At 71.0% G+C, this 57671-nt stretch carries 48 protein-coding genes, 1 tRNA gene and 1 other RNA gene (2 of these 50 only partly in view); 22 read left to right on the forward strand and 28 right to left on the reverse strand.

The genetic code is table 11. The features are described 5' to 3' along the window. The 3 genes from AC3X7R_RS14810 to AC3X7R_RS14820 all read left to right on the forward strand — a co-directional run. A protein-coding gene (locus AC3X7R_RS14810) for a beta-glucosidase family protein (protein WP_489966430.1) crosses the window boundary here: on the forward strand, positions 1 to 2646 show its 3' portion. The gene continues 111 nt to the left of window position 1, outside the view; the window shows 2646 of its 2757 coding nt (coding positions 112–2757); its start codon lies off the left edge, out of view; it ends in the stop codon at positions 2644 to 2646. Between the two features lie 198 nt (positions 2647 to 2844). Then, entirely contained in the window at positions 2845 to 4161 is a 1317-nt protein-coding gene (locus AC3X7R_RS14815; RefSeq protein ID WP_489966431.1) for a right-handed parallel beta-helix repeat-containing protein, read from the forward strand. Positions 4162 to 4250: 89 nt separating this feature from the next. Then, positions 4251 to 6023, forward strand: a complete 1773-nt coding sequence (locus tag AC3X7R_RS14820; protein ID WP_489966432.1) for an alkaline phosphatase — start codon at positions 4251 to 4253, stop codon at positions 6021 to 6023. 34 nt (positions 6024 to 6057) lie between these two features. Here AC3X7R_RS14820 and AC3X7R_RS14825 read toward each other — a convergent pair whose 3' ends face one another. Beyond that, positions 6058 to 6654: a TetR/AcrR family transcriptional regulator gene (locus AC3X7R_RS14825; RefSeq protein ID WP_489966433.1), complete on the reverse strand. Its 597-nt coding sequence runs from the start codon at positions 6652 to 6654 to the stop codon at positions 6058 to 6060. 121 nt (positions 6655 to 6775) lie between these two features. Here AC3X7R_RS14825 and AC3X7R_RS14830 point away from each other — a divergent pair, with 121 nt between their 5' ends. Continuing rightward, positions 6776 to 7804: a hypothetical protein gene (locus tag AC3X7R_RS14830; RefSeq protein WP_489966434.1), complete on the forward strand. Its 1029-nt coding sequence runs from the start codon at positions 6776 to 6778 to the stop codon at positions 7802 to 7804. A 134-nt stretch (positions 7805 to 7938) separates the two neighbouring features. Next, on the forward strand, positions 7939 to 8412 hold the full coding sequence (locus AC3X7R_RS14835) for a PGPGW domain-containing protein (protein WP_489966435.1): 474 nt from the start codon (positions 7939 to 7941) through the stop codon (positions 8410 to 8412). A 19-nt stretch (positions 8413 to 8431) separates the two neighbouring features. On the opposite strand, the gene AC3X7R_RS14840 is transcribed toward AC3X7R_RS14835, so the two are convergent. Beyond that, a complete protein-coding gene (locus tag AC3X7R_RS14840; RefSeq protein WP_489966436.1) occupies positions 8432 to 9526 on the reverse strand; it encodes an acetate/propionate family kinase in 1095 nt (364 codons plus the stop codon). Positions 9527 to 9530: 4 nt separating this feature from the next. Continuing rightward, on the reverse strand, positions 9531 to 11978 hold the full coding sequence (locus AC3X7R_RS14845) for a phosphoketolase family protein (RefSeq protein WP_489966437.1): 2448 nt from the start codon (positions 11976 to 11978) through the stop codon (positions 9531 to 9533). Between the two features lie 65 nt (positions 11979 to 12043). On the opposite strand from AC3X7R_RS14845, the gene AC3X7R_RS14850 reads away from it, so the two are divergent. Further along, a complete protein-coding gene (locus AC3X7R_RS14850; protein WP_489966438.1) occupies positions 12044 to 14926 on the forward strand; it encodes a cation-translocating P-type ATPase in 2883 nt (960 codons plus the stop codon). A 25-nt stretch (positions 14927 to 14951) separates the two neighbouring features. On the opposite strand, the gene AC3X7R_RS14855 is transcribed toward AC3X7R_RS14850, so the two are convergent. The 4 genes from AC3X7R_RS14855 to AC3X7R_RS14870 all read right to left on the reverse strand — a co-directional run bounded on the left by AC3X7R_RS14855 (position 14952) and on the right by AC3X7R_RS14870 (position 17738). Continuing rightward, entirely contained in the window at positions 14952 to 15146 is a 195-nt protein-coding gene (locus AC3X7R_RS14855) for a hypothetical protein (protein WP_489966439.1), read from the reverse strand. 237 nt (positions 15147 to 15383) lie between these two features. Continuing rightward, positions 15384 to 15833 carry an Hsp20/alpha crystallin family protein gene (locus AC3X7R_RS14860; protein WP_489966440.1) on the reverse strand — a complete coding sequence of 150 codons (450 nt, stop codon included), beginning with the start codon at positions 15831 to 15833 and terminating at the stop codon, positions 15384 to 15386. Beyond that, positions 15830 to 16360 carry a DUF1269 domain-containing protein gene (locus tag AC3X7R_RS14865; protein ID WP_489966441.1) on the reverse strand — a complete coding sequence of 177 codons (531 nt, stop codon included), beginning with the start codon at positions 16358 to 16360 and terminating at the stop codon, positions 15830 to 15832. Before AC3X7R_RS14865 ends, AC3X7R_RS14860 begins: the two co-directional genes overlap by 4 nt. A gap of 10 nt (positions 16361 to 16370) precedes the next feature. After that, positions 16371 to 17738 (reverse strand): amidohydrolase, encoded by a 1368-nt coding sequence (locus AC3X7R_RS14870; protein ID WP_489966442.1) that lies wholly within the window; start codon positions 17736 to 17738, stop codon positions 16371 to 16373. Positions 17739 to 18020: 282 nt separating this feature from the next. Here AC3X7R_RS14870 and AC3X7R_RS14875 point away from each other — a divergent pair, with 282 nt between their 5' ends. Continuing rightward, complete coding sequence (locus AC3X7R_RS14875) at positions 18021 to 18701, forward strand: response regulator (protein ID WP_489966443.1); 681 nt, start codon at positions 18021 to 18023, stop codon at positions 18699 to 18701. 89 nt (positions 18702 to 18790) lie between these two features. Continuing rightward, positions 18791 to 20515 carry a GAF domain-containing sensor histidine kinase gene (locus tag AC3X7R_RS14880; RefSeq protein WP_489966444.1) on the forward strand — a complete coding sequence of 575 codons (1725 nt, stop codon included), beginning with the start codon at positions 18791 to 18793 and terminating at the stop codon, positions 20513 to 20515. A gap of 34 nt (positions 20516 to 20549) precedes the next feature. Here the strand turns inward: AC3X7R_RS14880 and AC3X7R_RS14885 are convergent, their stop codons facing one another. Both AC3X7R_RS14885 and AC3X7R_RS14890 read right to left on the reverse strand, forming a co-directional pair. Beyond that, positions 20550 to 21464: a universal stress protein gene (locus tag AC3X7R_RS14885; protein ID WP_489966445.1), complete on the reverse strand. Its 915-nt coding sequence runs from the start codon at positions 21462 to 21464 to the stop codon at positions 20550 to 20552. A gap of 45 nt (positions 21465 to 21509) precedes the next feature. Continuing rightward, positions 21510 to 23039, reverse strand: coding sequence for a YfcC family protein (locus tag AC3X7R_RS14890; protein WP_489966446.1), 1530 nt, complete (start codon positions 23037 to 23039; stop codon positions 21510 to 21512). A gap of 165 nt (positions 23040 to 23204) precedes the next feature. Here AC3X7R_RS14890 and AC3X7R_RS14895 point away from each other — a divergent pair, with 165 nt between their 5' ends. From AC3X7R_RS14895 to AC3X7R_RS14915, 5 genes are all read left to right on the forward strand, one after another. Then, positions 23205 to 24428, forward strand: a complete 1224-nt coding sequence (locus tag AC3X7R_RS14895; RefSeq protein ID WP_489966447.1) for an arginine deiminase — start codon at positions 23205 to 23207, stop codon at positions 24426 to 24428. Between the two features lie 4 nt (positions 24429 to 24432). After that, a complete protein-coding gene (argF, locus tag AC3X7R_RS14900) occupies positions 24433 to 25434 on the forward strand; it encodes an ornithine carbamoyltransferase (RefSeq protein ID WP_489966448.1) in 1002 nt (333 codons plus the stop codon). Between the two features lies 1 nt (position 25435). Further along, positions 25436 to 26410, forward strand: coding sequence for a carbamate kinase (arcC, locus tag AC3X7R_RS14905; protein WP_489966449.1), 975 nt, complete (start codon positions 25436 to 25438; stop codon positions 26408 to 26410). A 107-nt stretch (positions 26411 to 26517) separates the two neighbouring features. Next, positions 26518 to 26640 (forward strand): hypothetical protein, encoded by a 123-nt coding sequence (locus AC3X7R_RS14910; RefSeq protein WP_489966450.1) that lies wholly within the window; start codon positions 26518 to 26520, stop codon positions 26638 to 26640. Between the two features lie 60 nt (positions 26641 to 26700). Further along, the gene (locus tag AC3X7R_RS14915; RefSeq protein ID WP_489966451.1) at positions 26701 to 28200 is read left to right on the forward strand and encodes a SulP family inorganic anion transporter; all 1500 of its coding nucleotides are present in this window, start codon (positions 26701 to 26703) and stop codon (positions 28198 to 28200) included. Here AC3X7R_RS14915 and ctlX read toward each other — a convergent pair. Both ctlX and AC3X7R_RS14925 read right to left on the reverse strand, forming a co-directional pair. Next, a complete protein-coding gene (gene ctlX, locus AC3X7R_RS14920) occupies positions 28142 to 29218 on the reverse strand; it encodes a citrulline utilization hydrolase CtlX (RefSeq protein WP_489966452.1) in 1077 nt (358 codons plus the stop codon). The genes AC3X7R_RS14915 and ctlX overlap by 59 nt on opposite strands. Positions 29219 to 29240: 22 nt before the next feature. Continuing rightward, a complete protein-coding gene (locus tag AC3X7R_RS14925) occupies positions 29241 to 30458 on the reverse strand; it encodes a lipase family protein (RefSeq protein ID WP_489966453.1) in 1218 nt (405 codons plus the stop codon). Positions 30459 to 30640: 182 nt separating this feature from the next. Between AC3X7R_RS14925 and AC3X7R_RS14930 the strand changes: the two genes are divergently transcribed. After that, a complete protein-coding gene (locus AC3X7R_RS14930; RefSeq protein WP_489966454.1) occupies positions 30641 to 31849 on the forward strand; it encodes a TerC family protein in 1209 nt (402 codons plus the stop codon). An 80-nt stretch (positions 31850 to 31929) separates the two neighbouring features. After that, positions 31930 to 32376 (forward strand): DoxX family protein, encoded by a 447-nt coding sequence (locus AC3X7R_RS14935; protein ID WP_489966502.1) that lies wholly within the window; start codon positions 31930 to 31932, stop codon positions 32374 to 32376. Here the strand turns inward: AC3X7R_RS14935 and AC3X7R_RS14940 are convergent. From AC3X7R_RS14940 to AC3X7R_RS14955, 4 genes are all read right to left on the reverse strand, one after another. Next, a complete protein-coding gene (locus AC3X7R_RS14940; RefSeq protein WP_489966455.1) occupies positions 32373 to 35345 on the reverse strand; it encodes a bifunctional [glutamine synthetase] adenylyltransferase/[glutamine synthetase]-adenylyl-L-tyrosine phosphorylase in 2973 nt (990 codons plus the stop codon). The two genes, AC3X7R_RS14935 and AC3X7R_RS14940, sit on opposite strands and share 4 nt — an antisense overlap. Beyond that, a complete protein-coding gene (locus AC3X7R_RS14945) occupies positions 35335 to 36063 on the reverse strand; it encodes a hypothetical protein (RefSeq protein ID WP_489966456.1) in 729 nt (242 codons plus the stop codon). The genes AC3X7R_RS14940 and AC3X7R_RS14945 overlap by 11 nt, the downstream gene beginning before the upstream one ends. Before the next feature lie 68 nt (positions 36064 to 36131). Next, positions 36132 to 37469 (reverse strand): glutamine synthetase family protein, encoded by a 1338-nt coding sequence (locus AC3X7R_RS14950; protein WP_489966457.1) that lies wholly within the window; start codon positions 37467 to 37469, stop codon positions 36132 to 36134. 60 nt (positions 37470 to 37529) lie between these two features. After that, positions 37530 to 39560, reverse strand: a complete 2031-nt coding sequence (locus tag AC3X7R_RS14955; RefSeq protein ID WP_489966458.1) for an NAD(+) synthase — start codon at positions 39558 to 39560, stop codon at positions 37530 to 37532. A 100-nt stretch (positions 39561 to 39660) separates the two neighbouring features. Here AC3X7R_RS14955 and panB point away from each other — a divergent pair, with 100 nt between their 5' ends. Together panB and AC3X7R_RS14965 are read left to right on the forward strand one after the other, a co-directional pair. Further along, entirely contained in the window at positions 39661 to 40512 is an 852-nt protein-coding gene (gene panB / locus AC3X7R_RS14960; RefSeq protein ID WP_489966459.1) for a 3-methyl-2-oxobutanoate hydroxymethyltransferase, read from the forward strand. Positions 40513 to 40564: 52 nt separating this feature from the next. Next, on the forward strand, positions 40565 to 41743 hold the full coding sequence (locus AC3X7R_RS14965) for a PQQ-dependent sugar dehydrogenase (protein WP_489966460.1): 1179 nt from the start codon (positions 40565 to 40567) through the stop codon (positions 41741 to 41743). Between the two features lie 12 nt (positions 41744 to 41755). Here AC3X7R_RS14965 and AC3X7R_RS14970 read toward each other — a convergent pair whose 3' ends face one another. Further along, a complete protein-coding gene (locus AC3X7R_RS14970) occupies positions 41756 to 41974 on the reverse strand; it encodes a hypothetical protein (protein ID WP_489966461.1) in 219 nt (72 codons plus the stop codon). A 38-nt stretch (positions 41975 to 42012) separates the two neighbouring features. Between AC3X7R_RS14970 and map the strand changes: the two genes are divergently transcribed. Further along, the gene (gene map, locus AC3X7R_RS14975) at positions 42013 to 42861 is read left to right on the forward strand and encodes a type I methionyl aminopeptidase (RefSeq protein ID WP_489966462.1); all 849 of its coding nucleotides are present in this window, start codon (positions 42013 to 42015) and stop codon (positions 42859 to 42861) included. 35 nt (positions 42862 to 42896) lie between these two features. Here the strand turns inward: map and AC3X7R_RS14980 are convergent, their stop codons facing one another. After that, entirely contained in the window at positions 42897 to 43292 is a 396-nt protein-coding gene (locus AC3X7R_RS14980; RefSeq protein ID WP_489966463.1) for a tetratricopeptide repeat protein, read from the reverse strand. Positions 43293 to 43365: 73 nt separating this feature from the next. On the opposite strand from AC3X7R_RS14980, the gene rnpB reads away from it, so the two are divergent. The 3 genes from rnpB to AC3X7R_RS14995 all read left to right on the forward strand — a co-directional run bounded on the left by rnpB (position 43366) and on the right by AC3X7R_RS14995 (position 45686). After that, positions 43366 to 43757: RNase P RNA component class A (gene rnpB, locus AC3X7R_RS14985), an RNA gene on the forward strand. A gap of 605 nt (positions 43758 to 44362) precedes the next feature. Next, positions 44363 to 45166 carry a class I SAM-dependent methyltransferase gene (locus tag AC3X7R_RS14990; protein ID WP_489966464.1) on the forward strand — a complete coding sequence of 268 codons (804 nt, stop codon included), beginning with the start codon at positions 44363 to 44365 and terminating at the stop codon, positions 45164 to 45166. Between the two features lie 82 nt (positions 45167 to 45248). Continuing rightward, positions 45249 to 45686 carry a hypothetical protein gene (locus tag AC3X7R_RS14995; RefSeq protein WP_489966465.1) on the forward strand — a complete coding sequence of 146 codons (438 nt, stop codon included), beginning with the start codon at positions 45249 to 45251 and terminating at the stop codon, positions 45684 to 45686. Positions 45687 to 45752: 66 nt separating this feature from the next. On the opposite strand, the gene hrpB is transcribed toward AC3X7R_RS14995, so the two are convergent. The 6 genes from hrpB to AC3X7R_RS15025 all read right to left on the reverse strand — a co-directional run bounded on the left by hrpB (position 45753) and on the right by AC3X7R_RS15025 (position 52716). Continuing rightward, on the reverse strand, positions 45753 to 48347 hold the full coding sequence (gene hrpB / locus AC3X7R_RS15000) for an ATP-dependent helicase HrpB (protein ID WP_489966466.1): 2595 nt from the start codon (positions 48345 to 48347) through the stop codon (positions 45753 to 45755). A gap of 34 nt (positions 48348 to 48381) precedes the next feature. After that, a complete protein-coding gene (locus AC3X7R_RS15005) occupies positions 48382 to 48678 on the reverse strand; it encodes a transcriptional regulator (protein WP_489966467.1) in 297 nt (98 codons plus the stop codon). After that, positions 48675 to 49196 carry a hypothetical protein gene (locus AC3X7R_RS15010; RefSeq protein ID WP_489966468.1) on the reverse strand — a complete coding sequence of 174 codons (522 nt, stop codon included), beginning with the start codon at positions 49194 to 49196 and terminating at the stop codon, positions 48675 to 48677. The genes AC3X7R_RS15005 and AC3X7R_RS15010 overlap by 4 nt, the downstream gene beginning before the upstream one ends. Positions 49197 to 49290: 94 nt before the next feature. Next, positions 49291 to 49917 carry a hypothetical protein gene (locus AC3X7R_RS15015; RefSeq protein ID WP_489966469.1) on the reverse strand — a complete coding sequence of 209 codons (627 nt, stop codon included), beginning with the start codon at positions 49915 to 49917 and terminating at the stop codon, positions 49291 to 49293. Between the two features lie 82 nt (positions 49918 to 49999). Next, positions 50000 to 51127 (reverse strand): DUF4082 domain-containing protein, encoded by a 1128-nt coding sequence (locus AC3X7R_RS15020; RefSeq protein ID WP_489966470.1) that lies wholly within the window; start codon positions 51125 to 51127, stop codon positions 50000 to 50002. Positions 51128 to 51273: 146 nt separating this feature from the next. Next, positions 51274 to 52716: an RNB domain-containing ribonuclease gene (locus tag AC3X7R_RS15025; protein WP_489966471.1), complete on the reverse strand. Its 1443-nt coding sequence runs from the start codon at positions 52714 to 52716 to the stop codon at positions 51274 to 51276. A 51-nt stretch (positions 52717 to 52767) separates the two neighbouring features. Between AC3X7R_RS15025 and yaaA the strand changes: the two genes are divergently transcribed. Continuing rightward, positions 52768 to 53547 (forward strand): peroxide stress protein YaaA, encoded by a 780-nt coding sequence (gene yaaA / locus AC3X7R_RS15030; protein WP_489966472.1) that lies wholly within the window; start codon positions 52768 to 52770, stop codon positions 53545 to 53547. On the opposite strand, the gene AC3X7R_RS15035 is transcribed toward yaaA, so the two are convergent. The 5 genes from AC3X7R_RS15035 to AC3X7R_RS15055 form a co-directional block, all read right to left on the reverse strand. After that, entirely contained in the window at positions 53544 to 54353 is an 810-nt protein-coding gene (locus AC3X7R_RS15035) for a zinc ribbon domain-containing protein (protein WP_489966473.1), read from the reverse strand. The two genes, yaaA and AC3X7R_RS15035, sit on opposite strands and share 4 nt — an antisense overlap. Further along, on the reverse strand, positions 54302 to 55453 hold the full coding sequence (locus AC3X7R_RS15040) for a Nif3-like dinuclear metal center hexameric protein (RefSeq protein WP_489966474.1): 1152 nt from the start codon (positions 55451 to 55453) through the stop codon (positions 54302 to 54304). The genes AC3X7R_RS15035 and AC3X7R_RS15040 overlap by 52 nt, the downstream gene beginning before the upstream one ends. Positions 55454 to 55481: 28 nt before the next feature. After that, positions 55482 to 57014, reverse strand: a complete 1533-nt coding sequence (locus AC3X7R_RS15045) for an AMP-binding protein (protein ID WP_489966475.1) — start codon at positions 57012 to 57014, stop codon at positions 55482 to 55484. Between the two features lie 100 nt (positions 57015 to 57114). Then, a tRNA-Val gene (locus AC3X7R_RS15050) sits at positions 57115 to 57186 on the reverse strand. Between the two features lie 145 nt (positions 57187 to 57331). Further along, positions 57332 to 57671, reverse strand: the 3' portion of a protein-coding gene (locus AC3X7R_RS15055; RefSeq protein ID WP_489966476.1) for a peroxiredoxin. It continues 131 nt past the right edge of the window; 340 of the gene's 471 nt are visible here — the last part of the coding sequence; its start codon lies off the right edge, out of view — the gene reads right to left on this strand; it ends in the stop codon at positions 57332 to 57334.

Consider the following 57671-nt stretch of genomic DNA (forward strand, 5'->3'; position numbering starts at 1 on the left):
ATGAACACCAGCCTCTCGCCGGAGGAGCGAACTGAGCTCCTGATCGGCGCGATGACCCTCGACCAGAAGCTCGAGCAGATCTTCAATCGCCCGGTCTACAACGAGGACCTCGACGACGGGACCGACGGCAACGGCAAGGGCTGCGACTTCACGCAGATCGGCCGCCACATCGAGGGCATCCCGGAACTGGCCATCCCCGACTTCCGGATGGCCAACGGCGGCACCGGCATCCGGGGCGGCGACTGCCTCCCGGAGCCGACCGCGACCGCACTGCCCGCCCAGATCTCCTCGGCGGCGACGTTCGACCGCCCGCTGGGCAAGCGTTGGGGCGAGGTGCTCGACTTCGAGCTGCGTGCCTGGGCCCACCAGGTGCTGTGGGGACCTGTCCTGAACCTGATCCGCACCCCCTACGGCGGCCGCAACAACGAGTTCTTCAGCGAGGACCCGTACCTGACGGGGGCTCTCGCGTCGAAGATCATCAGCGGCATCCAGGAGCGCAGGGTGAGCCAGGCGACGGCCAAGCACTTCGTCGCCAACGACTCCGAGTTCCAGTTCGAGCGGTGGACCGCGGCGATCCGGGTGCCCTCCCGGGCGATGCACGAGCTCTACCTGCTGCCGTTCGAGATGGCCGTCAAGGACGCCAACGTCGCTTCCATCATGTGTGCCTACGGCTACGTCAACTTCAGCTACAACTGCGACAGCAAGCCCCTGCTGCAGCAGACTCTTCGCCAGGACTGGGGCTTCGACGGCTACGTCTTCTCCGATCGGCGCGCCCAGCAGAGCACGGTGCCGTCGATCCTCGCCGGCACCGACGTCGAGGTCGACGAGGAGCCGGAGTGGTACCAGCCGGCTCTGGTGAAGGCCGCGATCAACGCCGGCGAGATCACTGAGGCCGACATCGACAACATGCTCCGCGAGCGCTACATCAAGATGTTCGAGTTCGGCGACTTCGACGACCCGGCCACGTCGTTCGGCTGGGACCAGCTGAAGGAGGAGCTGGCGCAGGGCGGTCCCCACGCCGACGTCGCCAAGGATGCCGCCTCCGAGAGCCTCGTGCTGCTGCGCAACGAGCGCAAGCAGCTGCCGCTCAACGCCGGAGCGATCGACTCGGTGGCGCTGATCGGCCCGAGGTGGTTCGCCGGCCAGGCGACCCTGCCGCCACGCAGCGGTGACCGGACGCGCTTCATCTCCGTCAACGCGCCGTACGAGGTCACCCCCAAGGAGGGCCTGGAGAACACGCTGCGCCAGCTCGGCGCCGCAGACGCCACGGTCACCTACAACAACGCCAACAACATCGGCGCCGCCATCGATCTGGCGGAGAGGTCCGACGTGACCATCCTGATGGTCGGTGACGTCGCCCGCGAGACGTGGGACAAGAACAGCAACTACCAGGACGAGAACCCCGGTGGCAACGTCTCGGGGGCCGGCAAGGAGATCCCCGACCTGGACCTGCCCACCGTGCAGGGCACCAACCAGCAGGAGCTGATCCCGCGCATGCTCGACGCGGTGCCGAACACGATCATGGTGCTGAAGACTCAGGGGCAGGTGAACATGCCCTGGATCAACAAGGTCAACACCATGGTCGAGGCGTGGTACCCGGGACAGGAGGACGGCAATGTCGTGGCCGATGCGCTCTTCGGGGTCACGAACTTCTCCGGCAAGCTCCCGGTGACCTTCGGTCGGACCGACCGTGAGGCCGCCTACCAGACCCAGGAGCAGTACCCGGGCTACGAGGAGGACACGGGGGTTCCCGGTGGCATCGGTCGCGACCCGATCCCCGGAGCGCCGCAGCGGGTCGTCCGCTACACCGAAGGCATGAAGATGGGCTATCGCTGGTACCAGGCGACCAACACCAAACCGCTGTTCCCGTTCGGCTATGGCCTGTCCTACACGACCTTCGACTACAGCAAGCTCGACGTGGACAAGGTCCGCCAGGACGGGAAGCAGACCGGTCTGCGGGTCAGCTACACCGTGACCAACACCGGCAAAGTCGCCGGCCAGGAGGCCTCTCAGGTCTACCTGAGGCTGCCTCGTGAGGCCCGCGAGAACTTCAACCGCCTGGTCGAGTTCGAGAAGGTCCAGCTCCAACCCGGCGAGAGCAGGCGCGTCTCGGTGGTCCTGGACGCCAGCGCCTCCAACCACCCGTTCTCCTACTTCGTGCCCGAGGATCCCGACGACCTCGCGCGGTGGGCGGACGGAGAGTGGACGACGCCCAAGGGGAACTTCACGGTCTACGTCGGCGGATCCTCCGAGGACCTCCCCCTGCGACAGACGGTGGGGATCGGCGACATCACGACCACGCCTACGCCCCCGACCACTCCCCCGACCACGCCGCCGAGCACCAAGAAGCCCTCGGTGATCAAGAAGCCGACCGTGCGCCCGAAGCCGGTGACCCCGAAGAGCCGGGCACTCATCACGTTCCAGGTGGTCTCGGGAGGGGAACCGGCCACCGGGAAGGTCGAGGTGAAGAAGAGCGGAGTCGTGATCGGACGCGACACCCTCAACCGCCGCGGCTTCGCACGGGTGCGGATCTCCCGGCTCAAGGCGGGCGTGCGCCAGGTCAAGCTCGTCTACCTCGGCTCGGAAGTCTCGAAGCGAGCCACTCGGACGCTGGTGATCCGGGTGAAGAAGAAGGGGAGGAGGTAGCAGGCGGACCTCGGGTGCCGGCGGGTGCCGACCCGTCGGCGCTGCGGGATCGTCCTCTGGCTGCTCGCGCTCTCCCTGAGCGCCTGCACGGGGGACGGTTCCGCAGCGCCACGCTCGGCGCCCGAGGGGACCTCCAGCTCTCAGATCGGCTCCAGAGCCGGCTTGGTAGCCCCCGACGGGACACCCGTCGAGGTCCCGGTGCCAGACCCGCCGACCGGAACATCTCGCGACGTCACCGCCCTGGGGGCCGACCCGGAGTCCGGCACCGGGGATGACGCTCCCGCTATCCGGGAAGCGTTGGCCACGGCGGAGTCGGGCGACGAGGTCGTCCTCCCCGCCGGGGTCTTCGACCTGCGCTCGAGCCACCCCGACGACGAGGAGGCGAACCTGCTCCTCCCCGATGACGTGCAGCTGCGTGGGGCCGGGCCAGGTGCCACCGTGCTCCGCACGTCGTTCGACGGGGAGGAGGACAGTGCGGTGGTGCGCGCCATGGGCGTGCACAACGCGGCCGTCGCCGGTCTCACCATCAGCTCCGAGCACGTCGGGGAGCTCGGCAGCGACCCTGAGGTGGGAGGCCCGGGAGGTGGGCCGATGTACGGCGTGCAGATCGGGGAGGGCAGTGGGCGGATCCTCGTCGAGGACGTCGCCGTGGAGCTGTTCCAGCGCCACGGCATCACGGTCAAGGCCAGCCGTGAGGTGACCGTGACCGGCTGCCGGGTCGCTGACGCCACCAGCGTCGGCCCCGGCGGGTCCGGCTACGGGATCGCGGTCGAGGGCATGGCGGACCAGCGTGACCCCGAAGCCAGCGACGACTCACGGCACAACGTGGTGGTGGACAACCACCTGGACGGCAGACACCTGCGCCACGGCATCCTGCTGCAGTTCCCCACGCACAACAACCTGATCGCCGACAACACCATCGACGGGGGTGTGCTGGACGCGATCGACCTGCACGGCGAGGGCGAGTACCTCAATGAGATCCGTGGCAACACGGTCACCGAGGTCGGTGCCGCTGCCGTGGCACTGGGCAACTCGGGAGGCGAGCAGAACCGGCACGACGCGAGCGGGGAGGGGAACTGGATCCACGACAACACGCTCGTCGGCAACACCCAGGGGGTGCTCGTCATCCTGGGGACCCCCGACACCCTGATCGATGCCAACGAGGTCGTCGGAGGCAGCCGCTCCGCGGTGGGGATCGAGCTGCGCAACGCACCCGGCACGGTGGTCCGTGACAACACGGTGACCGGCACCGGTGCGGAGTTCTGGGCCATCACGGTGACGGAGGACGGAGGTGCGGACGGCCGGGGTGCCGGCGTCGCCACCGACGTGCTCATCGCCCGCAACCGCCTCGCCGGGGCAGGAAACGGGATCGCGGTCGAGGCGGGACGCGGCATCAGGCTCGAGGAGAACACGCTCGCCGTCGAGGGCACGCCACTGCGGGTCTCCGAGGAGGCTGGCGTCGAGAATGCCGCCGCTCCGGTCGACTCCGTGGGCACGTCCCGGTTCTCTTCCTGATCGTCACCTGCCCGACGCCTGCTGTCCATGCCTACGTCCCTCGATTGCCCGAGCCTTCATGCGCAATCACTCGACGAAAGGACACGCTCGTGAAGCGCATCTCGCTCGCTGCGATGACGGGGGGTGCCGTCGCCGTCGTCGCCCTCGGCGTCACCGCGGCCACCGCCGTCCCCCTGGGGTTCTCCCCGGACCGCTCCGCTGACCTCGCGGGGGAGATCGACCCCGCCAAGCCCAAGAGCGTGATCCTCATCATCGGCGACGGCATGGACGACTCGATGATCACCGCCGCCCGCAACTACTCCAAGGGAGCAGCCGGCCGGTTCGCCCTCGACGAGCTCCCCTTCACGGGCGCGATGACCACCCACGGCCTCAAGGTGGGCCCCGGCCCGGACTATCCGATCGCGTACGTCTCCGACTCCGCCCCGACCGCCAGCGGCTGGTCGACAGGGAAGAAGACCGTGGACGGCCGCCTCTCCCAGGGGCCCTCGAGCGCCAACGAGATCCCGGGCACCGACTACGAGACGGTGCTGGAGAAGTTCAAGGCGGCAGGCAAGCGCACCGGCAACGTCTCCACGTCCGAGATCACCGACGCCACCCCCGCCGCAGCCGCGGCCCACATCAACCAGCGCGCCTGCCAGGGCCCCGCCAACATGGCCGTCTGTCCCAGCGCCCGGAAATCCGCGGGCGGCAAGGGTTCGGTGGCCGAGCAGCTCGTGGACAACCAGGTCGACGTGCTCCTCGGCGGCGGCCTGGCCCGCTACAGCCAGACCCTCGAGAACGGCTCGGGCACCGTTCTGGACTATGCCCGCGATCAGCAGGGCTATCGCCACGTCGCGAACGCCACCGAGCTCGACGCCGTCACCTCCCTGGCCGACGGCCCGGTCCTCGGCCTGTTCGCCCACGGCAACATGACCCCGAAGTACCAGCCGCTCGTCGCCACGCCAGCCCCCGGCGCGGGCTCGCCGACCACGCGCTGCCAGCCGGCCGATCGCGGCACCCAGCCGGATCTCGCCACGATGACGCAGAAGGCCATCGAGCTTCTCGACAACCCCGACGGGTTCTTCCTGCAGGCCGAGAGCGCGATGATCGACAAGCAGGAGCACGCGATGGACATCTGCGGCGCCATCGGAGACCTGGAGATGCTCGACGACACGGTCAAGGTGGCGCTGGACTACCAGAAGACCCACCCCGACACGCTGATCATCGTCACCGGCGACCACGCCCACTCCACGCAGATCGTCGGCAGCGTCAACGACGGTCGTCAGACCGCGACCCTCCAGAGCGCCGACGGCGACCCGCTCATGGTCGCCTACTCGACGTCGCTGGGTGGCTCCAACCACACCGGCTCGCAGATCCGGGTGGCCGCGTCCGGCCCCCAGGCGGCGAACGTCACCGGCGTGATCGACCAGACCGACCTGTTCGCCACGATGCTGGGCCGTACGCCCAGCACGCTGCCCGGCCCGCCGGCGGTCACGGTGACTGCCAGCCCGACGGCGCAGCCGACGGCCACCGTGACCGCCGGCCCGACCGCACAGCCGACGGTCACCGTCACCGCCACCCCGACCCAGCCAGGTACCCCCCAGACCACCGATCCCGCCCGCCCCGAGCCCAGGGTGACCATCGCGGCTGCCAAGAGGGTCGCCCGGGCGGCCGGCACCTCGGTTGCCGTCGCAGCCATCGACGCCGAGTCGGTCAAGGTCGTCGTCCGTCAGGGCACCAAGAGGCTGCTCCGCGACAGGCTCCCGAAGCACGGTGGCAGCATCACGCTGCCGCGGCTCAAGAAGGGCGCCGTCACGATCACGGTCACCGCCGAGGGCGAGGGTGGCACCACCCGCGCCAGTCGCACTCTCCGCGTGCGCTGACCCGCCGCCCCAGGCGAGAACCCGGCACCGGCCCTCACTCCCCCTCACCAGAAGGAGGTAGCCACTCAGGTCGCGGTCCCGGCGCCATCCCGGCGAGCAGGGTGGCGACCAGCCTCGGCACCAGGTCCGGCGCCGCACCCCGGATGGCCTCCGGCAGAGGACGGGTGATCAGCCCCACGGCAAGCACGAGCTCGAGGGCTCCGAGGTCGTCGCGGACCAGGCCGGCCCGCCGTGCGGCCGTCAGCAGCTCCTCCACCCGGGCCAGGGTCTCCTCCTGGGCCTCCCGCACGGGAGTGGAGAGAGCGTGGGTCAGGTACTCCCCCAAGGCCGCCGCGAGAGCACCGAGGTCCAGGCCGACGAGCCTGCCCACGAAGTCGCACCACATCCGGCCCGGGTCGGTCGCCATCCCTGCCATCGCCTCGTCCGCGGCGGCGCGCATGTCGAGAAGGATCGCCTGGGCGACCTCGTCCGCCAGGGCCGCCCTCGACCCGAAGTTCCGGTAGAGCGTGGCGATCCCGACACCGGCGGCGTCGGCGACGGCCTCCAGCGCGACGTCGTTGCCCTCCGCGGCGAAGAGCCTCCTGGCCGCCCGGACGATCTCCGTCCGGCGCTTGGCTGCATCGGATCGCACCTGTGCCTCCCGGGCTGGATGGGCCGTGCCGTCAATTTGGTTCTGCGAGCCTAACCGGAGGATTATCTTCCACATAAGTGGAGGGAATGCCTCCGCGTCGTTTGATCGGCAGAGGAACACCATGACCCCCACACACTCGACCCTCCCCGCACCCGGGAGCCCCGCGACGGAGACCAGCACCCCGGCCCGCCGCACCCCTCCGCCCCTGGTGGCCGTCCTCGGCATGACGGCGGGGCTCGGTGCCATCCTGGTGATCCTGCTCGCCCTCTTCATCCTCCCCTCGCTCAAGAGCGGAGCACACGACCTGCCGGTCGGCGTGGTGGGCTCCGCCGCAGCGGTCGCGGAGGTGGAGCAGACCCTGTCCACCGCAGCACCCGAGGCCTACCAGCTCGAGCACTTCGACTCCGAGCAGGCGCTCGTCGACGCCGTCCGGGACCGAGAGGTCGTCGGCGGCTTCGTCGTCGACACCGACGAGGTCCACGCCGTCGTCGCGAGCGCGGGCTCGGCCGCCATCTCCTCCTCCGTCTCCGCCACCGCCCAGAGCCTCGGCCAAGCCTTCGACGCCGAGGTCAGCACCGACGACGTCGTGGCGCTGCCTGAGTCCGACCCCACCGGCATCGGCATCGGCGGCCTCGCGTTCCCGCTCGTCTTCGGGGGCATCGTCCCGGCGGTCGCCTTCCGCAAGCTCTTCCCCCGCCGCCACACCTGGAGGCTCGCCGGCCTCCTCGCCTTCTCCGCCGCGGGCGGCCTGATCGTCTCCGGCGTCCTGCGCTTCTGGTTCGGCAGCATCGAGTCCGCGTTCTGGCCGGTCGCCGGCGCCATGGCACTGGGCATCGCAGCCCTGGCCTTCCTGCTCAGCGGAGTCCAGCAGGCCTTCGGCGGCAAGGGCTTCACCATCGGCGCGATGACCATGATGTTCCTCGGCAACCCGCTGGCCGGCATCGCCACCACCGGCGCCTGGCTGCCCTCGGGCCTGGGCACCTTCGGCCAGATCCTCCCGCCCGGCGCAGCCGGAACCCTGGTGCGCTCAAGCGCCTACTTCGGCGGGGCGGGCGGACTGACCGCGGGCCTCACCCTCGCCGCCTGGGTGATCCTCGGCCTGGTCCTCCACGCGTTCGGCGTCGCTCGCCAGGCACCCGAGCAGGCGTGAGACCCGCTGCCGACGACCGCCGGCCGGGGCCCCCGCGCCCCCAGCGGGAGGTTGAGGTCATTCCCGGCGCAGCCTCCCGTCGGCGAGGCTAGACTCACTCGCCAGATGACGACGACCCTCGACGAAGGACGGCCGTGAGCGCCACGAGCACCGTCAAGCATGTCCTCCTCCAGGCAGTCGGCTGGCTCCTCGTAGTCGTCGGTCTCGCGGCGCTGGTGCTCCCCGGCCCCGGCCTGCTGGCCCTCTTCGCGGGAATGGCCATCCTGGCCACCCAGTACGAGTGGGCAGAACGCCGCCTCGCCCCCGTCAAGCATGCGGCGCTCCGCTCCGCTGCCGACAGTGTCAGGACGTGGCCACGCATTCTGGCCTCGGTGCTGGGGGCCTGCGTGCTCATCGGGCTCGGTCTCTTCTGGGGAGTCGGCCGCTCGGCTCCGCCGTGGTGGCCAGTCGCCGACACGTGGTGGCTGCTCGGCGGCTGGGGAACCGGCGCCACGCTGATCAGCTCCGGCCTCATCGCCCTGGCGATGATCGGCTACAGCTACCGGCACTTCCGCGACCGCGATGAGGACGCCGCACGACCCGCCTCGCAGGAGCCTGCGGACAACTAGGGCGCCCACGGTCGCGCGCTCAGCCGGCGTCGAGCTGGGCCGTCTGCCTGGCGATCTCGGACTCCTCGGAAGCCTTCACCACGACCGTGCACGCGCTCGCCGTGGACGCGCTGATGTCGACGTCGCCCCGAGCGGCGGCGTTCACCTCGGCATCGATCTCGACTCCGAGGTGAGCGAGACCGGCGGCCATGTCACTGCGCACCTCCTCGGAGTGCTCCCCGATCCCACCGGTCACCACCAGGAGGTCCAGGCCGCCGGCGCTGGAGACCATCGCGCCGATCTCGCGGCGGAGGTGGTGGATGAAGACCTCGTAGGCCAGCCCGGCGTCCCGGTCTCCCGCCGCGCGCGCGCTCAGGACGTCGCGGAGGTCCCCGGTCGTTCCGGAGAGTCCCTTCATCCCCGACTGGTGCTCGAGCACGTCGCGCAGGTGCTCCGGGGTCATGTCGCCGTTCTGGAGGAGCCAGAGCACCATGCCGGGGTCGACCGATCCGGAGCGGGTCACCATCACCAGGCCTGCCAGCGGAGTGAACCCCATGGTCGTGTCGACCGAGCGTCCCTCGCGCACCGCCGCCAGGGACGCACCCGCACCGAGATGGCAGGAGACGACGCGCATCGCGCCGAGCTCCTGCCCCACGAGCTCCGCGCCGCGGCGCACGGCGTAGGCGTGACTCAGGCCGTGGAACCCGTAGCGCCGCAGCTGCCACCGCTCGTTCCACTCCCTCGGCAGGGCATAGGTGCTGGCCGCCCGCGGCAGCGTCGCGTGGAACGCCGTGTCGAAGCAGACGACGGCTGGCGTGGCCGGAAGCAGCTTCCCGACCTCGCGGATCGCGGCGGTCGCTCGCGGATTGTGCAGCGGCGCCAAGGTGGTGATCGAGTCGAGGTAGTCGAGCACGCCCTCGTCGACGAGCACGGGCTCGCTGAAGCGGGGTCCCCCGTGGACGACGCGGTGACCCACCCGCTCAGGGGTCGGACTCTGCTCAAGGAAAGCCCGGATCGGCTCCACGTGCCCCTCCCCCGCCCAACGCTCCACCGTGGTGGCCGCGACCTCGTCGCCCCCGTCCCGGACGGAGAGCTTCAGGCTGCTCGAGCCGGCGTTGACGACCAGGACCCGCACGTGCTCAGCCCTCTGGTGCGGTACGTGCGGGATCCGGGGTGACGGCGTGCGGGCCGGGGCCCGGCTGCCACTGCCAGCCCTGGATCTCGGGCAGGTCCTCGCCGTGGGTGCGGATGTGGATCCGATGCTCGACCAGCTTGTTCCTGAGGAGCTCGCGGACCGGTCCCCCCACGGCCTGGAGACGAGGAACCCGATCGATCACGTCCATCGCCAGGTTGAAGCGGTCGACCTGGTTGAGGACGGTCATGTCGAACGGCGTGGTCGTGGTGCCCTCCTCCTTGTAGCCGCGGACGTGCAGGTTCCGGTGGTTGTGCCGCCGGTAGGTGAGGCGGTGGATGAGCGTGGGATACCCGTGAAAAGCGAAGATGACCGGCTTGTCCTTGGTGAAGAGGGAGTCGAACGCGGTGTCGGAGAGACCGTGGGAGTGCTCGCGCTCGTCCTGGAGACGCATCAGGTCCACGACGTTGACGAACCTGATGGCGAGGTCGGGGAAGAAGCCCCGGAGCAGCTGGACCGCGGCGAGCGCCTCCATCGTGGGCACGTCGCCCGCGCAGCCGATCACCACGTCCGGCTCATCGGTGGAGTGGGTGCCCGCCCACTCCCAGATGCCGATGCCCTTGGTGCAGTGCACGACCGCCTCGTCCATCGTGAGGTACTGCAGCGCCGGCTGCTTGCCGGCGACGATCACGTTCACGTACTGACGGCTCCGCAGGCAGTGGTCGGTCACCGAGAGCAGGGTGTTGGCGTCCGGGGGGAAGTAGACGCGGATGACGTCCGACTTCTTGTTGACCACGTGGTCGACGAAGCCCGGGTCCTGGTGGGAGAACCCGTTGTGGTCCTGTCGCCACACGTGGGAGGTGAGCAGGTAGTTGAGGGAGGCGATCGGCCGGCGCCAGGCGAGGTCGTTGGTCACCTTCAGCCACTTCGCGTGCTGGTTGAACATCGAGTCCACGACGTGGATGAACGCCTCGTAGCACGAGAAGAGCCCGTGGCGCCCGGTGAGCAGGTATCCCTCCAGCCATCCCTCGCACGTGTGCTCGGAGAGGATCTCCATCACCCGCCCGTCGAGGGCCAGGGCGTCGTCGTCCGGCAGGAGCTCGGCGTTCCAGGTGCGGGAGGTCACCTCGAGCACGTCCTGGAGGCGGTTGGAGTTGTTCTCGTCCGGGGAGAAGAGGCGGAACCGGTCCATGTTGGCGGCCATCACGTCGCGCAGGAACCCACCCAGCACCTTGGTGGCCTCGACCGCGCCCGTGCCCGGTGCCGCCACCTGCACGCCGTACTCCCGGAAGTCGGGCATCCTCAGGTCGCGGAGCAGCAGCCCGCCGTTCGTGTGCCGGTTCGCGCTCATCCGCCGTTCCCCCGGCGGGTGCAGGTCGGCGATCTCGGGGACCGGAGCCCCGTCCTCGGTGAACAGCTCCTCGGGCCGGTAGCTGCGCATCCACTGCTCGAGGACGGCGCGGTGCGAGTCGTCCTCCCGGGCTCGCGCGAACGGCACCTGGTGGGAGCGCCAGGAGCCCTCGACCCGGTGGCCGTCGACCTCCGCCGGCCCGGTCCACCCCTTCGGGGAGCGCAGCACGATCATCGGCCACGGCCGACGGGGCACCGGCTCGTCGCGAGCGGACCGTGCCTCGTCCTGGATCTCCCCGATCTCGTCCAGGCAGCGGTCCAGGGTGGCAGCGAAGCGCTGGTGCATCTCTTCGGGCTCGGATCCCTCGACCAGGTAGGGGACGTGGCCGTACCCGCGCATCAGGGAGGTCAGCTCGTCCTCGCTGATGCGGGCCAGCACGGTCGGATTGGCGATCTTGTAGCCGTTGAGGTGCAGGATCGGGAGCACGGCGCCGTCGCGTCGTGGGTCCACGAACTTGTTGGAGTGCCAGCTCGCGGCCAGCGGCCCTGTCTCGGCCTCCCCGTCCCCCACGACGGCGGCGACCACCAGCTCGGGGTTGTCGAACGCCGCGCCGTAGGCGTGGGAGAGCGAGTAGCCCAGCTCCCCGCCCTCGTGGATCGACCCGGGCGTCTCCGGCGCCACGTGACTCGGGATCCCGCCGGGGAAGGAGAACTGTTGGAAGAGCCGGCGCATCCCGGCCAGGTCCTGGCCCACGTCCGGATAGACCTCCCCGTAGGTCCCCTCCAGCCAGCCCGAGGCCACCAGACCGGGCCCTCCGTGGCCGGGCCCGATGACGTACATCATGTCCAGGTGGCGCGCGGTGATCGCCCGGTTGAGGTGCGCGTAGACGAAGTTGAGGCCGGGGGTGGTGCCCCAGTGCCCGAGCAGCCGCGGCTTCACGTGCTCGGGCCGCAACGGCTCGCGGAGCAGCGGGTTGTCCATCAGGTAGATCTGCCCCACCGACAGGTAGTTCGCCGCCCGCCACCACGCGTCGAGGCGTCGGAGCTGCGCAGTGTCGAGAGGGCGTCCGCTGACGGTGCTGTCGCTGGCGTGGGGTTGCTCCATGCACCTCGACGCTAGCGTCGAGGCATGGCCGCGTCGAGAGCGCGGCGTATCTCGGGAGGAACGCCATGGTTCTCGATCCGTCTACTCCGGGACTTCCGTCCGACCCGTCCCAGCTCGACGCCGAGGTGGTCGCGCGCGAACTGGGCGTGGACCCGGCCCGCGGGCTCTCCGAGCAGGAGGCAGCCCGTCGGCTGGCCGTCGACGGTCCCAACGAGCTGCGCGCCGCCGCCCGGGTGCCGCGCTGGCGCAGGATCCTCGCGCAGTTCCAGGATCCGCTGATCTACCTGCTGATGGCGGCCGTCCTCATCTCCGTCGTCGCCTGGATCGTCGAAGGGGCCTCCGGCACACCCGTGGACGCCCTCGTCATCGCGGCCATCGTCGTGCTCAACGCCGCGCTCGGATACACCCAGGAGTCCCGGGCGGAGGAGGCCGTGGCCGCGCTGGGCACCATGACAGCCGCGACGTCCACGGTCCTGCGCGACGGGCGACTGCGCACCGTCCCGTCCGCCGACCTGGTGCGCGGGGATGTGCTCGCCCTCGACGAGGGGGCCGCGGTGGGAGCGGACGCCCGCCTGCTGAGCGCGAGCTCGCTGCGGATCCAGGAGGCCTCGCTGACCGGGGAGAGCGAGGCCGTCACCAAGGATCCGCAGACCCTCGCCTCCCAGGTGCCCCTGGGCGACCGGTCCGACATGGTCTACAAGGGGACCGCCGTGGTTCAGGGCACCGGACGGGCGGTCGTCACCGGCATCGGCATGGACAGCGAGATCGGGGCGATCGCGGAGATGCTCGACGCCACCGTGGAGGAGCCCACTCCCCTGCAGCGAGAAGTGGCGAACATCAGCCGGATGCTCGGGATCGGGGTCGTGGGGATCGCGATCGCCGTGATGCTCACCATCATCCTGGTCGGCGGCGTCACCGAACCGAGCGAGCTGGTGGTCGTGCTCCTGCTCGGCGTCTCGCTCGCCGTCGCGGCGGTCCCCGAGGGGCTCCCCGCCATCCTGTCGGTCGTGCTGGCCATCGGCGTGCAGCGGATGGCCAAGCGCAACGCGGTGGTCAAGAAGCTCAGCTCGGTGGAGGCGCTCGGATCCGCGTCGGTCATCTGCACCGACAAGACCGGCACCCTGACCCGGAACGAGATGACGATCCAACGGATCGTCACGGCGTCCGGCGCGGCGCAGGTCAGCGGGGTGGGCTACCGCCCCGACGGCCAGGTGCGCGCAGACGACGGCCCGCTCGTGGGCGCCCAGCTGCACGAGGCGCGGCTGGTGCTCGGCGCCGGCTCCCTGGCCAACGATGCCCAGCTCACCGAGCGAGCCGGCCAGTGGGAGATCGTGGGCGACCCCACCGAGGCCGCGTTCCTCGTCGCGGCCCGCAAGCTCGAGGGGACGACCGAGTGGATGGGCAGGTTCGCACGGAGGGCGGAGCTCCCGTTCACCTCCGAGCGCAAGATGATGTCGACGCTGGATCGCGACAGGGCCGACGGCACCAGCGTCGTGCTCAGCAAGGGTGCGCCCGACGTCCTCCTCGCTCGGTGCAGCAGGGAGCAGGTCGGTCGCGAGACGGCGCCCCTGACCGACGAGGCCAGGGCCCGCTGGCTCGCCCAGGTCGAGGCGCTCTCCGCCGACGCCTACCGCACCCTGGGTGTCGCCTGGCGCAGCGACGTCGAGGCGTCCGCGACCGACCCCGACGACGGGGGGCTGGACGAGACGTGGGAGCAGGACCTGGTGTGGGTGGGGGTCGTCGGGATCATCGACCCGGCCCGGGCGGAGGTGGGCGACGCCATCGCGGAGGCCCATCGAGCGGGCATCCGCGTCATCATGATCACCGGTGACCACCCGGCCACCGCCACCCGCATCGCCGAGGACCTCGGCATCATCGCGCCGGGAGGTCGCGCGGCGACCGGCGCGGAGCTGGACGCGCTCGACGACGAGGAGCTCCTCGCGCTGACCCGTCAGGTCTCGGTCTATGCCCGGGTGGCGCCCCAGCACAAGCTCAGGCTGGTCGACGCTCTGCAGTCCGACGGCCAGATCGTGTCGATGACCGGCGACGGCGTCAACGACGCTCCCGCCCTGAAGTCGGCGGACATCGGCGTCGCGATGGGCATCACCGGCACCGAGGTCACCAAGGAGGCCGCGCGGATGATCCTGGCCGACGACAACTTCGCCACGATCGTCGCGGCCGTGCGTCAGGGCCGGGTCATCTTCGACAACATCAAGAAGTTCCTGCGGTACCTGCTCTCCTCCAACATGGGCGAGGTGCTGACCGTCTTCCTGGGGGTCGTGCTGGCCGCAGTCATCGGCCTCGACGACGCCGCCGACGGGTCCACGCTGGTGCTGCCGCTGCTCGCGACCCAGATCCTGTGGATCAACCTGATCACCGACTCCACGCCCGCGCTGGCGATGGGCATCGACCCCGAGGTCGACGACGTGATGGCACGAGCGCCCCGCCGCCCGACCGACCGGGCGATCGACGCACGCATGTGGCGGGGGATCGTGACCATGGGACTGGTCATGGCCGTCTCGACGCTCTTCGCGATCGACCTGTTCCTGCCCGGCGGTCTGGTGGAGGGCGAGGACACGCTGGAGGTGGCTCGGACGGCCGGCTTCACCACGCTCGTGCTCGCGCAGCTGTTCAACTCCCTCAACGCCCGGTCGGAGACGACGAGCGCCTTCCGCGGGCTCTTCGCCAACCCCTGGCTCTGGGGCGCGATCGCACTCGGGGTGGTGCTCCAGGTCGCGGTCGTGGAGGTGCCCTTCCTCCAGGTCGCCTTCGGAACAGGCTCGCTGGACCCGGCCCACTGGGCCGCGTGCGTGGCGCTCGGCTCGACCGTGCTCTGGTACGACGAGGTCCGCAAGCTGGTGCTCAGGCAGGTCGACCGGAAGGCGCCGCACGGCGCCGCGGTCGACGAGCAGCACGCGCACAGCCAGGAGACGGGACCGACCTACTAGCGACCGGGTGCGCCGCGGACCCAGCTCACGAGCCGCCGATGAACGACCCGAGCAGCCACGCGACCATGCGGCTCAGAACCAGCCCGACGGCGCTGCCCCCGACCACACCGACCACGACGAGCAGAATCAAGGTCAGCGTCATCCCCACGCGGGGTTTCCGCTCGAGGAACCCGATGTCCAGGGACGGGCGGTCGACCGACGGTCGTTGATTCGTGCTCATCCTTCGACGATCCGCCGGGAGGCGGCGCGGAGGGAGTGCTTGTCGGCACCCGCCCCGCATGACCAACGGCTCCCCTCCCCGGGCCCCGGGCCATGGCCGTGGTGCCCGGGCCACGCGGTGACCAGCCGTCGCCCCACCCGTCCAGCCGCTCGTCGGCCCCGAAGTTCCGTGCTCGTCGGCCCCGGCAGAGACGAACCGTGGCGCCCTCCTGGGTGGAGGACGCCACGGCCGACCGGGTCACTGCTGCTTGTCCTGCTTGTCCTTCTTGTCCTGCTTGTCCTGCTTGTCCTGCCCGGACTTGACGCTCACGGGGATCGTCTCCGCACTGGACCCTCCCGACTCGGGCATGGAGACCGTCAGCACCCCGTCCGCGTACTCGGCCGAGATGTCCTCCGCGCGGGTCCCGGGAGGCAGAGAGACGACGCGCGAGAAGGTGCCGTAGCGGATCTCGGTCCGGTGCCGGTCACGCGTCTCGGAGCGCCGCTCGCCCCGCAGGTGAAGGAGGCCGCCGTCCACCGTGAGCTCGATGTCGCGCTCGGGATCGACGCCGGGGATGTCGGCTCGGATGAACCTCCGATCGCCGTCCACCCACTCCTCGATCCTCACCTGGGGGTCGGGGGCCTGGGACCCCAGCCAGCTCATCAGCTCGCTGAACAGGGGTGGGCTCTCCCGTCTCTGGATGCTCATGATGTCGCCTCCTTCTGTCGTCCTGTCTCGTCTTCCTCGTCGTCGAGCATCTCGCGGAGGGTGGCCTCCTCCTCGGCGGAGAGGTTCGTCTCGATCAGCTCTCCGTGGACGCCCCGTTCACGCAGTGCCTCGCTGACCCGGTCCAGGACGGTGCCGGTGCTGAGGACGAAGAGGGCCGACGTGCCCGGGGTGACCTTCTCGCGCACGGACCCGATGAAGTCGTCATCGATCCCGACGTCCGCGAGGGAGCCGAACACCGCCCCCGAGGCGGCCCCCACCACCACGCCGATCAGAGGGACGAAGAAGATGAGGCCGAAGAGCAGTCCCCAGAACATGCCTCCCACCAGACCGGTGGCGACCAGCGAGTTGGCCTGATGGGTCTTGGGCTTCTTCTTGCCCTCCTCCCACGAGACGGTTGCGGCATCGAGGACGTGGATGAGCTCCTGCTTCTCCAGGGCAGCCAGGGCCTCCTCGGCCCGCAGCGCCCCGTCGGGACTGTCGAACTTCCACACTGTCAGTGTCGCCATACCTGCTCCTTCATCGTTGCGTTCCGTTCCCCCGGTCTGCGGTTCCGTTCGCCACGGCACTGGCGGCGACCCTGTCGCCCGCGGCCCTGCCGTTGCGGGCGGTCGGCGCGGCGCTGCTCGACGACCTGGCACGAGCGGGACGGAGCCAGGAAGTTGCGGCCGTCACCAGCGCCTCGACCCCCATCGGCAGGGCGACCTCCACCATGGGTGCGTACTTCGGTGAGTGGTTGCTCGGCAGGGTCTGCACCACCGCCGGGTCGGTGAGGTCACCTGTGCTGAACAGCGAGGGGTCGCTGCCTCCGAGCAGCCAGAAGCACAACGGGGCATCCGCGTTGGTGGCCAGGATCCCGACGTCCTCGCTGCCCGCACCGGCGCCGGGGTCGAGGATCCGGTCCTCCCCGAGCCACGCGGTGAAGCCACGGACGGTCCGCTCCAGGGCGCCGGGATCGTTGACGACGACCGGGAATCCCTCGATGCGGGTCACCTCGGGCGGCTCGGTCGCCCCTGCCGTCGCGGCCACACCCCGGGCGATGCGCTCCACGCTCTCGAGGATGCGGGTCCGGACCGCCTGGTCGTAGCTGCGGACGTTGAGCAGCAGCTCGGCCTCCCCCGGGATGACGTTGGCCGTGCTGCCCGCGTGGACCGAGCCGACGGTCAGCACCGCCGTCTCGGTGCTGGGGATCTCGCGGGAGACGATGGTCTGCAGGTCCAGCACCGCCTCTGCCGCCATCACCACGGGGTCGATCGAGTTCTGGGGCATGGAGCCATGCGCCCCCTTGCCCAAGAACCGCACCCGCAGCGAGTCGGAGCTCGCGTAGGCGGCGCCGGGATGGACCGCGATCGTCCCGGTGGGCAACGGGGCGACGTGCTGCCCCAGCACGACGTCCGGCACCGGGAACCGGCCGAACAGCATGTCGTCGACCATGGCCTGCGCGCCCGTCCCCAGCTCCTCGGCCGGCTGGAAGACCAGCACGAGCGCACCGGACCAGCTCGCCCTCCCGGATGCCAGCACCTCGGCGGCACCCAGGAGACAGGTCGTGTGGAGGTCGTGGCCACAGGCGTGACTGACCGGCACGAGGGTGCCGCTCGCGTCGAGCATGGTGTCCGTGCTCGCATAGGGCAGACCGGTCTCCTCCCTGATCGGCAGGCCGTCCATGTCGGCCCGCAGCAGGACGGTCGGACCGCGTCCGTTCGTCATCACCCCGACCACACCGGTGCCGCCGATCCCGGCGGTCACCTGGTAGCCGAGCGAGATGAGCCGCTTTGTCACGATCAACGAGGTCCGGTGCTCCTGGAACCCGAGCTCGGGATGGCGATGGAGGTCCTCGTAGAGGTCACGGAGCGCGGGGTCGAGACGAAGGTGGTCAAGCGGTGTCATCGGTCACGCCTCTCAGGGTCGTCTGCGCAGTGCCCTCAGGTCCTGGGCGAGGTCGCTCCTCGCTGGGCTCGAAGACTCACTACCAAGGTCGGACGGCACACCGGCCGGGCGCAGGGCCAAACGGCATCCCCCGACGGGACCTGTGGCCACTGCCCCTGCCCGTCGGTCGCGTGGCCGGCCGTCGCAGGCACCATCCCCGGAGATCCGCAAGGGGCCAAAGTCCCGAAAGATCGCTGGCCAAGGTCTAGGTTGCGGTAGGGGGGCTGAAAGTAGATTGGCACCATGCAAGAGCAGGCTCCGGGGCCATCCATCGGGCCACAGCGTCCGGTCACGGTCTTCCTGCTCGACGACCACGAGCTGGTCCGCCACGGGATCCGCAGTGTCCTGGAGCGCGACGGGGACATCGTCGTCATCGGCGAGTCTGGGCTGGCCCAGCAGGCGGCACACCTCATTCCCGCGCTCCGTCCCGACGTCGCCGTGCTCGACGTCCGGCTGCCCGACGGCACCGGCGTCGAGGTATGCCGGCACGTGCGGTCGGTCGATCCCGGGATCGCAGCCCTGATGCTCACCTCCTACGAGGAGGACGAGGCGCTCTTCGCCGCCATCATGGCCGGCGCCGCGGGCTACGTACTCAAGCAGGTCAAGGCTGCGGACCTGGCCGACACCGTCCGGCGCGTCGCGGCGGGACAGTCGATGCTCGATCCCTCGCTGACGGCCCGGGTCCTGGCACGTCTGCGTGACGGGCCGCCGGTCAACCCGCTGACCAGGCATCTCACCCCCAAGGAGCGCCAGGTCCTCGAGCTCGTCGGACAGGGCCTGACGAACCGGCAGATCGCCTCGCAGCTGCACCTGAGCGAGAAGACGACCAAGAACTACGTCTCGACCATGCTGGGGAAGCTGGGCGTGAGCTCGCGGACCCAGGCAGCCATCATCGCCACGCACGACCACACCGAGCACCGCTGATCCCGGCGCCCTCCCTCGCAGCAGGGAGGATAGGGCGCCTCAAATGGGGTACGTCACCTGTCTGGTCAAGACGCGGCTGAGGAGTGGGCATGCACGAAATCTCGGGAACTCACGGGGGAGGCCCCTCGCCGCACGAGCAACAACCCAGCTTCGACGAGCTGATGGTGATGGCTGGCTCGTCGGTCGACACCATGGTCAGGACGGAGGAGTGGCGGCTTCTGCTCGGCACCTTGCAGAGCCTCTCCTCGGGGCTCTCCCTCGACGACAAGCTCGCCCGGATCCTGCAGGCGGGGATGGACCTCACCGGAGCCCGGTACGGCACCCTGAAGCTCCTGGACTGGGACGAGCACCCTCCCCTGCGCCGCTCGTTCGTCACGCACGGCGACGCCGTACTGCCCGCGGAGGCACCGGGTGTGCCCGGCCCCCGAGCACCACTCGGCGACCGGGACTCGCCGGTGCCGGTGGACGAGGCCGCCGCGGGTGAGACCGACGAGCTGATGGCCTGGCGCCAGCTGCGCCAGCCGGGCGCACGCCCACCCACCCAGGTCGCCCTCGAGGCGGCCATCCGGGTCGGTGACGAGGCGTTCGGCACGCTGCACCTGGGCGACAAGGGCACGGGGCCGGGGTTCACCCAGCAGGACGGACAGATCGCCGCCACGCTGGCGGGCGCGGCCGGGGTGGCCATCGAGAACGCCCGGCTCCGCGACCAGGTCGCGCGCCGGGAGCACTGGCTGACGGCCGCCTCGGAACTCTTCCACGGGGAGCCCGACGACGCCGCGCTCCAGCACGTCGCCGACTGGGCGCGTGAGCTCTCCGGAGCCGACCTCGCCTGGGTCGTCACGGGTCCCGACCCGGCCTCCCTCCGGCTGCGGGTGGTCTCGGGCTTCGACGCCCCCACCGAGGCGATGGCCGCGATCGACTTCAGCACCTCGCTCGCCCGCTGTTCCGCCTTCATCGGACGGACCCTGACGGTCAAGAGCGTCGCCGACCACAGCCGCGCCGTCGACGTCCCTGCCGCGCTCGGCTTCGGGCCCACGGGTCCTGGCCTGGTCGTGCCGATCGCGAGCTCGGCCGGACTCGAGGCCGTGATCACCCTGGCCTGGATGAGCGACGACGCCACGGTCGTCCGCGCGGCGCGCAGACGCGCGCTTCCCGACCTCCTCGCCGAGCAGGCCCCGCTGGTGCTCCGGGTGGCACGGAGCGGGCAGGCCGACCAGCGCAAGGCGGTGCTGCAGGACCGGGACCGGATCGCCCGGGACCTGCACGACCTGGTCATCCAGAAGCTCTTCGCACTGGGTCTGGAGATGCAGGGGATCTCGTGGCTGCGCGATCCCGACGAGATCTCCCGGCGGCTCGCCCGCACCTCCGACGAGATCGACACCACGATCCGCGACATCAGGCGCACGATCTTCAGGCTCGGCCCGGCGGGCGACGACACCGACCCCCGAGCCGCCATCGTGCGCTTGGTGGAGCGGGCGACCCGGACGATGAAGCTCCGTCCGACCCTCGAGTTCAGGGGGGCGGTCAGGACGGTCATCGACGCGGAGCTGCTCTCGGACGTCCTCGCGGTGCTGAGCGAGGCACTGTCGAACGCCGTGCGCCATGGTGAGGCCACCACCTGCTCGGTCGAGGTCAGCGTGGTGGACGGGCTCGTGGTCCGGGTGGACGACGACGGCATCGGCATCCCCGACTCGCCCGAGGAGAGCGGTCTCGCCAACGTCCGGCGCCGTGCGGAGCGGCGTGGCGGTCACCTGGACGTCTGCTCGACGCCCGCCCGCGGGACGACGCTGACCTGGACGGTGCCGATCCCCTGACCGGGCCACCGGTGGCGTCGCCGCCCGGCGGCTCTCACTGCCCAAGAACCCCCGGCTCCTCGAGCACGAGCCCGGGGCGCCCCGGAGCCCTGGCCGGGGGAAGCACCCGCACCGGACACTCCGCACCACGCAGGACGGCGCGGGCGGTGCCGCCGAGGGAACCGTGCTTGAGTCCGTGGGTCCGGCGCACCAGGACCAGCAGGTCCGCTATCCGCGAGGCCGCCACGAGCGCCCGCACCGGCTCGTCGTGGACGACCCGGAGCTCCACCTCGACACCGGGATAGCTGGTGCGCCACTCCTCCAGCAGCAGCTCCAGCACCGCCGAGGATCGTCGGGCGGGCTCCAGTGGGCCCACCCGGGAGACGACGAGGTCGTCGTACATGGCCGGCAGTCCCCAGGAGTGCAGGACCACCACTCGGTCGCCGTGCGTCCCTGCCTCCGCGAAGGCATCGGCGAACAGCTCCGAGGAGTCCGAGCTCATCTTCAGCGCGACCACCACCTCTCCTCGCTTGGGCCGCGGCTGCCAGTCGGCAGGCACGCTGACCACCGGGCAGGGGGCGCGGGCGGCTGTGCCCGCCCCGGCATTGCCGTTCATGGCGCGCTTGAGGTGGAGGCTCTCGCGACCGACGTAGAGCGCCGCGGCGTCCTCACCGGCTTCGGCGAGCTGGGTCGCGACGCCACCGCGGCGCAGCTGCGTCTCGACCTCGAGGTCCGGGGCGAGCGAGGCGACCCCGGCGGCCGCGCTCGCCAGGAGCTCTGCCCCCCTGCTGACCAGGTCCCTGCTGACCAGGGCGTCGACCGGGACCAGCGGCAGGTGGTCGGGCACGACGTGCACCAGCCGGAGTGTCGCTCCCAGCTCACGCGCCTCTGCCACCGCGGCGCGCACGGCACCATGGATGGCGGGCGAGCCGACGACTCCCACGAGCAGGGGCTGGAGCAGGGTGTTCAACTCGTTCTCCTCACTGCGGCGGCCGGTCGAGCGCGACCTGGGGGATCAGAACGAGGCTGCGATCGCGATGATCACCGTGCACAGGACCAGCAGGATCCCCAGCAGGGGCAGCACGAACCGCGCGTACTGGTCGTAGCGGACCTTGGCGAGGGCCAGCCCGCCCATGACCACGGCGGACGTCGGCGTGATCAGGTTGACCACGCCGGAGGCGGACTGGTAGGCCGTCACCACGAGGGCGCGGCTGACACCCGCGAAGTCGGCCAGCGGCGCCAGGATGGGCATCGCGAGGGCGGCGTGCCCGGACGACGACGGGACCAGGAACGCCAGGGGAAGGTTGATCAGGAACATCACGGCCCCGAAGACCCCGGAGTCGGTGTTGCTCACCACCTCCTCCATCGAGTGCAGGATCGTGCCGGTGATCTCCGCGTTGTTCATGATCACGGTGACCCCACGCGCCAGGACGATGATGAGACCCACGCCGATGAAGTCGCCCGCGCCCCGCACCAGGGAGTCGGTGAGTCCCTTCTCCCCCAGTCCCCCGATCAGCCCCACCACCAGGGACATGGCGAGGAAGAGCGCCGCCAGCTCGGGGAAGTACCAGTCGAGCTGCCAGCTGTAGCTCTCCGCGGAGGGCCCGTTGATGATCTGCGCCCACGGCACGATGGCGAAGATCATGAAGGCGAAGGTCGCCGCGATCGTCGCCAGCACGGTCTTCTGCCGCCCGGTGAGATCAGGCACGGTGCGCAGGCCCTGGCTGCGCAGCTCCTCGTCGCCGGGCGCGTCGGACGTGCGAGAGGCGGTGGGGTCGGCCTTGACCTTGCGGGCATAGCGCAGCACCCACCAGATCCCCACGGGCACCAGCAGCAGGTACATCAGGAAGCGCAGCCCGATGCCGTCGCCGATGGAGATCCCGGCCGCGTCCGAGGCCACCCCGGTGGCGAACGGGTTGACGGTGGAGGCGAGCGTGCCGATTCCCGCCCCCACCATGATCACGCCGACGACCACCATGCGGTCGTAGCCGAGCGCCAGGATCAGCGGGATGACGAGGGCGTAGAACCCGAGAGTCTCCTCGGCCATGCCCTCCGTCGTGCCACCGATGGAGAAGAGGATCATCAGCACGGCGATCAGCACCGGGCCACGTCGGCTCATCCGCTGCGCGATCTTGGCCACCCCGTTGTCGATCGCTCCGGTGGTCATGCAGACGGTGATGAAGATGCCGATCGCGAGGACGAAGAAGAAGACCCCCGCGGCGCCGTACAGCTCGCCGGACTCGTACGGTCCGATGAAGCCGTCCGCGTTCATCACCCCGTAGAGACCGTTGACGGGCGCGAGGAAGAGCTGCATCAGGCGGCCGCCGAACGTCAGCGGCGCGTCGGTCCGCTCGTAGCTGCCCGGCACGGGGGCGCCGCCGTCGCCCTCGGTCTGGTAGCTGCCCGTCGGGATCACGAAGGCGAGCGCCCACACCACGAGGGTGACGACGAAGAGCACCGTGAACGCGCTCGGGAACTTGAACTCCCGAGGCTTCTCCGGGGGGTCGGTGGTGGCTGTGCCGGATTGTGCCGCGTGTCTGGCCACGGGATACCTCTGCTCGGTCCGACGAGTTGGGCGCCTCCATGCAACCGCGCCCTCCGCGCCCCCCGCACCTGCCGGTTGACCTGCGGGCTCGTGACTTTCGACCCGTCCGTCGGGTGCCCATGAGGACGCATGGTGAGAGACACAGACAAGCGAGAGGAACCGGTTATGACTCTGCACGTGGACTCCGAGGTGGGCCGCCTGAAGCAAGTGATCCTCCACCGGCCGGACCTGGAGCTGAAGCGTCTGACGCCCAGCAACCACGACGAGTTCCTCTTCGACGACGTCCTGTGGGTCAAGCAGGCGAAGCTGGAGCACGACGCCTTCGCCGAGGCGCTGCGCGAGCAAGGCGTCCAGGTCTACCTCCTGGACCAGCTCCTCACCGAGACCCTGGGGGTCCCGGAGGCGAGGAAGTTCGTCCTGGATCAGTCCTTGAACGAGCTCGTCTACGGTCCCATCGCGCTCGGCACCCTGCACGAGACCTTCGGGGCGATGGACGACGCGGAGCTGACGACCTACCTGATCGGCGGGATGACCAAGCGCGAGCTCCTCGAGCGGACGGAGGAGCCGGACTCCCTCGTGGTGCACGCGCTCGGCCTCGACGACCTGCTGCTGCCGCCGTTGCCCAACCACCTGTTCACCCGCGACACCTCGGCGTGGATCTTCGACGGCGTCTCGATCAACGCCATGCGCAAGCGGGCCCGGGCGAGGGAGACGATCCACTACGAGGCGATCTATCGCTGGCACCCGCTCTTCGCCGACACCTCCTACCACGTGTGGTCCGAGGGCACCGTCAACGGCACGGCGACCACCGAGGGCGGCGACATCCTCGTCCTGGGCCGAGGCGTGGTGCTGATCGGGATGAGTGAGCGCACCACGCCCCAGGGCGTGGAGCGGCTGGCCCGTCGGCTCTTCAAGACCGGGAGCGCGAGCAAGGTCGTCGCGCTGTCGATGCCCATGGCCCGGGCATTCATGCACCTCGACACCGTCATGACGATGGTCAACGAGGACACCTTCACCAAGTACATCGGGCTCGGGATGCTCCCGTCCTACACCATCGAGCCGGGCGACTCCGAGCACGAGCTCAAGGTGACCCCGCACCCCCCCGAGGACATGCACCTCGCGATCGCGCGGGCCCTCGGCCTGGACTCGATCAACGTCCTCACCGCCACCCAGGACGTGCACGCGGCCGAGCGTGAGCAGTGGGACGACGGCTGCAACGTCCTCGCGCTCCGGCCCGGCGTGGTGGTCGCCTACGAGCGGAACGTCACCACCAACACCTACCTGCGCAAGAAGGGCGTCGAGGTCATCACGATCCGGGGCAACGAGCTCGGACGCGGGCGCGGCGGACCGCGCTGCATGTCCTGCCCCATCGAGCGAGAAGGGATCTGAGGAGATGGCGTTCAACCTGAGGAACCGCAGCTTCATCCGCGAGCTCGACTTCACCCCCAAGGAGTGGAAGTTCATGCTCGACCTGGCGGCGGAGCTCAAGCAGGCGAAGTACGCCGGCTCCGAGCAGCCGCGGCTCACCCGCAAGAACATCGCGCTCATCTTCGAGAAGACCTCCACCCGGACCCGTTGCGCCTTCGAGGTCGCGGCCTTCGACCAGGGGGCGCACGTGACCTACCTGGACCCGAGTGGTTCGCAGATCGGCCACAAGGAGTCGATGGAGGACACCGCCCGGGTGCTGGGGAGGATGTTCGACGGCATCGAGTACCGGGGAGCGGCCCAGAGCAACGTGGAGACCCTGGCGGAGTACGCCGGCGTCCCGGTGTGGAACGGGCTCACCGACGAGTGGCACCCCACCCAGATGCTGTGCGACATGCTCACCATGCGCGAGCACAGCGGCAAGCACGACGAGGAGCTCTCCTTCGCCTACCTCGGCGACGCCCGCAACAACATGGGCAACTCGCTTCTCGTCACCGGCGCCATGATGGGCATGGACGTGCGGATCGTGGCACCGAAGTCGCTGTGGAACGAGGACGGCATCATCGCCGAGGCCCGCCGCATCGCCGACGAGACGGGCGCCCGCATCACCCACACCGAGGACGTGGGCGCCGGCGTCGCCGGGGTGGACTTCCTCTACACCGACGTCTGGGTCTCGATGGGCGAGCCCAAGGAGCTCTGGGCCGAGCGCATCGAGCTGCTCAAGGCCTACCAGGTCAACACGGGCGTGGTGGAGGCGACCGGCAACCCGAAGGTCAAGTTCATGCACTGCCTGCCGGGCTTCCACGACCGCCACACGAAGGTGGGAGAGGAGCTCTTCCACGAGACCGGCATGGACGCGCTGGAGGTCACCGACGAGGTGTTCGAGTCCCGCCGCTCGATCGTCTTCGACCAGGCGGAGAACCGCATGCACACCATCAAGGCCGTGCTCGTGGCGACCCTGGGGGGCTGAGATGCGCATCGTGGCCACCCTGGGTGGCAACGCGCTCCTGCAGCGTGGTCAGAAGCCGGACGCCGACGTGCAGGAGCGCAACGTCCGCCGTGCGGTGACCTCGCTGGCTCCGCTCGCCGAGGAGCACGAGCTGGTGCTGACCCACGGCAACGGTCCGCAGGTCGGCGTGCTGGCGCTCCAGAGCGCCTCCGACCCGCGGCTCACCACGCCGTACCCCTTCGACGTGCTGGGCGCGCAGACCCAAGGGATGATCGGGTACTGGCTGCTCCAGGCGATGCAGAACGAGCTGCCGGGCCGGCAGGTGGCCGCCATCATCAACCAGACCCTCGTGGAGGCCGCCGACCCCGCCTTCGCCGACCCGACCAAGTTCGTCGGGGAGATGTACACCGAGGAGGAGGCACGCCGGCTGGCCGTGGAGCGAGGCTGGGTGGTCAAGCCGGACGGTACCGGCTGGCGCCGGGTGGTCGGCTCCCCGCGCCCGCACCGGGTCGTCGAGACCCGGCTGATCCGGCAGCTCCTGCAGAGCGGGGCCGTGGTGGTCTGCGCAGGCGGTGGCGGGGTCCCGGTGATCCGCAACGAGCACGGCGAGCTGACCGGCGTCGAGGCGGTCGTCGACAAGGACCTCACCAGCTCGGTCCTGGCCGAGGCGCTCGACGCGGACGTCCTGCTCGTCCTGACCGACGTCCCGAGCGTGATGCGGGGCTTCGGCACTCCCGATCAGGAGCCCGTGCGGCAGGCGACCCCCCGGAGCCTGCGCGCCATGGACTTCGCCGCCGGATCGATGGGACCCAAGGTCGAGGCGGTCTGCCGCTTCGTCGAGCTCACCGGCGGGATCGCCGCCATCGGTCGCCTGGAGGAGGCGACGGCGATCCTGCGGGGCGAGTCAGGGACAGTGGTCACCCCCAACGGGTCCTACGACGGCCTGCCCAGCGTGGCTCCCAGCAATCCGGACACGTTGCGGGTCGCGATGTCGTGAGCGACGCCTCCGGGCGCCGAAGAAAGCCGCTGCGCCGCATGTACCGCGGTCGGCTCCGCACGAGACGGTGTCGCCACTGTGGCGAGAGCCTGGTCCATGTCGAGGACGTGGGCTGGTTCGACCCCGACCTGACCCACTCCTACGACATCTGCCCCCGGGACCCGTACGGCAACCACGACGTGTCGGCCCACGCGGAGGAGGAGGAGGGGACGTGGGACATGCTGCTCTGATCGCGCCGGTCCGGCGTTAGGCTTCTGGGCGGACTTCTGCCGGACCGAGATCGGATCTGTGTGACCACCACCGTGCCCCACGCCCCAGAGCCCACCGTGCGCACGGCCCTGCGGTCCCCGAGGCTGCTGCGCACCGAGGTGCTGGCCGGCCTCGTCGTGGCACTGGCGCTCATCCCGGAGGCGATCTCGTTCTCCATCATCGCCGGCGTCGACCCCAGGGTCGGGCTCTTCGCCTCCTTCACGATGGCGGTCTCGATCGCCTTCCTGGGGGGCCGGCCGGCGATGATCTCCGCCGCCACGGGCGCCGTCGCCCTCGTTGTCGCCCCGGTGGTGCGTGACCACGGCATGGACTACCTCGTCGCCACGGTCCTGCTGGGCGGGATGCTGCAGATCCTCCTGGCGGTGGCGGGCGTCGCGAAGCTGATGCGGTTCATCCCGCGCCAGGTGATGGTCGGCTTCGTCAACTCGCTGGCCATCCTGATCCTCGTGGCGCAGGTCCCGCACTTGGTCGACGTCCCGGGGGCGGTCTACCCGATGGTCGCGGTCGGCCTCGCCGTCATCGTGGGCTTCCCGCGCCTCAACAAGGTCGTCCCCGCTCCCCTGGTCGCGATCGTCGCCCTGACCGCGTTCACCGTCCTGGCCGCGGTCGACGTCCCGAACGTCGGTGACGAGGGCGATCTGCCCGACAGCCTGCCGTCCTGGTTCGTCCCCGACGTGCCCTTCACCCTCGAGACGCTGAGGATCATCGCCCCCTACGCCCTGGCGATGGCAGCGGTCGGGCTGCTCGAGTCCCTGCTCACCGCGAAGCTCGTCGACGACGTCACCGACACGCGGTCGGACAAGACCCGCGAGGCTTGGGGGCAGGGCACCGCCAACGTGATCACCGGGCTCTTCGGCGGCATGGGCGGCTGCGCCATGATCGGCCAGACCATGATCAACGTGAAGGTCTCCGGTGCCCGGACCCGGATCTCCACCTTCCTGGCCGGCGTCTTCCTGCTCGTCCTGGTGGTCGGTTTCGGCGACGTCGTGGCGCTCATCCCGATGGCCGCCCTGGTCGCGGTGATGATCATGGTCTCGGTCGGCACCTTCGACTGGCACAGCGTCAGGCCCACCACCCTGCGCCGGATGCCGAGGTCGGAGACCCTGGTGATGGTCTCCACCGTGGTGGTCACCGTGTGGACCCACAACCTCGCCATCGGCGTCGGCGTCGGGGTCCTGGTGGCCATGACGCTCTTCGCGCGGCGAGTCGCCCACCTCACCGAGACCCACCGCACCCTGGTCGAGGACGAGCACGGCACCAAGGCGGTCTACCGGGTCACGGGTGAGCTCTTCTTCGCCTCCAGCAACGACCTCTACACCCAGTTCGACTACGCCGAGGACCCCGACCGGGTCGTCATCGACCTCACCGACTCCCATGTTTGGGACGCCTCCACGGTCGCTGCCCTGGACGCCATCACCACCAAGTACGAGCGGCACGGCACGCGCGTCCAGATCGTCGGGCTCAACCCGTCGAGCGCCGACCGCCATGACCGACTGAGCGGACACCTGCCGGCTCACTGAGCGCCACCTCCTGGCCGTCGGGGGTCTCCGGGTCGTCCTCGTTGATCGCCTCCACCGCCTCGGTGAGCTCCGCCTCCACCACGGGCCGCCGGTCGAGGTGGACGCCCGCGATCATGCAGCGCACCGAGCCGCCGGCGAGCTCGATGGTGGGGATCCGCACGGCCACGATCTCGCACGACTCCTCGATCGCTGCCACCTGGTCGGGGCGGAGGCTGCGGCGGGCCCGCTCCGACATCGCCATCACGTAGCGGCGCCTGCCCTGGGCGGTGCGACCGCAGAGCTCCACCGCGTTGCCGGCGAACTCGCGCACCTGCGCCTCGGTGAGCTCCACGATCGTGCGTCCGCCGACCGAGAGCCGCTCGCGGACCTGCTCGCGCCGGTGGGCGTCGGGGATCATCTCGAGGGCGAAGAGCGCGACCTCGGTGCCCACGCACCCGATCACGTTGGTGTGGTAAACCGGCACCCCTGCGGCGTCGACCGCGTCGAAGGCCATGGGCTCGTAGCCGAAGTCGGTGCAGAACCTCTCCAGCACGTGGGTGTCGGCGCGGTGGCTGCGCGCCGTGTAGGCGACCCGGGAGACGTGGTCGAGCACCATGGCGCCGGTCCCCTCCAGGAAGATCCCGTCGGGCTCGAGGCCGGAGTAGTCGACGATGGTCTGCACCCGGTAGTCGGACTTCAGCATCTCCAGCACGTCGGCCCGGCGCTCGTGCCTTCGGTTGGAGGCATACATCGGGTAGACCGCCACGGTTCCGCCCGCATGGGTGGAGAGCCAGTTGTTGGGGAAGACGCTGTCCGGCCGGGTGTGGTCGGGATCCGCGAAGACGTGCACCCGCACCCCCACGGAGCGGAGCGCCTCGGCCAAGGCGTCCATCTCCGCGAGGGCGCGGGCCGCGGTGACCTCGTCGGGCTGTCCTGCGGGGACCTCGGCCTGGAAGGCGTTGTCGGCCGCTGTCGCCGGGTTGGGCATGAATCGCTCGGCCCGGACGAGGATCACTGCGGAGGGGGCTTGGGCGCTCACGCGCCGAATCTAGATCATCCGGTCACAGCCGCCAGCAGGACGAGGCGGCGGGCAGACCCGCGAACCGGGCCTCGAGGAAGCCGTAGACCTCGGCCGCGTTGTTGAGCATGCCGCCCACGTGCAACGGGGTCACGTTGGTGCTCAGGCGCACGTTGGCCCCGCGGTCGCACCAGTCCCTGGCGAGCTGCTTGCCCACCCGGTGGGGCACCACGTCGTCGAGCAGGCTGTGGGTGAGCAGCACCGGCGCGCTGGGCCGGATCCGTCCGATGCGCTGGTCGTCGATCATCGTGCGGAACGGCTCCCGCTCGATGAGCTGGCCCAGGCTCGCCCCGTCGGCGGTGTAGTCGGACGACTTGGTGAACGCCGACCCGAGGAGGTCGAAGACGCAGTTGTCCTGCATCTGCTCGAACATGCGCTCCCCCGCGGGGTTCAGGTAGGTCCGGATGTCCAGGCCGTAGCTGGCGGAGAGACCCGCGATGGCGTACCAGGTGAACTCCGAGTAGAGGGTCCCGTCGATGGCGCCGGGAAGGGCCCGCAGGTCCGCGGGGACGGCCCCGGCCACGGTCCCCTTGACCTTGAGCTCGGGGGCGTAGGAGGCGGCCAGCTCGGCGGCGGAGGCGGCCCCATTTCCGCCCTGGGAGTAGCCGTAGAAGGCGACGGGGTGCTGAGCGGAGAGGCCCGACCCGGGGAGCCGCTGGGCGGTCCGCACGATGTCGAGCACCGCCTGCCCCTGGGACCTGCGATCCATGTAGGTGTGCTGGCCGGCCGTCCCCAGACCCTCGTAGTCGGTCATGGCGATGGCGTAGCCCCGGGCGAGCAGACCCGACATGAAGATCGACTCGTACTCCAGCAGCTCGCTGAAGAGCCGGGACGGGGCGCACGTGTCGCCGATGCCCTGGGTGCCGACGGCGTAGCCGATCACGGGCCGTCGGCCGGGGCCGGCCCAGGGCCGCTCGGGCACGATCACCGATCCGGAGACCGCGATGGGAGTGCCGGTGCGGTTGGTGGACCGGTAGAGCACCCGGGTGGCCTTGGAGCGCACCCCGAAGAGCTTGGACGGGTCGATGAGGATGTCCAGCGGCTCGCTGCGGATCAGGTCGCCGTTGGCGGCCGGCAGCGTGGCGGGCGCCTGGTAGAACGGCGGGAGCGCCTCCTCGGCCTGGACGGCCGCTGGAGCCAGCGGGAGCATCAGCGCCGCCGTCCAGGCGGCGAGCACGACGATGTAGCGACGAGTTCTCACGGTCTCTCCTCTTTGCCCCCGAGTGTTGTGGGGGCAGCAGAGCATGTGGCCTGGGTCACTGACAAGATCCTGAACGCCTCGGTGAGACAGTCGTCTCACCTCTCGGGAGGACCGCCCCGGCCTCCGTCACCGTCCATCTGCGAGACTTTCGGGGTCATCGGGTCGAGCAAGGAGCTGAAAACATGGACGTGAGCCCGGCAGTATGGGGCCTGACGATCGTCGGAATCATGGCCCTGCTGGCCTTCGACTTCTTCTTCCACGTCCGCAAGGCGCACGTCCCCACGTTGCGGGAGGCAGCCCTCTGGTCGGCCCTCTACGTGGGCATCGCGATCCTCTTCGGGCTGGGCGTCCTGGTCTTCGGCGGTGGACAGGCAGGGTCTGAGTACTTCGCCGGCTACATCACCGAGAAGGCGCTCTCGGTCGACAACCTCTTCGTCTTCCTCATCATCATGTCGAGCTTCCGCGTCCCGCGTGAGGACCAGCAGAAGGTCCTGCTCTTCGGCATCGTCTTCGCCCTCATCGCTCGCACCGGCTTCATCCTGCTGGGCGCGGCGCTGATCAACTCGTTCGCCTGGATCTTCTACCTCTTCGGGCTGATCCTCCTGCTCACGGCCGGCAACCTCCTCAAGTCCGACGACGAGGAGGACGAGGAGGCCAACAACTTCATCATCCGGATCGCCCGCAAGGTCTTCCACACCACCGACTACTACGACGGCGACAAGCTCTTCACCGTCGAGAACGGCAAGCGGGCGATGACCCCGATGCTGCTGGTGATGGTGGCCATCGGCGGCACCGACATCCTCTTCGCGCTCGACTCGATCCCCGCGATCTTCGGCCTCACCCAGAACGTCTTCATCGTCTTCACCGCGACCGCGTTCTCGCTGCTGGGCCTGCGCCAGCTCTACTTCCTCATCGACGGCCTGCTCGACCGCCTCATCTACCTCTCCTACGGGCTGGCGGCGATCCTCGCCTTCATCGGCGTCAAGCTGATCCTCCACGCCCTGCACGAGAACAACCTGCCGTTCATCAACGACGGCGAGCACGTCCCCGTCGTCGAGGTCGGGATCGGTCTCTCCCTCACGGTCATCGTCGGCACGCTGATCGTGACCGTCATCGCGTCGCTGGTCAGCCCGTCCGGCAAGGCCCAGAACGCCATCGCCAACGCCCGCCGCCACGCGAAGGCCTACCTGGACTCCGAGTACACCCACGACCCGGCCGAGCGCGAGCGGATCTACCGTGCGCTGGTGGCCGAGCGCGAGCAGATCCGCTCGCTGGGCCCTAAGTACCAGGAGAAGGCGCGCCAGGAGAAGCCGCTCATGGAGCTGCTCGACCAGGTGCAGACCAGCCACGACAGCGCCGTCGACCGCGGCGAGGCCACCCCCAACCTCTGAGCCCGGACACCGCCCGGCAGGAGACCCGGCACGACCGATCACCCCAGGAGGACGACGTGCTCGATCTCGTACGCCGTGCGATCACCCGTCCCGCTCCCCCGACGTCGCTGCCGCAGCGGGTAGCGCGCTGGCTGCTGGGCGGCGTGCTCACCTTCGCCGGGGTCTCGCACCTGACCGTCGCCCGCCAGGAGTTCTCGGCCCAGGTGCCGGACTGGTTCCCGGTCGACACCGACGTCGTCGTGGTGGTCTCGGGGGTGGCCGAGATCGGCCTGGGTCTCGGGCTCCTGCTGCTCGAGCGGCCGCGGGTGACCGTCGGGCTGGCGGCCGCCACCTTCTTCGTCGTGATCTTCCCCGGCAACGTCGCCCAGTACGTCGAGGGCACCGACGCCTTCGGCCTCGACACCGACGCCAAGCGCTTCGGCCGGCTCTTCTTCCAGCCGGTCCTGGTGGCCTGGGCGCTGTGGTCGACCGGCGCCTGGAAGGCGCTGCGCCAGGCGCGGCGCGGCCGGGAGCTCACCGGGAACTAGCCCCAGAAGACCCGTTCCACGACCGTGTGGGCACGGCGGGTGGTCCGCAGGTAGTCGTTGACCATCCGGTCCGACTCCCCCGGTCCGTAGCCCAGCACGGTGGCCAGCGACGCCTTCTCACGGGCGTCCTGCGGCAGCTGGTCCACCGGCCGGCCCCGCACCAGCGTGGCGCCGTTGCGCACCCGGCTCACCAGCCGCCACGCCTCGGCCAGGGTGCTGGCGTCCTCCGGCGCCAGCAGACCGTGGTCGGCCGCCGCCTGGAGAGCCTTCAGCGTCTCCGGCGTCCGCAGAGCCTCCAGCTCCCCGGCGAAGCGGAGCTGCAGCAGCTGCACGGTCCACTCCACGTCGGCCAGCCCTCCGCGCCCCAGCTTGAGGTGGGTCCGCGGGTCGGCGCCGCGCGGCAGCCGCTCGTCGTCCACCCGCGCCTTGATCCGCCGGATCTCCACCACCTCGTCGTCGTCGATCCCGCCCGGCGGGAACCGCAGGGGGTCGATCATCTCGGTGAAGCGGTCTCTCAGGTCCTTGTCCCCCACGACGGCGTCGGCCCGCAGCAGGGCTTGGGCCTCCCACACGTGCGACCACTTGGCGTAGTACGCCGCGTAGGAGTCCAGGGTCCGCACCAGGGGTCCCTGCTTGCCCTCGGGGCGCAGGTCGGCGTCGACCTCCAGCGCCGGGTCGCTGCCCGGCAGGGCGAGCAGCCGGCGCAGCTCGTTGGCCACCGCCTGGGCCCACCCGGCCGCGGCGTGCCCATCGGTTCCGGTCACCGGCTCGTAGACGAACATCACGTCCGCGTCGCTGCCGTAGGAGAGCTCGAAGCCGCCGTACCTGCCCATCGCCACGATGGCCATCCGCGCGGGAGGCTCGGTCAGCCCGCGCTGCTCGCAGGCCTGACGGGTCGCCACCTCCAGGGTGGCCTCCAGGGTGGCATCGGTCAGCCGACCCAGCGCCCTCCCGACGTCGGCGACGTCGATCTCCCCGAAGAGGTCGCCGACCGCGATCCGGAACAGCTCGCGACGCCGGATCGCACGGACCGACCGGACGGCGTCCTCGGGACTCTCCTGCCGACGGGCGGTGGCGAGCATCTCGGTGGTGAGCACCTCCGCCCCCAAGGGGGTCAGGTCGGCCGCCAGCATGCGTACACCCTGCGGCTCGCGCTCGAGCAGGTCCGTGGCGTAGGCCGAGGTGGAGAGCACGCGCGCCAGTCGCTGCGCCACCTGGCCCTCGTCGCGCAGGTGCCGCAGGTACCAGTGGCTGTCCCCCAGCGCCTCGCTGATCCGGCGGAAGCGGAAGAGTCCCGCGTCCGGGTCCGGCGAGTCGGCGAACCACTGCAGCATCACCGGCAGGAGGGTGCGCTGGATGGCCGCGGAGCGGGAGACGCCGCTGGTCAGCGCCTCGAGGTGGCGAAGTGCGGCCTTCGGGTCGGCGTAGCCGAGCGCGGAGAGCCGGTCCTGTGCCTGGGCCGTCGTCAGGCGCGCGTCCGGGCCGGGGATGCGGGCCACGGCCTCCAGCAACGGCCGGTAGAAGAGCTTCTCGTGCAGGCGCTGGACCTCGCGTCGGTGGTGGCGCCAGGTCTCCTCGAGCCGCTGCACCGGCTCCTTGGCGAAGCCGAGCGACCGCCCCAGGCGCCTCAGGTCGTGCTCGTCCGAGGGCACCACGTGCGTGCGCCGGAGCCGGAAGAGCTGGATCCGGTGCTCGAGGGTGCGCAGGAAGGCGTAGGCCTGGTGGAGGGTCTCGCCGTCCTCCCGCCCGACGTAGCCGCCGCGGGTCAGCTCGGCCAGCGCGCTCAGTGTCGTGGCGACCCTCAGCCGCTCGTCTGCCCGCCCGTGCACCAGCTGGAGGAGCTGGACCGCGAACTCCACGTCCCGCAGCCCACCGGACCCGAGCTTGAGCTGACGCTTCGCCTCCTTGCTGGGGATGTGCTCCAGCACCCGCCTGCGCATGGCCTGCACGTCGGTGACGAACCCGTCGCGCTCGGCCACCGACCACACCAGGGGCGAGACCATCTCCACGAAACGCGTCCCGAGGTCGAGGTCCCCGGCCACCGGCCGCGCCTTGAGAAGTGCCTGGAACTCCCAGGTCCTGGCCCAGCGCTCGTAGTAGCCCTGGTGGCTCGCCAGGGTGCGCACCAGGGGACCGGCGTGACCCTCGGGCCGCAGACCCGCGTCCACCGGCCAGATCGTGCCCTCGCGGGTCTGGTCGGAGCAGACCTGCATCAGCTGGGCGGCCAGCTGCGTGGCGACCCGGGTCGCCACCTGCTCCTCGACGCCCTCGACCGCCTCGTGGACGAAGATCACGTCCACGTCCGAGACGTAGTTGAGCTCGTGGGCCCCGCACTTCCCCATGGCCACCACGGCCAGCCGGGCGGCGCCCGCGTCCTTGCCCACCCGTGCCCGAGCCACCGCCAGCGCGGCGTCCAGCGTGCCGGCGGCCAGGTCGGAGAGCTCGGCGGCCAGATCGTCGACACCCTGGTGGTGGGCGAGGTCACGCGCGGCCAGCCGCAGCAGCAGGCGGCGGTACTCGACGCGGAGCGCGTCGACCGCCTTCGCGTCGTTCACCGTGGCGACCGGCATCTCGTCGTCGGGCCGCGCTCCCACGCTTCGGAGCAGCTGGGCGCGCAGCCACCAGGCTGCCGGACGGGTGCAGCCGAGGGTGGGGTCGGTGAGCTCCCGCCACTGCGCCGGGTGCCGCACCAGGTGGTCACCCAGCGCCTCGCTCGCGCCCAGCACCGCGACCAGGCGCATCGTCGTGCCCTCGTCGGAGGCGAGCGCGTCGAGCAGCCCGTCGGCCCGGTCGGCGGCCTCGACCAGCCGGACCAGGGCGGAGAGCGCGAGGTCCGGGTCGGCGGCGCGCGAGAGCGGGGCGAGCAGGGTGGTCGCGTGCTCACCGAGGGTCGCGAGGCCAGCGCGGGCCCGGTCCAGCTCCTGGAAGCCGGCCCTGCTCAGCTGGGTCGCGACCAGCTCAGCGCGCATGGTGGGTGGAGGGCATCCGGAGCACGAGCCGCACTCCCGCGATCAGCAGCACCAGCAGGCCCAGCAGCGGGAGCAGCTCCTCCCAGGCGGCCTGCTGGCCCGGGGCTCCGCCCACCAGTCCCTCCTGGGCACTCTCCCAGGCGAGCAGGGCGACGCAGGCGATGGCCACCACGAGCGCCAGCACGAGGGCCCGCGCCACGGGGCCGCGCGGCCCAGGCTGTCGTGAGGAGGTGGTGGGCCACGGCACGGCGCAGACGGCGACCAGGAGCACGCCGATCCCGATGCACAGCCACGACATCGTCAGGAAGTCGGTCCTGTCCACCGGGTTGACGGCCGCGAAGAGCCACCCGGAGGCGAGCATCCCCAGCCCCGCGAACGACGTCCGCGCCCGAGCGGCGGTGGTCGAGGTGGGCAGCCACATCAGCGCGGTGACCGTGGAGACGACCAGGAGGGTCCCCACCAGGATCGCCAGCGGCAGGGTGTAGCGGTAGACCAGCGCGTCGCGGTCGAGGTCCCGGACCCCGGGGTCGACCGCGACGAGGAGCCAGACGACCCCGCTGGCGAAGGCGACCCACAGCATCGGCTCGAGCACCAGCCGGATCGGGCCGGTGACCCGGGTGGGGTCCACCCGGGATCCTCGGTCCACGTCGGGGCGTCGCCGCGGCACGTGCCCGGAGTCGACCAGCGCAGCGGAGCGGGGCACGGGCGTCGGGTCCACGACCGGACGCGGTGCCTTCCGAGCGCCGGCTCGACGCTCCTCCCTCTCGCTGCGGTGGTCCGGCATGGTCAGATCACCGGCAGCATCTGGTCACGCTCGAAGGCCGACACCTGACCGCGGTACTGGTCCCACTCCGCGCGCTTGTTGCGCAGGAAGAAGTCGAAGACGTGCTCCCCGAGGGTCTCGGCGAGCAGCTCGCTGCTCTCCGCGATGTTGATGGCCTCGTAGAGGGTCCGGGGCAGGGCGGTCATCCCGAGGCTGCGACGCTCACGCTCGCTCAGCGACCAGACGTCGTCCTCCGCCTCGCGGGGCAGCTCGTACTCCTCCTCGATGCCCTTCATGCCGGCGGCGAGGACCACCGCGAAGGCGAGGTAGGGGTTGCAGGCGGCGTCGAGCGACCGGAGCTCGATCCGGGTGGACTGCCCCTTGCTGGGCTTGTACATCGGAACCCGGACCATCGCGGACCGGTTGTTGTGACCCCAGGAGATGTAGGACGGCGCCTCGCCCCCACCGATGAGTCGCTTGTAGCTGTTGACCCACTGGTTGGTGACCGCGGTGATCTCGGCGGCGTGGCGCATGAGGCCGGCGATGAACTGCTTGCCGGTCTTCGAGAGCTGATACTGGGCGCCGGCCTCGAAGAAGGCGTTCCGGTCACCCTCGAAGAGCGACACGTGGGTGTGCATGCCGGAGCCGGGGTGCTCGGTGAAGGGCTTGGGCATGAAGGTGGCCCAGATGTTCTGGGTCAGCGCCACCTCGCGGATCACGGTCCGGAAGGTCATCACGTTGTCGGCGGTGGAGAGCGCGTCCGCGTAGCGCAGGTCGATCTCCTGCTGCCCCGGGCCGCCCTCGTGGTGGCTGTACTCGACGGAGATGCCCATCGACTCCAGCATGGTGATCGCCTCGCGGCGGAAGTCGGCACCCATCGACTGGGCCGTGTGGTCGAAGTACCCGCTGCGGTCCACCGGGACCGGGTCGACCCCGGGCTGCGGGGTGTCCTTGAACAGGTAGAACTCGATCTCGGGGTGCGTGTAGAACGTGAAGCCCTTGTCGGCGGCCTGCCCCAGGGTGCGCTTGAGCACGTGCCGAGGGTCGGCGTACGAGGGGCTGCCGTCAGGCATCAGGATGTCGCAGAACATCCGCGCGGTGGCCGGGCCCTCCCCCCGCCACGGCAGGATCTGGAACGTCGAGGGGTCGGGCTTGGCGAGCATGTCGCTCTCCTGCACCCGCGCGAACCCCTCGATCGCCGACCCGTCGAACCCGATGCCTTCACCGAAGGCACTCTCCAGCTCGGCCGGCGCCACTGCGACCGACTTGAGGTAGCCCAGCACGTCGGTGAACCAGAGGCGGACGAACCGCACGTCTCGTTCCTCGAGCGCCCGGAGCACGAAGTCTTCCTGCTTGCCCATGGCACCAAACTATGTCCTACGCACCGTGCTTCCACCCAAAGTTCGCCCAAACGGACAGGCTCAGCCGGGCGGCACCCGCTCCAGGTCCGCCAGCCAGGCATGCACCCGGGCGTCGGACGGCATCCGCCAGTCTCCTCGCGGCGAGAGGGTCCCGACGCCGCTCACCTTCGGGCCGTTGGGCAGGGCGCTCCGCTTGAACTGGTGGGCGAAGAACCGCCGCAGGAAGACCTCCAGCCAGTGACGGATCTCGGCCAGGTCGTAGGACGGGCGGGCGGACTCGGGGTATCCCGGGGGCCACTCCCCCGCCCCGGGGTCGGACCAGGCGTGGTGGGCCAGGAAGGCGACCCGGCTGGGCCGCGCCCCGCACCGGAGCACCTGGTGCAGGGTGAAGTCCTGCAGGGCGTAGGGACCGACCGAGGCCTCGGTGGCCTGCGGGGTGGCTCCCTCCTCGGTGGGGATGAGCTCGGGGGTGATCTCCTGCTCGACGATCCGGGCCAGCACCTCCTGGGTCTCCGGGTCGAACTCGTCGTGGCCGGCCACCCACCTGATCAGGTGCTGCACCAGCGTCTTGGGCACGCCGGTGTTCACACCGTAGTGGGACATCTGGTCGCCGACGCCGTACGTGCACCAGCCCAGGGCGAGCTCGGAGAGGTCCCCAGTCCCGACGACGATCCCGCCGCGCTGGTTCGCGAGCCGGAAGAGGTAGTCGTAGCGCAGCCCCGCCTGCACGTTCTCGAAGGTGACGTCGTAGACCTTCTCCCCGCGCGAGAAGGGGTGGCCCAGGTCGGCCAGCAGCTGCTCCGCGGCCGGGCGGATGTCGATCTCCTCATACGTCACCCCGAGCGACTCGCAGAGCCGTCGGCCGTAGGACCTCGTCGTCTCGCCGGTGGCGAAGCCGGGCATCGAGAAGGCGAGGACGTCGCTGCGCGGCCGGCCCAGCCGGTCCATCGCCTTGGCCGCGACGAGCAGGGCGTGGGTGGAGTCGAGTCCCCCGCTCACACCGAGCACCGGCCGGGGTGTGCCGATCGAGACCAGCCGCTGCTCGAGACCCGAGACCTGGATGTTGTACGCCTCGTAGCAGTCCTGTGCCAGCTGCCGCGGGTCGTCGGGCACGAAGGGGAAGCGGTCGACGTGCCGTCGCAGCCCGACGTCCCCGGAGGGAGGGTCCAGGCGGAGGTCGATGGTCCGCACGGCCGCGTCGACGCTGCGTCGGTTGTCGTCGAAGGTGCCCTGGCGCATCCGCTCCTGTCGGAGCCGGTCGAGGTCGACGTCGACCACGGTGCGGCGCGGGCCGTCGGGGAAGCGGTCGCCCTCGCCGAGCAGGTCGCCGCACTCGTAGACCATCGTCTGGCCGTCCCACGACAGGTCCGTGGTGGACTCGCCCTGCCCGGCCGCGGCATAGACGTAGGCGGCCAGGCACCGGGCGCTGGCGCTGCGGACCAGCAGCCGGCGCTCGTCGGCGCGGCCGACGGTGATCGGGCTCCCCGAGAGGTTGGCCAGGACCGTGGCACCGGCGAGTGCCGCCCGGGCGCTGGGGGGCACCGGGACCCACATGTCCTCGCAGACCTCCACGTGGAGGGCGAGGCCCGGCACGTCGGTGGCCCGGAAGACCAGGTCGGGGCCGAACGGCACCTTCTCGCCGGCGACCTCGATCCACTCGTCGGCGGGGGCGTCGCCCGCGGCGAACCACCGCCGTTCGTAGAACTCGCGGTAGTTGGGCAGGTACGACTTCGGCGCGACCCCGAGCACGCGTCCACGGTGGATGACGACGGCGCAGTTGTGGAGCCGGCTCCCCTGCCTCAGCGGGGCGCCCACCACCAGCACCGGCAGCAGGTCCGTGCTGGCCGCGACGACCTGCCGCAGGGCCTCCTCGACGGCGGCCAGCAGGGTCTCCTGGAGGAAGAGGTCGTCGAGCGAGTAGCCGGTCAGGCAGAGCTCGGGGAAGACCGCGACCGCGACGTGGTCGTCGTGGCAGGCCCGCGCCTGCTCGAGGACGTTCGCGGCGTTGGCTGCCGGGTCCGCCAGCAAGACCGGCAGCGTGACCGCGGCGACGCGGGCGAACCCGTGCGCATAGGCGGAGTAGAAGTCCACGCGGCCACTCTAGGGCCGGCCCTCCTCGACGGTCGGACTAGCCTGAGATCGACTCCGGGGACTCCAGCAGGGAGCCGCGAGACGACAAGGAGTGACACCCATGAGCGAAGAGACCGCTCCCTACGGCGCCGGGGCCGCGAAGGCTCCCGCGGCCCCCGTCAAGAGGATCCGCACCCACCACCTGCGGGAGATGAAGGAGCGCGGCGAACGGTTCACCATGCTCACCGCCTACGACATGTACACCGCCGCCACCTTCGACGAGGCCGGCATCCAGCTGCTCCTGGTCGGCGACTCGGCCTCCAACAACGTCCTGGGCAACGAGACCTCGCTGCCGATCACGGTGGACGAGCTGCTGCCGCTGACCCGGGCGGTCGCCCGCTCGGCCCGCCGTGCGCTCGTGGTCGGGGATCTGCCGTTCGGCTCCTACCAGGCCTCGCCCGAGCAGGGCTACCTGACCGCCGTCCGATTCATGAAGGAGGGGGGCGCCCACGCGGTCAAGCTCGAGGGCGGTGCCGAGATGGTGCCGGTGATCGAGCGGTGCACCCGCGGCGGCATCCCGGTGATGGCCCACATCGGCTTCACCCCCCAGAGCGAGCACACGCTGGGGGGCTACCGGGTGCAGGGTCGCGGGGAGGCCTCGGACCGGGTCCTCGCCGACGCGCGCGCCGTCCAGGAAGCCGGGGCCTTCGCCGTGGTCATGGAGATGGTGCCCGGTGACGTCGCCGCCGAGGTGACCCGGGAGCTGCGCATCCCCACCATCGGCATCGGGGCGGGGCCCGACTGCGACGGACAGGTCCTCGTCTGGCAGGACGCCTTCGGGCTCCGCACCGGGAAGATGGCCAGGTTCGTCAAGCAGTACGCCGACCTGCACGGCGTCCTGCTCGAGGCGGCCAAGGCCTACGCCGACGACGTGCGCGGCGGCACGTTCCCCGGCCCGGAGCACACCTTCTAGGGTCCCGAACCCCCTTCCGGGTCCGCGGCCCCTCCGCGTAGCCTGCCCTGCCATGCGGATCCGGCGTGGCGTGGCCCTGTCCCTGTTCACCTGCGTGCTGGCGCTGGGCGCCTCGTCGCTGGCTCCGTCCTGGTCGGAGCCAGCGTCGGAGCCCGCGTCGGAGCCGGCCGCCGCGGCGGCCGCGCGGGAGATGCCGTCGTTCAAGGTCCGCACTGTCGCCCGCGGCCTGGATCTCCCCTGGGACGCCCAGCCGGCACCGGGGGGCCGGGTGGTGGTCACCGAGCGCGAACGCGCCAGGATCAGCGTGGTCCGCCACGGCAAGCGTCGCACGCTGGCCTCGCTGCGGGGGTTGGTCCACGTCAACGGCGAGATCGGGTTGATGTCGATCGCCCTCGACGCGCCCAGCCGCACCCTGTGGGCCTGTCACGGCGCCGTGGGGCGTTCCGGGACCGAGGTGCGGGTGACCCGGTGGCGCGTGAACCGCTCCTGGACCTCCCTCACGGGTCGGCGCACGGTGCTGGCCGGCATCCCGCTGACCTCCGGCAAGCACGGCGGCTGCCGGCTCCTCCTCGATCGGCGCGACGGCGCCCTGCTGGTCGGCACCGGCGACTCGGGAGTCAGCAGCCATCCCCGCGACCTGGACTCACTCGCCGGCAAGGTGCTGCGTCTCGAGGCCCGCACCGGGAGGCCGCTGCCCGACAACCCCTGGGCGCAGGCGAGCACGCCGCGCCGCTTCGTGCTGACCTACGGCCACCGCAACGTGCAGGGGCTGGCGCAGCGCGCCGACGGCAGCCTCTGGTCGGTCGAGCACGGCAGCGACCGCGACGACGAGGTGAACCTGCTCGTCCCGGGCGGCGACTACGGGTGGAACCCCGGCCCCGGGTACGACGAGTCGGTGCCGATGACCGACCACTCGCTGCCCGGCGACCAGGTCGACGCCCGCTGGAGCTCGGGTAGCCCGACGATCGCCACCTCCGGCGCCACCTGGGTGCGCGGCAGTCGCTGGGGGCGGCTGGACGGGACCCTGGCAGTCGCCGCCCTCAAGGGCAGCCGGCTGGTCTTCCTCCGATTCGGCCCCGACGGCGCGCTGACGTGGGAGCGGTCCCCCCGGGAGCTGCGCAGGTTCGGCCGGCTCCGCAGCGTGACGAACGCACCCGGCGGCAGCCTCCTGGTGACCACGTCCAACGGCGACGGACGCGACCGGGTGCTGCGACTCTCCCCCCGTCGCTGACGCCGGCGGGCGTCACGCCGAGGGCGGGTCCTCGTCCTTCTCGTCGTCCTCGTCGTCGTTCCAGGCCGGGTCGTTGTCCCAGTTCTCGTTGCGTTCCTCCACGCGCTCCAGCGCCCGCTCGGCCTCCCCGGAGGAGGCGTAGGGGCCGAGGCGGTCGGCGTTCTTGCAGCCGTCCCGACCCTCGACCGCGTGGTGCTTGAGGCAGAACCAGTACTCCTGCGGGTCGCTCATAGTCGGAGAACGTACACCGGGAAACTACACTCGGGGCCGTGACTTCCGTTGTGGCCGCGACCATCTCCCCCCGCCGACCGGTCCCCGCCGAGATCCCGCGACCGGAGTACGTCGACCGTCCGGCGCCGGCGCGGTTCGAGGGCTCGGAGGTCAAGGACGCGGAGACCATCGAGCGGATGCGCGTCGCCGGACGTCTGGCGGCCCAGGCCCGCGAGCTGGTCGGCTCCCACGTGGTGCCGGGCGTCACCACCGACGAGCTGGACCGGATCGGCCACGAGTTCCTCTGCGACCACGGGGCCTACCCGTCCACCCTCGGCTACCGCGGCTTCCCCAAGTCGCTCTGCTCGAGCGTCAACGAGGTGATCTGCCACGGCATCCCCGACAGCCGGGTGGTGGAGGACGGCGACATCGTCAACATCGACATCACCGCCTACCTCGACGGCGTCCACGGCGACACCAACGCCACCTTCCTGGCCGGCGAGGTGGACGAGGAGTCGCGGCTCCTGGTGGAGCGGACCCGGGAGGCGCTCGAGCGCGGCATCCGGGCGGTGCGGCCCGGCCGCCGGGTCAACGTGATCGGCCGGGTCATCGAGTCCTACGCCAAGCGGCACGGCTACGGCGTGGTCCGCGACTTCACCGGGCACGGCATCGGCACGTCCTTCCACTCCGGGCTGGTCATCCCGCACTACGACACCGATCACTACGACGACCTGATCGAGGTCGGCATGACCTTCACCATCGAGCCGATGCTCAACCTCGGCACCCACGAGTGGGAGATGTGGGACGACGGCTGGACCGTGGTCACCAAGGACCGCCGGCGCAGCGCCCAGTTCGAGCACACGCTCCTGGTGACCGCCGACGGGGCCGAGGTGCTGACCAACCCCTGACCGGCCGCCCCTCGGCCCAGATCAGTGCGACCAGGTCAGTGCGACTGGCGCGCCAGCGCCTGCTCGACCCGGTAGACGGCGGCCTGGTGGTCGTAGTCGTCCGACATCACCGCGGCCAGCCGCAGGTGCGGCAGCGCCTCCTCCAGCCGGCTCTGGCGCTCCAGCACCCGGCCCAGGGCGTGCCGGAACCAGTCGTCGGCCGGGTTGGCCTCCACGAGGGAGCGCAGCTCCGCCTCCGCCTTTCCCAGCTGGGCCCGGATCATCCACGCCCAGACCCGCAGCGTCCGCAGTCCGGTGTTCTCCGGCTCGACGGCCAGCGCGGGCTCGATCAGCTGGAGCGCCTCCTCCGGCGCGCGTCGCGACAGGAAGTCGTACGCGGCGGCGTACGCCTGCTCGTGCGTGCGCATGCCCGGGAAGATGATCGGCGGCATCGGGTACTCCTGCTCCATGCCGGGGTCAACGCACCCCGCCCACGGGCGATTCCCCTAGACTCACTCCTGCGAATGGGCCAGTCGGGCGATCGCGTCGGCGCGGGGTGACCGCGTCGCCGAGGAAAGTCCGGGCTCCACAGGGCACGGTGGTGGGTAACACCCACCCGGGGTGACCCGCGGGAAAGTGCCACAGAGAACAGACCGCCACTCCTCCGGGAGCGGCAAGGGTGAAACGGCGGTGCAAGAGACCACCAGCGTCCCGGGCGACCGGGACGGCTAGGCAAACCCCACCAGGAGCAAGGTCAAGAAGCCGGACGCGCGAGCGGCCGGTGCGTGCACGTCCGAGGGCGGCCCGCCCGAGTGCACGGGTAGACCGCAGGAGACGGCCGGCAACGGTCGTCGTAGATGGATGATCGCCCCCGCCGCGAGGCGGGACAGAACCCGGCTTACAGACTGGCCCATTCGCTTCGCCCCCTCTGACCTGCGGAAACGCCTTTCAGAGGCGTCCCCCGTGCCCACGATTTTCGCTCTCGTGTTCGCGGTTGCCGACGGACCGGCCTCGCTGGAGGACAGCGTCTTGGGCAGTCCGGAGATCGGGTCCCGCCACGTCGGTCTATGGGCCCGCGCTTCCGTGGGACACCGGGCGCTCGATCCACCTGACGCCAGTGTCGCGGAATCCAGCAATGACCAGAGTCGGGCTCGAACACAGCGAGCTGCCAGTCGAATGGGTCGACGATCGAGCCGACTGGTGGTCCTACCAACTGGCAATCCTCAGGATGGACGCCGAGTGACCCTCTGCGGGTGGGCCTCCAAGGGCTGCGGCGGCGGACGGTTCGTGGCCTGGTCTGGCTTGTCGGCATCGACGGCATCGACGGCAACACCAACGCGAGGGAGGACAAAAGGAGACTCGGGCAACGCAACGGATGGTGGCGTTCCACTGGAAAATCCGATGGCGTCTCAGCGGCCGGAAGTGGTTGAGTCCTGCTCACTGCCTCGCTGACGCGGCCCGGCCCAGGGCCAGGTCCAAGGTACGAATCGTAGGCGCGGTCCAACCCGCGTGTCGTCGAGTGATGGAGGTGATTGCGGTGGCTGGCTACGGGGCGCTTTCCGACGTGTACGAGTGGCTGATCGGGGACGACAAGTTGACCCCCGCCAAGGCAGCCGCGGTGTACTACAGCGAGGTCGTGGGCTCTCTGCCGCCCCACGCGCGCGTCCTCGACTGCGCGTGTGGAACCGGGCAGCTCGCCGTCGGTCTCGCGGGCCTCGGCCTTGACGTGGTCGCCGCAGACGCCAGCGACGGGATGGTTCGCCGGACCGAGAACCTCGCCAGCGACCGGGGCGTCTCGCTTCGAGCCTTCCGCGCGAGCTGGGACGAGCTGCCCGACCACCTGGATGACTCCGCGTTCGATCTGGTGTTCTGCGTGGGCAACTCGCTCGGACACGCCGAGGGCGCAGCCGGGCGCCTGACCGCACTGGAAGCGATGTCGCGGCTGCTGAATCCGACCGGACGCCTCGTGCTCACGTCACGCAACTGGGAACTCGTGCGCTCCGCCGGCTCACGGATAGACGTCCGCGATCGGCTCATCCGTCGTAACGACCGCGATGCGGTCGTCAGCTACTACTGGCAGATCGAGCAGCGCTGGGAGCAGGAGCACTTCCTCGAGATCGTGGTCGCCCAGATCGAGCCGGATGGGGCAGTGCGAGCCTGCTCGGAGCGGTTGTCCATCTGGCCCTACCGGTACGAGGACCTCGTGGCGCAACTGCGGAGCGTTGGGCTCACGGTGCGGTCCACCACCTATGACCCCGAGAGCGATGAATACCTGCTGGTCGCCAGCCGCGACCAGGCGCGAGGCACGTCCGGTCCGGCGGGTTGATCCTCGTGGCAGGAGTTGCGGCTCGTCGATGCTGACGTCCGCGCCGTAGCGGTCGGCGGACGGTGTGCCAAGATTCCCAGTCATGACCTCTTGGCGCGACACTGCATCTCCTTCAGCACAGGACGACCTGGACGGTCTTCTCAACCTCGTGCTGCCTCTGGCCCAGGAGCTGCTCGGCAAGAACGGGCAGTTCTACCCTTTCGGCGCCACGGTCTCGATCGACGGGGAGGCGTCGCTCACCGCGACCGACGCCGGGTTGGGAGAACACCCGCAGCCGGATCGGGTCCTGGCCGCCGTGTACGACGGAGCACGTGAGACCGCGCACGAGAACCGGGCTGTGGCGTTCGTCTCCGACGTCCTCATCGAGGGGTCTGACGCAGTCCAGGTCGAGCTCGAGCACCGGGACGGCATCGCGCTCGTCGTGTTGGTGCCGTACAAGCCCGCAACACTCAAGAGGGTCCCGACCTTCAGGGACATGAGTGTCGCACCGGGAGAGCCGCGGATCTGGACCGCCAGCTAGGCACCACTGGGGACAGGGGGGCGGCGTCTCTCTGGGTGACGTGCAGCACCCCAAGCAACCCGCCACTCACCGCCGGGGTCGGGACGTGTTCGTACGTCGGGTGGCCGGTGCGCTGCGGGGATCCTCGGGCCACGCGTGCTTGGGATAGCGCCCGCGCAGATCGGCACGCACACCCGGATAGCCGTTGTCCCAGAAGGAGTCCAGGTCTGCCGTGACGGCCGCTGGCCGCCGGGCGGGTGAGAGCAGGTGCAGCAGGAGCGGGATGCGACCGTCCGCGAGGACCGGCACTGCGCTCCAGCCGAAGACCTCCTGCAGTCGCACAGCGAGCACCGGTTGCTCGGCGGAGTAGTCGATCCGCACGCTCGACCCGCTGGGCACCTCCACTCGCTCTGGGGCCAGCTCGTCGAGCCTGCCCGCCTGGGGCCAGGGCAACAGCGCCCGAAGCGCGGCGCCGACATCGATGCGGCGCAGGTCCTGGGCCGAGCGGACCCGCGCCAGCTGCGGCCCCAGCCACGACTGGAGGTTCCGCGTCAGCGCCTCGTCGCTCACGTCGGGCCACGGGTCACCGAGAGCGCGGTGCAGGAAGTCGAGGCGGGCGCGCAGCGCCGTGGCCGGCTCCGACCAGGTAAGGAGACCGATCCCCTCGCTCGCCAAAGCCTCCCCGATCGCGTCGGTCACGGCCTGCGCCGGTGGATCGCTGAGCCGGACCGAACCGAGCTCGATCGCGCCCAGCAGCGTGCGGCGCCGAGCCAGCACCCGCCCGCCGGTCCAGGTGACCTCGTCCACCTCCGTCCACAGGGACCCCGCCGCCTCCAGCGCCAGGTCCTCGGCGAGCGGGGCGGCCGCCCGGATCCGGGCTTCGCGTTGCCCGGGCCGCCGCTCCGCGTCGCCGACCGCAAGCCACTCCAGGCCGGACAGCGGCCCCGGGTCACGCGGATCCAGTGCCGCGCCCGTCCCGGACGTCATCAGGTAGCTGGAGGCGCCGGAGCGCTTGCGCGCGATCCGGTCCGGATGCGCCAAGGCCACCACCAGCCCCACGGCGACGTCATCGGTCAGCGACCGTCCGGCGCGCGCCTGCTCTCCCCCGTCGCCGACGATGGGCTTGGACACGATCTCCTCCAGCCGCTTCACCTGAGTGCGCCACGAACCTCCCCGCGGGCCGGCACGCAGCGACCGGAGCGCGGCCACCAGGTCGCCGCCGGGAGCACGCACGTCCTCGCTCAGCATCGCGACCACCTCGGCGGCCCGTCTGGCCCCGACGAGGCCAGCCCCGTCGAGGAGGGCGCGCGCCAGCCTCGGGTCGGCGGGCACCCCGGCGATCGCCCGGCCCCGTGGCGTGGCTCTCCCGTCCTCCGTCATCGCCCCCAGGTCCACGAGCACCTCCCTGGCTGCCGACAGCGCGTGCGCCGGCGGCTGGTCGAGCAGCGCCAGGTCGCGCACGTCGTGGCTCCCCCAGCACGCCACCTCCAGGGCGAAGGCCGTCAGGTCGGCGGTGGCGATCTCGGGCTCCGGGTGAGCGGCCAGGTGCGGGTGCTCCGCCTCGGACCAGCACCGCAGCACGGCGCCCGGTCCCAGACGGCCGGCGCGGCCCGCCCGCTGTTCGGCCGCCGCCCGGCTCACCGCGACGGTGACCAGGGACGCCAGTCCGCGGCGATGGTCGGTGCGCGGCTCACGGGAGAACCCGGCATCCACCACGACACGCACCCCGGGCACCGTCAGCGACGACTCGGCGACCGCGGTCGAGACGATCACGCGTCGGCGCGGACCCTCGCTGAGCGCACGATCCTGCTCGGCGCCGGAGAGACGTCCGTGCAGGGGGTGCACGGCCGCGTCCACGCCGGCCAGGCGACGCATGGTCGCCTCGACCTCGCCGACACCCGGCACGAAGACCAGGACGTCACCCTCGTGCTCGGCGAGCGCTCGACGTACGGTCGCGGCGACGTGGTCGTGGAACGCCGGGGTGATCCCCCGATCGTCGGTGCGGCGCAACCCGGCTGGCAGCGGGCACCAGACCGCTTGGACCGGGTGCAGGGCACCCGGGACGCGGATCACCGGAGCGCCTGGCCGGTCAGCGGGGAGAGAGTCGGGGCCATCGGAGCCATCGGAGCCATCGGGCTCGGCGCCTCCGCCGAGCAGGGCGGCCGTCCGTTCGGCCTCGATGGTGGCCGACATCGCCACCAGGGACAGGTCCTCGCGCAGGTTGGCCCGGATGTCGATGAGCAGCGCCAGGGTCAGGTCGGCGTCGAGGTGGCGCTCGTGCACCTCGTCGAGCACGACGGCCCCGACGCCGGCCAGCTCGGGATCGTGCTGGATCCGCCGGAGCAGCAGGCCGGTGGTGACGACCTCGACCCGCGTACGTCGACTGGTGCGCCGGTCTCCGCGCACCGAGTATCCGACCGTCTCCCCCACCGGTTCGCCCAGCAGGTGCGCCAGCCGACGGGCAGCAGCACGGGCCGCGATGCGACTGGGCTGTGTGACGACGACCCGTCCGGCGACGACACCGGCGACCGCCGGTGGGACCAGGGTGGTCTTGCCGGTGCCGGGCGGCGCCTGGACCACCGCGACCCCATGGGTGCGGAGCGCCTCGTCGAGGGCTGCCAGGCCGGCGGTGACCGGGAGGTCGGGCGGCGCGGCGAGGAGGCTGCGCAGCGGGTCGGTCACTCCTGCAGTGTGCCTGACCTGCCCGGGAAGTCCCTCAGTCCCCGAGCCCAGTGATCCGCCGCAGCTCGGCGAGGTGTGCGTGCAGGGCCCTCCGTCCGGTGTCGGTGAGGCTCAGCCACGTCCGGGCCCTGCCTTGCTGCTTCTCCTTGTGGGTACGGACGTAGTCGGCGTCCACGAGGACCTTGACGTGCTTGCTGACGACGTAGTCGCTGACACCGAGGGTCTCCTGCACAGTCACGAAGTCGACGGAGTCCACCTCCGCCAGCAGCGCACAGATGTGCAGCCTGTTGCGGGCATGGATGACCTCGTCGAACTTGGGGGCGTCGCTCACGCCTGAGCTCGCCTCCCGGCGGGGAACTCGCCACGCGCAAGCCGCCGGTCGGTCCACTGCTCGTACAGGTAGGTGAAGACGGACCCGACCGCGGCACCGACCAGGGGCGCCCGGTCGACGTCGGCGAAGGCCTGAAGGGACACGCAGGCCACCAGGAGGCCGATCAGTGCCATTGAAGGAATCGTCCACCCGTTGCTGTACCGGTCGAAGGAGGCGCCCGTGCAGCGCTTGAGGAGCTCACGGAGGAACACCGGGCCGAGGAACGCAGCGAACACCACCAGGAGGACGCCGGTGCTGGAGGAGCCGAGGGAGAGGCTCTCGTACGGCATGCCGGTGCCAACGAACAGGGCGGCCACGATCAAGGCAGCCGCGACCTTGTACCCCCACGGTGAGGCGAGCCGGTGACCGAACCGGGCCCGGACGTCGTCCAGATCCCGGAGAGCGCCCCGGGCATCCTCTGCGTCGCCCCTCGCACGGTCAGGGTCGGGTCCGCCGGGCTTGGACTGATCGGTTGCCATGTCGGCAAGTTAACCCACTACTTGCCGCCATGGCAAGAGAGACGCTCGGGGGGACTCATGCCTCCGCTGAGTCACCCGAGTGACGGCACCTCGCTCACCGGCAGATGTTGATGTCCTGCGAGCCGAGGACTCCGTCCCAGACCTCCCGCATGCGCGGCAGCCAGGACTGCGTGGTCGGCACGAACGCGATGCTCCCCGGCACCCGCTCGTGCACGCCCGCCACCTCCACCTGCTCGACGACCAGCGGCATCGTCAGCTGGCGACGCCGGGTGCCCTCCCAGCACGGGGAGGCGCGTCTCTTCGTCACCGCCTCCTCCAGGGTGATCGGGTCGCCGACCCCCTTGCCGCCGTAGCGCCACGCGACGGTCGTCACGTAGCCGGTCTGCCCCTCCCACGGAGCTCGGACGGTCGCGGCCATGCCCCGGGTCCTGCGGGTCGCCACGCGGAAGGTCACCTTCCCGTCCCGCACCGTGCGGACCTTGGACGACCACTCGTGCACCACGTCGGCGTCGAGCGTGCGGCGCGCCTGGTGCAGCTGGATCTTGCACCCCTCACAGTCGGCCACGGTGAAGACCAGGCGTGTCTGGGGGGCGCTGACGGCGGAGCCGCCGCCCCGGGACGCGGTGCTCGAGTCCGCGCCCTGCGCCGACAAGGTCGGGGCGAGGGCGAGCGCGGCGCCGGCCAGGACGGTGGCGACGAGGCGGCGGGGTCGTGCAGTCATGTGTCCTCCTGGAAGTGTGTTTCTCCCCTGGACGCGGAACCGCCCGGAGGGGTTGCAGCCGAGCACGCGGGGTCGCCGCGGCTCATCGGGTCCGGAACGTCCAGGCCTCCGGCTGCCTGCCGCTGCGCACCGGGTCCTGGTCCAGCCGGTTCCCGGCGACGTCCCTGACCCGCTCGGTGACCACCACCCGGTAGGTCGCCTGGCGGGCCAGGCGCGAGCGTGGCACGAGGACCGCCTCCTTGCGCTTCGGCGAGTAGACGACGCGGCTCCGCACCGGCTCGGCCCGGCCCTTGCGGAGCAGCCGGACCGAGGCAGACGTGACGCTCGTGCGGCGGACCTGCTCGGAGAAGCGCACCCGCACCCGCACCCCCGCTCTGGGCTGACGGGAGCCGGGCTCGGGGCTCCGGGCGACCACCCGGGGCGGCTCCCTGTCGGCGCCGGGCCCCGGCCCCGGCCCGGTGGTGGGCCCGGTAGGCGACGTCGGGCCGGGCGAGCCCGGAGGCGGTGTGGGACCGCCCGTAGCCGGCGGAGGGTCGCCCCCCGTCCGCCAGATCGGGCTCACCCAGTAGCTGGAGTCGCGGTGGGCACGCACCGGGAACGAGCCGCAGGCTGCCTCTTCGTAGCAGTGGACCCCGTTGGGCCGGTCGCTGGTGGCGGCCAGTGCGGTGACCGGGCCGACGGCGTGCGAGCTGTCCGTGAAGAAGCGGTACTGGAACGCGTACCGGGTGCGGGGAGTGAAGTAGGAGACGGTGTAGGTGCGACCCGGCGCGACGATGACCGGTGCCGTCAAGGGCACGTCCTGCCAGCCGTTGCCCGTACCCGCTGCCAGCGTGCCGGTGCCCAGCCGGGTCGTGTCCTCGTCCCAGACCGAGACCGTGATCGCCGAGGTGTCCACCCGGTAGAACCGCACGCCGGTGACCTCGACGGGCTGGGAGGTCTGGAACCGGGTGCCGACCTCGAGGCCGTTGCGCGCGTCGTCCGCCACGCAGTAGCCGTCATGGTTCAGGCTCCACCTGCCGCAGTCCGAGCTGCGCTGCTGGCCCGGGCGCGTGGCGGGCCACCAGGCGCCGGTCCCCTGTCCGGCACCGGCCGCTGAGCGGGGCTGTGCCCCAGGCTGTGACCCGGGCTGCGCCCCGGTGTCAGCCAGGGCCACCATGCCCACTGCTCCGGAGGGCACCAGCACCGATGCCACCACTGCTGCCAGCGTCATCCCGATCCGTGTGACCACGTCGTCCCCCCGGTCCGTCCCGGGGCCACGGCCCGCTCCTGGGCTGCGCGCTCCCTGTCCCCGGTGCGGTCCACCCACTGTAGGGACGTGACGCCCTCCCTGACCACAGCCTGGCGGGGCGAATCGTCCTAGAGGCCGAACTGCACCTGACGGGTCGCGGGGTCCGCCTCGGTCAGCGTGACCTGGACGCGGTTCCCGAGCGGCAGCTCGCCGGAGCCCTGGACCCTCGCCTCGATGGCCGGCTCGACCAGGGTCACGGTGCCCCGGCTCGGATCCTTCTCGTCGACCGTCACCACGACCGCCTCGAAGACCTCGCCGACCCGGTCCTGGAGGACCTTGCTCTCCACGAGGTTGAGCACGGCGCTCTCGTACTGGCTGGCACGCCGCCCCGACTCCACCATCGTCGCCGGGAGGTCGGGGAGCCGCTCCAGCACCCACGCCGGCACCTCCTCGCCGGCGCAGAGGGCCAGGCAGATCTCGGAGGCGTAGCGGTCGACCAGCCGGCGAAGCGGCGCGGTGACGTGGGCGTAGGCGGCCGCGACCGCGGAGTGCTCGGCGAGCTCCGGCAGCTCGCCGTCGAAGCCGACGTACCCCGCCCCGCGGAAGAGCCGGGTGCAGGCCACCATCATCGCCACGTGGCTCGGCGTCGAGGGGTCGAGGCTGCGGACGAACTCCGGGTAGCCGAGGGAGGCGGGCCACGCGATCTCCAGCGCCTCGGCAGTGTGCCGCAGCCGAGCCACGTCACGCGGGTCGGCCGGCGGCAGGGTGCGCAGGAGCCCGGTCCGGGCGTAGACCATGAGCGAGGCGGCGGCCATGCCGGTGAGCAGCGAGATCTGCGCGTTCCACTCCTCGACCGGCAGCAGCGTCCGGAACTCCAGCCGCCAGTGGTCGCCGGAGGCGTCGACCTGCTGCTCGGGCAGCGGCAGGCTCACCCCGCCCCGGGCGGCCTCGCGCGCCACCCGCAGCGGACCGACCTCGGCCAGCAGCGCCAGGGTCGGCTCGGCGTCCCCCGCATCGATCAGCCGCTGAGCCTCCTCGTAGGTGTAGCGGGCGCGGGAGCGGACCCGGGCCCGTTCCACCCGCACCTCCGTGCCCTCGCCCTCCTCGTCGAGGACGATCGTCCACAGCAGAGCCGGGCGCACCTGGTCCGGCAGGAGCGAGCCGGCGTCCTCCGAGATCACCGGCGGGTGGAGCGGCACCTTGGCTCCGGCTCCGTAGAGCGTCTCGCCCCGGCGGTGCGCCTCCTGGTCGACCGGGTCCCCCGGCGTGACGAACGCGGAGACGTCGGCGATGGCGTAGTGGACCACGAACCCGCCGTCCCTGCGCTCCAGGTGCAGGGCCTGGTCGAGGTCCATCGCCCCTTCGGGGTCCAGGGTGACCAGCGCGAGGTCGGTCCGGTCCAGCTCGGGGAGGCGAGGGGACGCGGCCGCGGTCGCGGCGGCTCGCAGCACCTCGTCGGGGAACTCGGGCACCACCCCGAGCTCGGCCTGGATGGCCGCGGCACCCGCGGCCATCTCGTGCGCGGGCACTCCCCCACCGACGGAACGGACGGTCACCCGGTTGACGGCCATGGCTGCACCCTAGTCACCGGAGCCACCCAGCACGGGTCCTAGGGTTGCCCGGTGCTCATCCTGCTCCCTCCCAGCGAGGGGAAGACCGCCCCGCGACGCGGCAAGGCCCTCGACCTCGCGACCCTCTCCTTCGGCTCCCTCACCCCGACCCGTTCCCGGGTGCTGGACTCGCTGGTCGAGCTGTGCGTCGACGACCCGGTCGAGGCGGCGCGGGTCCTCGGCCTCGGCCCCACCCAGGCGGAGCTCGTGGCGCGCAACGGTCGGCTCCGCGAGGCCCCGACCGCACGCGCGGACGCCGTCTACACCGGCGTCCTCTACGACGCCCTCAGCCCGGCCACGCTCTCACCCGCGGGGAAGCGCCGTGCTACGCGACGGCTGGCGGTGACCTCCGCCCTCTTCGGGCTCCTCTCCCCCGCCGACCGCATCCCGGCCTACCGGCTCTCGGGTGACGCGACGCTGCCGGGCGTCGGTCCGGTCGCCGCGCAGTGGCGGGAGAGCCTGGGCCCCGCGGTCGTCGAGGGCGTCGGCGGCGGACTGCTGGTGGACCTCCGGTCGGGGATGTACGCCGCCTTCTGGCGTCCCGACCCCGACCTGGCCCGCAGGACGGTCGGGGTCCGGGTGCTCCACGAGCACCAGGGCGTCCGCAAGGTCGTCAGCCACTTCAACAAGGCCACCAAGGGTCGTCTCGTCCGCACCCTGCTGGAGGAGGGAGTGACGACGAGGACCCCCGGTGGCCTGGCGGACGCGCTACGGGACCTGGGGTGGAAGGTGGAGCAGGGAGAGCCCACCCAGACCGGTACGCGGCTCGACGTGGTGGTCGAAGGGGTCTAGGCCGTCGCCTTGCCACCCAGGCCCGACTCGGCGGTGCGCACCAGGATCCGCTGGCACTCCTCGCACCGGACCACGTCGTCGGCCGGCGCCGCCTTGATCCGCGCGAGCTCCTGGGAGTCGAGGCCCAGACGGCATCCGCTGCACTGCCGAGCCCGCAGCAGCGCCGCACCCACCCCGTCCTTGGCCTGGCGGAGCTTGTCGTAGAGCGCGAGCAGGTCGCTGGGCAGACCGGTCACGGCCGGCCCGCGGCGGGCGACCACCGACTGGAGCTCGACGTCGATCTCCGACTCCTTCTCGGCGCGGGCCGCCTCGAGGTCGGCGAGCCTGGCGTCGCTGGCCGCCATCTCCTCCTCCAGGCGCGCCAGGTTCGACTGCGCCTCCTCGAGCTTCTCCATGATCTCCAGCTCGGCGTCCTCGAGCGTGCCGACGCGGCGCTCCAGGGACTCCAGCTCGTGGGTCATCCGCTGCAGGTCCTTGGCGTTGGTGATCAGCCCCTGGTCCATCCGGTCCCGGTCGCGGGTGCGCCGCGTGCGCACCTGCTCCACGTCCGCCTCGGCCTTTCGCAGCTCGACGGTCAGGTCGTCGACCACGATGCGAGCGTCCCGGACACGGTCCGCGACCTCGGCACGGCTGAGCTCCAGCTTGTCGATCTCGGCCGCCTCCGGGAGGTGGGCGCGGCGGTAGCGCAGCTGGTCGACGGCGGAGTCGAGCTCCTGGACGTCGAGCAGCCTGGCCTGGTCAGCGGGATCGGCTTTCAGGGTCGTGCTCCTTCGATGTGGGTGTCTGTGGGGACCATGAACGTCCACGGGTCCGTGCGGATGGTGCTGACCCGGGTCTCCACGGTATCGCCCCAGGTCGCGAGGACCCGACGCTCCACCACCGGGAGCCAGGTCCACTCCGCGGCCCAGTGGGCCACGTCGATGAGGGCGGGTCCCTCCTTCTCGACGAACTCCGCGGCGGGATGGTGCCGCAGGTCGCTGGTGAGGTAGACGTCGACGTCGAGCGAGGCGACGTGGTCGAGGAACGAGTCGCCGGCACCGCCGAGCACCGCCACCCGGCGGACGGCACGGTCGCCTCGGCCCGCGACCCGGACCCCCTGCACCGTCCCGGGGAGCCGGTCGCGCACGACGGCGGCGAACTCCTCCAGGGTGGTGGGGGCGACCGATCCGATCCGGCCCGTGCCGGTGCGTGCCTGGTGTGGATCCGCCATCTCCAGCACGTGGTAGGCGGGCTCCTCGTAGGGGTGGGCGTCGAGCATGGCGCGCACAACCTCCCGGCGACGGCCCCGAGGCAGGACCACCTCGATCCGCTCCTCGGGCACCACCTCGAGCTCACCGGTCCGGCCGATCGTGGGCTCGGCGCCCGACAACGGGCGGAACCGGCCCTCGCCCGCGGCGGTGAAGCTGCACAGGTCGTAGTCACCGAGGGCGCCGGCGCCGGCCTCGCCGAGCACCCGACGCAGGCGCTCGGCTGCCTCCCGGGGCACGTAGACCACGAGGGTGTCGAGGGCCGCCTGAGGGGCGGGCAGCAGCGGCTCGAGCTCGGCCAGCCCGAGGGTGGACGCCAGCGCCTCGGAGACACCGTCGATCGCCTGGTCGGCGTTGGTGTGGGCGGTGAGCAACGCACAGCCGGCCTGGGCCAACCTCGCCAGCGTCCGCCCCTTGGGGGTGGTCGCCGGGAAGCCGTGCACCGGCTTGAGGAAGAGCGGATGGTGGACGACGAGGAGGTCCGCTCCCCAGTCCGCCGCCTCCTGAGCGACGTCGAGCGTGGGGTCCACCGCGAACATCACCCGGCGCACGGGAGCCGCCGGGTCGCCCAGGACCAGGCCGACGGCGTCCCACTGCTCCGCCGTGCCGGGGGGATACCACGCATGCAGACGCTCGACGACTTCCTGCAGGGTGGGCATGGACGTGGATCCTAGTGCTGCTCGAAGCTCAGCGGTCGGCGCGGTCCCGGTCCGCCCAGTACTCCCGGCGAAGCTTGAACTTCTGCAGCTTCCCGGTCGCGGTGCGGGCCAGCAGCTCGCGGAACTCCACCGAGGTCGGCGCCTTGTAGCCGGCCAGCCGCTCCTTGCACCAGGCGATGAGCTCTGCTTCCGAGACGCTCGCCCCCTCGGCCAGGACGACGAGCGCCTTGACGGTCTCGCCCCACTTCTCACTCGGGACGCCGATCACCGCCACCTCCGCGACGTCGGGGTGGGAGAAGAGGGCGTCCTCCACCTCGATGGAGGAGACGTTCTCCCCGCCGGTGATGATGACGTCCTTCTTGCGGTCCACGATCGTGAGGTAGCCGTCCTCGCCGATCCGGCCCCCGTCGCCGGTGTGGAACCACCCGTCGCGCAGCGTCTGCGCGGTCTCGTCGGGCAGCTCCCAGTAGCCCTCGAGCACCACGTTGGAACGGGCGAGCACCTCGCCGTGCTCGTCGGTGGCGAGCTGCACCCCGAGCGCCGGCGCTCCCGCCCGCACGAGGCGACCGGCACGCTCCTCGAGCGACAGCCCGTCCCACTCCTGCCGCGTCCGGTTGATCGTGAGGAGGGGCGAGGTCTCGGTGAGCCCGTAGATCTGGATGAACTCCCAGCCGAGCTCCTCCTCGACCCGGACGATGGTCCGCGTCGGCGGCGGCGCGCCGGCCACGATGATCCGGACCTGGTCCCGCCCCGGTATCGGCCCGTCCCACGACTCCGCCGCCTCCAGGACGGCAGCGACGACCGCCGGTGCGGCGCACATGAAGGTGACGCCGTGCTCCTGGACCCGACGCAGGATCTCAGCCCCGTCGACCTTGCGGAGCACCACCTGCTTGACGCCCAGACCGGCCGCGGCGAAGGGCATGCCCCACCCGTTGGCGTGGAAGGTCGGGAGGGTGTGCAGGTAGACGTAGCGGTCGCTGACCCCGGCGTGGAGGGCGAAGGTGGTCGCGTTGAGCCACAGGTTGCGGTGGGTCAGCTGCACGCCCTTCGGCCGGGCCGTCGTGCCGGAGGTGTAGTTGATGGTGGCGGTGGCCGCCTCGTCTGGCTCCCAGGGCTCCGGGACCGACCCGGGCGGCGCGAACAAGAGCGCGTCGTCGCCGAGGACGAACCGGTGCTCCGCGGTCACCCCGGCGAGTGCCTCGTCCAGCTCGGGGTCCACGTAGAGCACCCGTGAGCCGGAGTGGGCGACGATGAAGCGGACCTCCTCGGCGGAGAGCCGGAAGTTGACCGGCACCAGGACGCGACCGGTGCCGCAGACGCCGTAGTAGGCCGCCAGCAGGCGGGCACTGTTGTGGGAGACGATCGCCACCCGCTCCCCCGTGCCGATCCCGAGCTCGTCGAGACGCGCGCCCATGCGCCGGCCGAGGTCTGCCAGCCCCTCGTAGGTGAGCTCACCCAGCGACGGGGCGGGCTGCCGCGGCTCGTCCACGACACCGACCCGCCGGCCGTAGACCGTCTCGGCCCTGTCGATGAAGTCGCGCAGGGTCAGCGGTACGAGCATGGGTCCTCCAGGGCGCCGAGAAGGGACCACCTCACTCTGGCACACCGTGACCCGGCAGACCGTGACCCCGGCACGCCGCGCCCCGCGGCTCCTCCAGGCGTGCGTCGGGACGGTTTCGAACCGCCGACCGCTCGGGTGTAAACCGAGTGCTCTACCGCTGAGCTACCGACGCGAGATGCGCGCAAAGACTACGGCACGGGAAATGAGTTGAGCCGCCGGTGTCTCGGGTCACCAGCGGCTCAACGACTCCGATGCTACGGCCTCCGGGCTACCGGTGTCTGGAGATTGGCCGCCACGAAGGTAAAGAATTCTCCCACTCAGGCCTCGGCCGCGGCCCGGAGCTGCTCGAGGTGCTCGTCGAGGTCCCTTCCCTGGGGCAGCGGATTGTGCACCGACCAGCTGATGGTGCCTGCCCGGTCGATGACGTAGGAGGAGCGCCGCGGGGCGCCCTTCGTCTCGTCGAAGACCTCGTAGGCGCGGGAGACCTCGCCGTGCGGCCAGAAGTCGGAGAGCAGGGGGAAGTTGAGCCCGTCCTGGTCAGCGAAGGCGCGGAGCGAGTAGACGGGGTCGCAGGAGACGGCGATCACCTCGGTGTCGAACGTCATGAACTCGTCGAGGCGGTCGCGGACGACCGCCATCTCCCCGGTGCACACCCCC

The sequence above is a fragment of the Nocardioides sp. Z22_16 genome, assembly GCF_058134365.1.

What these genes read in the sequence shown, in the direction of transcription:
- AC3X7R_RS14830 (WP_489966434.1), top strand. Translation starts at nt 6,776, where the DNA reads ATGACCCCCACACACTCGACCCTCCCCGCACCCGGGAGCCCCGCGACG.
- AC3X7R_RS14845 (WP_489966437.1), bottom strand. Translation starts at nt 11,978, where the DNA reads ATGGAGCAACCCCACGCCAGCGACAGCACCGTCAGCGGACGCCCTCTC.
- AC3X7R_RS14850 (WP_489966438.1), top strand. Translation starts at nt 12,044, where the DNA reads ATGGTTCTCGATCCGTCTACTCCGGGACTTCCGTCCGACCCGTCCCAG.
- AC3X7R_RS14855 (WP_489966439.1), bottom strand. Translation starts at nt 15,146, where the DNA reads ATGAGCACGAATCAACGACCGTCGGTCGACCGCCCGTCCCTGGACATC.
- AC3X7R_RS14860 (WP_489966440.1), bottom strand. Translation starts at nt 15,833, where the DNA reads ATGAGCATCCAGAGACGGGAGAGCCCACCCCTGTTCAGCGAGCTGATG.
- AC3X7R_RS14865 (WP_489966441.1), bottom strand. Translation starts at nt 16,360, where the DNA reads ATGGCGACACTGACAGTGTGGAAGTTCGACAGTCCCGACGGGGCGCTG.
- AC3X7R_RS14870 (WP_489966442.1), bottom strand. Translation starts at nt 17,738, where the DNA reads ATGACACCGCTTGACCACCTTCGTCTCGACCCCGCGCTCCGTGACCTC.
- AC3X7R_RS14875 (WP_489966443.1), top strand. Translation starts at nt 18,021, where the DNA reads ATGCAAGAGCAGGCTCCGGGGCCATCCATCGGGCCACAGCGTCCGGTC.
- AC3X7R_RS14880 (WP_489966444.1), top strand. Translation starts at nt 18,791, where the DNA reads ATGCACGAAATCTCGGGAACTCACGGGGGAGGCCCCTCGCCGCACGAG.
- AC3X7R_RS14895 (WP_489966447.1), top strand. Translation starts at nt 23,205, where the DNA reads ATGACTCTGCACGTGGACTCCGAGGTGGGCCGCCTGAAGCAAGTGATC.
- argF (WP_489966448.1), top strand. Translation starts at nt 24,433, where the DNA reads ATGGCGTTCAACCTGAGGAACCGCAGCTTCATCCGCGAGCTCGACTTC.
- arcC (WP_489966449.1), top strand. Translation starts at nt 25,436, where the DNA reads ATGCGCATCGTGGCCACCCTGGGTGGCAACGCGCTCCTGCAGCGTGGT.
- AC3X7R_RS14930 (WP_489966454.1), top strand. Translation starts at nt 30,641, where the DNA reads ATGGACGTGAGCCCGGCAGTATGGGGCCTGACGATCGTCGGAATCATG.
- AC3X7R_RS14940 (WP_489966455.1), bottom strand. Translation starts at nt 35,345, where the DNA reads ATGCGCGCTGAGCTGGTCGCGACCCAGCTGAGCAGGGCCGGCTTCCAG.
- AC3X7R_RS14950 (WP_489966457.1), bottom strand. Translation starts at nt 37,469, where the DNA reads ATGGGCAAGCAGGAAGACTTCGTGCTCCGGGCGCTCGAGGAACGAGAC.
- panB (WP_489966459.1), top strand. Translation starts at nt 39,661, where the DNA reads ATGAGCGAAGAGACCGCTCCCTACGGCGCCGGGGCCGCGAAGGCTCCC.
- AC3X7R_RS14965 (WP_489966460.1), top strand. Translation starts at nt 40,565, where the DNA reads ATGCGGATCCGGCGTGGCGTGGCCCTGTCCCTGTTCACCTGCGTGCTG.
- AC3X7R_RS14970 (WP_489966461.1), bottom strand. Translation starts at nt 41,974, where the DNA reads ATGAGCGACCCGCAGGAGTACTGGTTCTGCCTCAAGCACCACGCGGTC.
- AC3X7R_RS14980 (WP_489966463.1), bottom strand. Translation starts at nt 43,292, where the DNA reads ATGCCGCCGATCATCTTCCCGGGCATGCGCACGCACGAGCAGGCGTAC.
- AC3X7R_RS14990 (WP_489966464.1), top strand. Translation starts at nt 44,363, where the DNA reads ATGGAGGTGATTGCGGTGGCTGGCTACGGGGCGCTTTCCGACGTGTAC.
- AC3X7R_RS14995 (WP_489966465.1), top strand. Translation starts at nt 45,249, where the DNA reads ATGACCTCTTGGCGCGACACTGCATCTCCTTCAGCACAGGACGACCTG.
- AC3X7R_RS15010 (WP_489966468.1), bottom strand. Translation starts at nt 49,196, where the DNA reads ATGGCAACCGATCAGTCCAAGCCCGGCGGACCCGACCCTGACCGTGCG.
- AC3X7R_RS15015 (WP_489966469.1), bottom strand. Translation starts at nt 49,917, where the DNA reads ATGACTGCACGACCCCGCCGCCTCGTCGCCACCGTCCTGGCCGGCGCC.
- AC3X7R_RS15020 (WP_489966470.1), bottom strand. Translation starts at nt 51,127, where the DNA reads ATGACGCTGGCAGCAGTGGTGGCATCGGTGCTGGTGCCCTCCGGAGCA.
- AC3X7R_RS15025 (WP_489966471.1), bottom strand. Translation starts at nt 52,716, where the DNA reads ATGGCCGTCAACCGGGTGACCGTCCGTTCCGTCGGTGGGGGAGTGCCC.
- AC3X7R_RS15040 (WP_489966474.1), bottom strand. Translation starts at nt 55,453, where the DNA reads ATGCCCACCCTGCAGGAAGTCGTCGAGCGTCTGCATGCGTGGTATCCC.
- AC3X7R_RS15045 (WP_489966475.1), bottom strand. Translation starts at nt 57,014, where the DNA reads ATGCTCGTACCGCTGACCCTGCGCGACTTCATCGACAGGGCCGAGACG.